A 55,552-nucleotide genomic window follows, 5' to 3' on the forward strand; every position below is an offset into this window, starting at 1 on the left:
GCGATATGCATCTGATAGACGAGCGGCACGCCGTCGAGCAGCGCCGCGAGATTGCCCTGGAACGTCACCACGCCTTTCACGTAATCGGTGAGCTGTTCGAACATCGCGCCGTCCATGTGATGTGCGGACAGCACGACGGTCATGAGCCCGAGCGCGAGCTGCACCCACAGCATCAGCACGATGACGATGTCCCACACCTTGCTGTTGCGGCGAATGCGCGTGTCGCCCAGACGCCGCGCGATCAGCAGCGTGAGCCCGACGATGGCGAATGCGCCCGCGATGCCGCCCGCGACCATCGCAAGCAACTGGTGCATCGACGCGGAGATGAACGGCGCGACGAGCCAGTGCGGCGCGAGAAAGCCCGCGAAATGACCGGCCACCACGACGAGAATGCCCCAGTGAAACAGGTTGCTTCCAAGCCGCAGCGTGCCGCGTCGCAGGAGTTGCGACGAGTCGCTTTTCCACGTGTATTGCTCGCGGTCGAAGCGCACCAGCGAGCCGAACAGCAGGACCGCGAGGCAGATGTACGGGTAGATGCCGAACAGGAACTGATGGAAATATTGGCCCATGACTGATCCTTTCCAGGTGAGACGTGTCGTGCGGTTGAGTGCTGTCTCTTGTGCCGCTTTCTTGCGCCGCTCATTTGCGCCGCTTTCTTGCGCCGCTCATTTGCGCCGCTTTCTTGCGGCGTGCCTCAACGCGGCGGCCGCCGTGCGTGGAACTGCACCGGCGCGACGCCCGGCTGCGTGTTGCCCATGAAGCGCACCGGCTCCTCGCTCCAGGCGGCGTCGAGCGCGCTCAAGCCTTCGCGGTCGTGCGGCGCGTTGGCGTCGTCGTCGTGGGCTTCGTCGGGCTGTGCCGCGCCGTTGTCGCCCCCGAGCGCGAGCACCGCGCCGGTCACATACGCGTAGTGGCTGTTGCGGCGGCTCAGTTCCGCGGTGATCGATTGCAGAATGGCCGTGGTTTCGCCGAGCAGCGAGCGCGCCTCGTTCGCTTCGAGCAGCGATAGATATTCGAGGAACACCGGCAGATAATCGGGCAACTGCTCGGGACCGAGCAGCAGGCCGTGGCGCTCGTAGGTCTGCTTCAGATCGATCATCGCCTGGCCGCGATCGCGCGATTCGCCATGCACGTGCTCGAACAGATGCAGCGAGGTCGCGCGCCCGCGATCGAATAGCGCCACGTAGTTTTCCTGTAGCGCAAGCAGATCGCGCGAGCCGAGATAATCGAAGAAGCGCAGCAGACGCTCGCGCGTTTCGCCGCGCAGCGCGCGCTCGCCTTGCAGATACGCGCGCGCTTCGCCGACGGAGTGAATCAGCGTGTCGTCGGGATACTCGAGACACGCGGCGAGCAGCCTGAATGTGAGGCCGTTGGGGCGGGGCGCGAACATCTCAGATCTCCTGAATCGGAATGTTGCGATGGCCGCTTTTCGGCGCGAAGAGGCTCGCGTCGCTGCGTCCATCGGAACAGCCGTTGCCGAACGTGAAGCCGCACGACGAGTGCAGATCGAAGGCGTTTTCCGCGTATTCGCGGTGCGTCGTCGGAATCACGAAACGGTCCTCGTAATTCGCAATCGCCAGATAGCGATACATCTCTTCGACCTGATACAGCGAAAGCCCGGCTTGCGTGAGCACCTGCGTGGCGTCGACGCGATCGACGTGACGCGCGCGCATGAACGCGCGCATAGCGAGCAGACGTTCGAGCGCGACCTGCACGGGCTGTTCGTCGCCAGCCGTGAGCAGATTCGCCAGATAACGCAGCGGAATGCGCAGCGAATGCACGTCGGGCAGCCAGCCGTTCATGCCCAGATCGCCGCTATTGGCGGCGGCGTTGATCGGCGAAAGCGGCGGCACGTACCAGACCATCGGCAGCGTGCGGAACTCGGGATGCAGCGGAAACGCAATGCGCCAGTCGATCGCCATCTTGTAGACCGGTGAGCGTTGCGCGCCCTCGATCCACGCGGCGGGCACGCCGTCGCGCTCGGCTTGCGCGATCACTTGCGGATCGAACGGATCGAGAAACACATCGAGCTGCGCCTGATACAGATCTTTTTCGTTTGCGACGCTGGCGGCTTCCTGAATGCGGTCCGCGTCATAGAGCATCACGCCGAGATAGCGGATGCGGCCCACGCAGGTTTCCGAGCACACGGTGGGCTGGCCCGCTTCGATGCGCGGATAGCAGAAGATGCACTTCTCCGCCTTGCCGCTCTTCCAGTTGTAGTAAATCTTCTTGTACGGGCAGCCCGATACGCACATGCGCCAGCCACGGCACTTGTCCTGATCGATCAGCACGATGCCGTCTTCCTCGCGCTTGTAGATCGAGCCCGAAGGACACGCCGCCACGCACGCCGGATTCAGGCAGTGCTCGCACAGGCGCGGCAAATACATCATGAAAGTATTTTCGAACTGGCCGTAAATCTCTTTCTGCACGTTCTCGAAGTTGTAATCCTTCGCGCGCTTTTCGAATTCGCCGCCGAGAATTTCTTCCCAGTTCGGCCCCCATTCGATTTTCTCCATGCGCTCGCCGCTCACCAGCGAACGCGGGCGCGCGACCGGCGTCGCCTTCGTATTGCCGGCTTCCTGCAAATGCGCGTAATCGAAGGTGAACGGCTCGTAGTAATCGTCGATTTCGGGCAGGTGCGGATTGGCGAAAATCTGCGCGAGCAAACGCCACTTGTTGCCCAGACGCGGCTCGATCTTGCCGTCGGCTTTACGCACCCAGCCGCCGCGCCAACGCTCCTGATTTTCCCAATCCTTCGGATAGCCGATGCCCGGCTTCGTTTCGACATTGTTGAACCACGCGTATTCCATGCCTTCGCGGCTCGTCCAGACGTTCTTGCAGGTGACCGAACACGTATGGCAGCCGATGCATTTATCGAGGTTCAGCACCATGGCGATCTGCGCGCGCACCTTCATGACGTTTCTCCTTCGCGAACGACGGGCGGCAATGCGCCCACGGGCGTTTCTTCGCCATCGAGCCAATCGACGTTCTTCATTTTGCGGACGATGAGAAACTCGTCGCGATTGGAGCCGACCGTGCCGTAGTAATTGAAGCCGTAAGCGAGTTGCGCGTAGCCGCCGATCATGTGCGTGGGCTTGAGCGAAATGCGCGTGACCGAGTTGTGAATACCGCCGCGCGTGCCGGTGATTTCCGAGCCCGGCGTATTCACGATCTTTTCCTGCGCGTGATACATCATCACCATGCCGCGCGGAATGCGTTGACTCACCACGGCGCGCGCGCACAAGGCGCCGTTCGAGTTGTAGCACTCGATCCAGTCGTTATCGACCACGCCGATCTGCTGCGCGTCCTGCTCGGAAATCCACACGATCGGGCCGCCGCGCGAGAGCGTGAGCATCAGCAGATTGTCGGTGTACGTGCTGTGAATGCCCCACTTCTGGTGCGGCGTGATGAAGTTCAGCGCGATCTCGGGATTGCCGTTCGAGCGCGAGCCCACCATGTTTTCGTAGCTGCCCGTGTCGATGGGCGGCTTGTAGACGCAAAGCGCTTCGCCGAAGGCGCGCATCCACTCGTGGTCCTGATAAAGCTGCTGCCGGCCGCTGAGCGTGCGCCAGGGAATCAGCTCGTGCACGTTCGTATAACCGGCGTTATACGACACATGTTCCGATTCGATGCCGCTCCATGTCGGCGACGAAATGATCTTGCGCGGCTGCGCCTGAATATCGCGAAAGCGGATCTTTTCGTCGGCGCGCGCTTCGGACAAATGCGCGTGCTGAATACCGGTGATCTTGCTGAGCGCGTCCCACGCTTTCACCGAGACTTCGCCGTTGGTTTCGGGCGCGAGCGAGAGAATGGTTTCGGCGGCGTCGATCGCGGATTCGATGCGCGGGCGGCCGGCGGCGTCGCCGAATGCGGGCTCGTTCGCGTAGCGATAGTTGAGATCGCCGAGCGCCTTCACTTCGTCCTGCGTGTTCCAGCTGATGCCCTTGCCGCCGTTGCCGAGCGTGTCCATGAGCGGGCCGAGCGACGTGAAACGGTGATACGTCTCGGGATAATTGCGCTCGACCACGGCCACGGTCGGCATGGTCTTGCCGGGTATCGGCTCGCATTCGCCGCGCTTCCAGTCGGCCACGCCGAACGGCTGCGCGAGTTCGCCGGGCGCGTCGTGCGCGATCGGCGAAAGCACCACGTCGCGCTCCACGCCCAGATGCCCGACGCTCAGTTCGGAGAAGCGCTTCGCGATGCTCTTGAAGATTTCCCAGTCGTTTTTCGCCTGCCACGAAGGATCGACGGCGGCCGAGAGCGGATGAATGAACGGATGCATGTCCGACGTGTTCATGTCGTCCTTCTCGTACCACGTGGCCGTGGGCAGCACGATGTCCGAGTACATGCAGGTCGTGGACATGCGGAAGTCGAGCGTGCAGAGCAGATCGAGCTTGCCGCGCGGCGCTTCGTCGTGCCAGACGATTTCCTCGGGATGCGGCGCGCCTTGCTTCGACATTTCCTCGCCCTGCACGCCGTTGGTCGTGCCGAGCAGATGCTTGAGGAAATACTCGTGGCCCTTGCCCGACGAGCCGAGCAGATTCGAGCGCCATACGAACAGGTTGCGCGGGAACGCATCCGGATCGTCGGGATCTTCGCAGGCGAGCTTGAGACTGCCGTCCTTGAGGCTCGCGGCAACGCGTGCGCCCGCTTGCGCGCCGTCGCCGATCGAGCGCCCGAGTTCGAGCGGATTACTTTTCAGTTGCGGCGCCGACGGCAGCCAGCCCATGCGTTCCGCGCGCACGTTGTAGTCGATGGGCGCGCCGTGATACGTCGATTTGTCCGCGAGCGGCGAAAGCAGGTCGGTCGGATTCATCGGGTCGTAGCGCCACTGGTCGGTGTGCGCGTAGAAGAACGAAGTGGCGTTCATCTGGCGTGGCGGACGGCTCCAGTCGAGTGCGAACGCGAGCGCGGTCCAGCCGGTTTGCGGACGCAGCTTTTCCTGGCCCACGTAGTGCGACCAGCCGCCGCCCGATTTGCCCACGCAACCGCACATCACCAGCATGTTGATGATCGCGCGGTACGCCATGTCCATATGGAACCAGTGATTGATGCCCGCGCCGATGATGACCATCGACTTGCCCTCGGTCTTGTCGGCATTCTCGGCGAACTGGCGCGCGACGTTGATCACGTCGGCGCGCTTCACGCCCGTGATCGCTTCCTGCCACGCGGGCGTGTAGGGCACGTCGTCGTCGTAGCTCTGCGCGACGTCCTTGCCGCCGAGGCCCTGATCGAGCCCGTAGTTCGCGATGAACAGATCGTAGACGGTGGCGACGATCCGCTCGCCTTCGCGCGTGGCCACGCGGCGCACGCCGACGCGGCGCGAGAGGATCGACTGGTGCTCCGTATGCGCGAAGTGCGCGTGCGCGACGTTGCCGAAGTAGGGGAAGGCGACGTCCACCACGTCGTCGTGTCCGGCGACGAGCGAGAGCGCGGGCGTGAGCGGTTCGCCTTCGGCGTTTTCCTCGCGCAAATTCCATTTGCCCAGATCGCCGCCGACCTGCTGGCCCCAGCGGAAGCCCGCCGATCCGGCCGGCACGGCGAATTCGCCATTCGCGGCGTCGATCACCACGGTCTTCCAGTCGGGATTGTTGGACTGGCCGAGCGCGTCGGCGAAGTCGGAGGCGCGCAGATAGCGGTCGGGCACGTACTGGCCGTCGCGCTCGACGAGCGTGACGAGACACGACATGTCGGTGAAGCGGCGGCAGTAATCGGAGAAATACGCGCTTTTGCCCGCGAGGTGATATTCCTTGAGGATCACGTGGCCCATCGCGAGCGCGAGCGCCGCGTCGGTGCCCTGCTTCGGATGCAGCCAGATGTCGCCGAACTTCGCGCCTTCCGCGTAATCGGGAAAGATCGACACGATCTTCGCGCCGCGATAACGCGCCTCCACCATGAAGTGCGCGTCGGGCGTGCGCGTTTGCGGCACGTTCGAGCCCCACATCATGATGAAGGTGGAGTTGTACCAGTCTGCCGATTCGGGCACGTCGGTCTGCTCGCCCCAGGTTTGCGGCGAGGCGGGCGGCAGATCGCAATACCAGTCGTAGAACGACAGACACACGCCGCCGATCAGCGAAAGGTAGCGCGAGCCGGCCGCGTACGAGACCATCGACATGGCCGGAATGGGCGAGAAGCCGATCACGCGGTCGGGGCCGTGGCGCTTGACCGTATGCACGTTCGCGGCGGCCACGATCTCGGTGACTTCGCTCCAGTCGGCGCGCACGAAACCGCCGAGGCCGCGCCGCGATTGATAGCTCTTGCGCGCGGTGTCGTCGTCGACGATGGCGGCCCACGCTTCCACGGGGCCGAGCGTGCGGCGTTTCTCGCGCCACAGCTTGACGAGCGCGCTGCGCACGAGCGGGTACTTCAGACGGTTCGCGCTGTAGAGATACCAGGAATACGACGCGCCGCGCGAGCAGCCGCGCGGTTCGTGATTGGGCATGTCGGGGCGCGTGCGCGGGTAGTCGGTCTGCTGCGTTTCCCACGCGACGATGCCGCCTTTCACGTAGATCTTCCACGAGCACGAGCCGGTGCAGTTCACGCCGTGCGTGGAGCGCACGATCTTGTCGTGCGCCCAGCGCGTGCGGTAGGCGTCCTCCCATTTCCGGTCTTCGTCTGTGACGGCGCCGTGGCCGTCTGCGAATGACGGTCTTGCGGTGGTGAAATAACGCAGACGATCCAGAAAATGGCTCATGACACCTCCAGACAACCCTGTGGGGACAGGCTTATTCGAGAATATGAAACTTAACAAGTAGATCTAATACATCAAATGTTAATAGACACTTGTAGCCATATGCACGCGTTGCGAATGCAACGCGATTTGAATCAAAAGAAGTGTGTGATGGCATTGTGCACGATGCGATATTTGTGCGTGTGCAATTTGTGCCAATGAGGTTATGTATCATTTCGATATATTTTAAAAGGAATAACGAATTGAATTGAAAGTGTTGAATGCTTTGGCCGAAAGGAAAGGCGGTGGATGGCCGTCAAAACCGTGTTTACAAGTTGATTCGTCGTGCGGCGCGTATGAAAGGCGATGTTAATGAAGTCCCGAACGACGTGCGGCGCAGCGTCACGCGCTATTTACATCGGCGTGAAAAATGAATTAACGAAGCGCGGGGAAAGCGCGGGGATGCGTAAAGCATCGATATTTTAAATATGACAACTGCAATCGTGACGGTGGTCTCAATGACGATCATTTCGCCATCGGTACGAGGCCGAAAAGCCGTGGGGTTAATCGCGCTGTGTCTGCAATGCGTGGACAGTACGGGAATCCGCGGGAAAGAAAGCCTCGATGGCCAGTTCGGCAAGCGTGATGTCCACGGGCGTGCCGAACACGGTCGTGGTGCTGTAGAACGCCAGTTCGCCGAGCGCCGTCTGCACGCGCAGCGGTATCGCGATGGGATGCTGGACCGGTTCGACGGCCGCGTGGCCCGCATGCGGCGGCGCGGGATAGGCGGCGAGTTCGTCGTGCAGCGCGGCGAGCGTGGGGTCCGCGCTGACGTCGATCTGCCGTTGCAGGCGCGCGAGCAGATGCGCGCGCCAGGCGTGCCAGTTGAGGATGCGCGGGGCGATGCCGTCGGGATGCAGCGAGAGGCGCAACGCATTCACGGGCGCGGCCAGCAACGCGGGCGACGCGTCGCCGATCAGCGGCGCGAGCGCGTCGTTGGCGGCGACGATATTCCAGTGGCGATCGACCGCGAGGGCCGGATAAGGCGCGTGAGCACGCAGCACGAGTTCGACGGCCTCGCGCGCGGCCGCGAGTTGCGGATCGTCGAGCGCGCGTTCGCGATAAAGCGGTGCGTAGCCGGCCGCGACGAGCAGCGCGTTACGTTCGCGCAGCGGCACGTCGAGACGCTCGGCGAGATGCATCACCATTTCGCGGCTCGGCGTGGCGCGCCCCGACTCCACGAAACTCAGGTGGCGCGTGGAAATTTCCGCTTCGGTGGCGAGCATCAACTGACTCATGCGGCGACGCTGCCGCCATTCGCGCAACAGTTCGCCGACACCGCGGCGCGCGTCGCCGGAAGCGGGTACGGCGAGCGCCGACGTGAATGCAGACGTGAGCGTGTTCATGGCGCCGATTCTAACGAAATCGCGCCGTCGCGCGATTACTTCAGACGTAATGGCGGCGCTGCATGCGTGCGATTCTTTTTTGTCGACGCGGCGATGCGGGCATCATGTGAATCCCGCGCGTTTGTGCGCGCGCGGTGTGCGCGCAAGCCACTTATCGCTGCGCGTGCGATCGCCTAGAATGCAATTTCACTTTTCGTGCTGACATGGCGGGAGAAGGCCATGAGGGAAACGGTTGTCGCTTATCTGCTGGGTCCAGCCGTGATGGTGCTGATCTGCGCCGCCATGTGGGCCGCGTCGCGCCATCATCGCGGCGGTTTCGAGGCGCGCGTCGCGCGCTGGCTCGATGCGCACCGGGGGCACGGCATTCGCCACAAGCATTGAGCGTGCCAGTGCAGCGCTGCAATCGGTGCAACGGCGGCGGCGCCTTGCGGGTATACGTGCATTCCATTCGCGGCGAGCGTCAGGCGATTTACGCCAATTGAATGGCACTCCGAAGTAATTGATGCGCTGCGGCGCTCCGGCCGTATCGGGTCTGTCCCGTATGCGGGGAACTGTATGACAGTACACGTGTCACTGCCATATTGCGAAACGGAGCCTTCCATGACACGACCCGCCGACTCCCTGATCATTTTCATCGCCCGCATCCTGCTCGCGATCCTGTTTTTGTGGGGCGGCGCCATGAAACTGCTGGGTTACGCGGGCTTTATCGGCTATCTGCATTCGCGCGGCGTGCCGTACGTGCAGGTCGCGGCGCCCGTGGTGATCGCGGTCGAACTGCTCGGCTCGCTCGCCCTGATCTTCGGCGTGCGCATGCGCGCCATCGCGTTCCTGCTGGCCGTGTACGCTGTCGTCACGGCCGTGCTCGGGCATGACTTCTGGAATGTCACCAATGCCGCACAGCAGCAGGAAGCGGCCGTGCATTTCTGGAAGAACGTCGCCATTGCCGGCGGATTTTTGCTGCTCACGGTAACGGGCGCGGGACGTGCTTCCATCGATGGAATGCGCGCGCCGCGCGGTGGCCTGCGAGGCTGAGCGCCGCGCCGCATCCCCGATCCCCTGAACGCAAGGAGCCGGCTTTGATCCAGAATTTCGATTTCAACGTGGGCGGCAAGACCGGGCAATTCTGCGCGAGCCTCGCCGACGACGGCACGCGCCGCGTGCTGATCAGCACCGCCGATACGGCCAAAACGCTGGTGATCCTCGACGCGACCGGCGTGCTCGGCGCGCTCAAGGCCGAACTCGAGGAGCCCGAGCAGTTGATCGCGCACGCTATCCGCAAAGCGCAGACCGAAGGGCTCATCGAACGCGCGCTCGCCTCGGGCGCGATTCAGGAGACGTCGCTCTAGCGCGCCTCTTCTTATCCGCACGTTCGGGCGATGCTGCGTCGACGCGGTGTGTCACGCAAGCGTCATGCTCGATGTCGTCTCAAGCGCGCCGCCGGGCTTTGGCCTTCGCGGCGCGCGTTGACGTCCTTCTCTTTCGTTTAGCGCGATGCCTTCATGCGCGGCGCCGTCTCGGCGGCGGGCGGCGCGTGGGCGGCGTCCGTCCGCACGAAGCACGCGAGCGCCGCCGCAATCAGCAGCAGGATCGCCGAGATCGCCGCGTCCGCGTGCAGACCGCTGACGACTTCCGTCGCCGCGCCGCTGCCCGTGAGCGCGCCGAACGCCGCCACGCCCACCGCGCCGCCCGCCTGGCGCGCCGTGTTCAGCAACGCCGACGCCGTGCCCGCGCGCGCCGGTTCGACCGAGGACAGCACGGTCGTCGTCATGGCCGGCACGGCGAGTCCCATGCCCGAGGGAATCAGCAGGAAGGCGGCCATCATCGCCAGCAAGGGCGTGCTTGCGTCGACGGGCATCAGCAGCGCGTAGCCGAGTCCGGCGAGCAGGGCGCCGCCGATCATCGGCGCACGCGTGCCGAAGCGCGCGACCACGTGGCCGCTCGCGATATTCGAGAGCAGAAAGCCACCTGTGAGCGGGATGAACGTGAGCCCGGCCTGTAGCGGCGTCTGACCGCGCGCATGCTGGAGAAACAGCGCGAGCACGAACACCGTGCCGTAATAGGTGAAGTTCACGCAGATGCCGAACAGCACCGACGCGCTGAAATTACGGTTGCGCAGCATGCCGAGCGGCAGCATCGGCGAGTCGATGCGCGCTTCGAGCATCACGAAGGCCACGCCGGCGATCAGCGCGAGCGCGAGGCCGCCCGACACCGCCCAGTGCGCGAGGCCGAGCGGCCGCCATTCGATTACCGCGCCCGTGAAAGCCGTGAGCGCGACGACGGCGAGCAACTGGCCGCGCAAGTCGAGGCTGCGCGCGGCGGCGGGTTGGGCGGTGCCTGTTTCGGAAGATGCTGAAGCGGCGGAAGCCTTGCGCGGCGCGGGAATCCACAGCAGCGTGGCGGCGAGCCCGGCCGCGCACAACGGCAGATTCACGAGGAAGATGCTGCGCCAGCCGAACGCCGCGATCAGCAGGCCGCCCGCGACCGGCCCGGCGGCGATCGAGATGGCCCCGGCGGCGGTCCAGAAGCCCACGGCGCGCGCCCGCAGCGTGCGTTCGTGGCGGCAGGCCTCGTTGAGCAGCGCGAGCGAATTCGGCAGCATCGCGGCCGCGCCCGCGCCTTGCAGTGCGCGCGCGGCGATCAGCATGACCGGATCGGCGGCGAGTCCGCAGGCCAGCGAGGCGAGCGCGAACACCACCAGCCCGATCGCGTACAGACGGCGCGCGCCGTAGCGGTCGCCGAGCACGCCGCCGGACAGCATCAGCACGGCGAAGGCGAGCGTGTAGGCATCGACGATCCATTGCAGCCGCGCGACATTGGCGTGCAGGTCCGTGGCGATGCGCGCGAGCGCGATATTGACGATGGTGACGTCGAGCTGCGTCACGACGAAGCCCACGCTCACGGTGGCGACGATGCGGGCGAGCGCCGGCGTGAAGCGCGCGGGCGGGGCGGAGTGCGGATGGGAGGGGTTCATGCGACTCATCATAGGCCGCGTGAGGCCGACGACGTTTCGGGTTGAGGTGAAAGATGGGCGCACGTTCCAGGCCCGCGAAGTCGGCGCCTGCGCGCGCGCCAATAAAAAAGCGCCACATCGCGAACGATGCAGCGCCATCCAGGTGAGCGCAGTCTTTCGGGGACCGATCAGCGCGTGCGCGCCGGGTCCTTGAAGAACAGCGTGGTCAGCGCGCCCAGCACGCAGATCGCCGCGACGTAGTACGGCGGCGCGAGCGGCTCCGACTTCATCATCAGCGCGACGACGATCGGCGTGAGTCCGCCGAACACCGCGTAGGCGACGTTGTACGAGAACGAGATGCCCGAGAAGCGCACCACGGCCGGGAAGGCGTTGACCATCACGAACGGCACCGCGCCGATCGTCCCGACGAGCAGGCCCGCCACGGCGTAGAGCGGCATCAGCAGCGAGCTGTCCACGGCGAGCTGGCGGAACAGCGTGTAGTACGCGATGGCCAGCGCCACGCCGCCGATCGACAGCACGCGGCGCGCGCCGAAGCGGTCCGCGAGCGCGCCGGCGCTCACGCAGCCGACGGTGAGGAACAGCGTGGCGACGCAGTTGGCGAGCAGCGAGGTGGTGGCGTCGAGATGGAACTGCTTCTGCAGCAGCGGCGGCGTCATCAGGATCACGACGACGATGGCGGCCGACAGCATCCACGTGAGCAGCATCGACACGATCACGGCGCGGCCGTGGTCGCGAAGCACGGCCTTGAGCGGGACTTCGTCGGCGAGCGACTTGCGCGCCTGCATTTCCGCGAACACGGGCGTTTCGTGCAGCCATTGGCGCAGATACACCGAGAACAGCCCGAACACGCCGCCGATCAGGAACGGCACGCGCCACGCCCAGGCCGAGATTTCCGACGGCGCGAAATGGTGATTCACCGCCGCGGCGATCAGCGAGCCGAGCAGGATGCCGAAGGTCAAACCCGCCGTGAGCGTGCCGCACGCGTAGCCGATATGGCGGCGCGGCACGTGCTCGGAGACGAACACCCACGCGCCCGGCACCTCGCCGCCGACAGCCGCGCCCTGCAGCACGCGCAGCGCGAGCAGCAACACGGGTGCGAATACGCCGATCGTCGCGTAGGTCGGCAGGCAGCCCATCGCGAGCGTGGGCAGCGCCATCAGCAGGACGGAGAGCGTGAACATGCGCTTGCGGCCGAGCAGGTCGCCGAAGTGCGCCATGACGATGCCGCCGAGCGGACGCGCCAGATAGCCCGCCGCGAAGATGCCGAAGGTCTGCAACTGGCGCAGCCAGTCGGGAATTGCCGCCGGAAAGAACAGCTGGCCGATGGCCGGCGCGAAGAACACGAAGATGATGAAGTCGTAGAACTCGAGCGCGCCGCCGAGGGCGGCGAGGCCGAGCGTCTTGTAGTCGCTGCGCGTGAGCGCGCGCGCCGGTGCGCTCGCCTGAGCGCCCAGATCCGTAGCTTGCATGTCCGAAAACCGAGAAGTTGTTATGAGCCGTGGGACGGCACGTCTATTGGCTTCACCGGCAGGCGCGCGGGTGGCGCGGCGGGCGGCGGTGGTCGGGCGCGGATCGCGGGTGCGGATCGAGGCCTGGTAGGCACGGGGAACGGCGCGCGGTTCCGGGTAGGGCACGCGCCGACGCTGACCAATCCGCGATTTTACAGTAAGCCGACGATGCGCCCGGCATCGGCTTCTGGAGGATTCCTGTCAGGTTTGGTGGAGTCGCCGTAGGAATGCGGCGCACTGTTGCGCAATTCGGACTGATCTGATGGGCGGCCTTTGCAATTCTCCACAGAATTGCCGCCAGGTTGTCTGACATAGAGAGGTGTCTTCATGCGTATCGCGATTCTCCAGCGCGACCCCGTCCAGCGCGCGCAGATCGAGCGGGTGCTCGGCCAATGCGGGCATGCCTGCATGCCGTTCAGCGACGGCATCTCGCTGGCCAAGGCGCTCGCCGCCTCCACGGTCGACATGCTGGTGCTCGACTGGCAGGGCACGCGGCTCTCGGGCGCGGAGCTGCTGAAAACGGTGCGTGCGATCAACGGCAATCAGATTCCGGTGCTGTTCGCGTCCGAAGACACGTCGGACGACAGCGTGCTGCGCGCCTTTTCCGTGGGCGCCGACGACTACGTGAGCCTGCCGGTGTGTCCGTCGGTGTTTCGCGCGCGCGTGAACGCGCTGCTGCGGCGCGCGTTTCCCGATCGCTTCGACAACGTGACGCTCGACGCCGGCGCCTATCGCTTCGACATGCGCCGTCAGGCGGTCACGGTGCGCGGCAAGAGCGTGGAGCTGTCGGGCACGCAGTATCGGCTCGCTTCGCTGTTCTTCGCGAACGTCGGGCGCGTGCTGTCGCGCGATCATATTTACGCGATGGTCTGGGGCCGCGAGTTGCAGACGCTCACGCGCACCATCGACAGCCACGTTTCGCGGCTGCGCGTGCTGCTCGACATCGAACAGCACAACGGCTACCGGCTGCAGCCGGTCTACAAGAGCGGTTACCGCCTGTTGCGTCTGCAGGACGACGCTGCACCGCTGCAGCGCGAGGCGGCCTGATCTTCGCGAACGCGCCGTCGCGAACGCGGCGGGCAAAAAAAAGGCGGCACGTCATGCGTGCCGCCTTTTTGTTTGCGCGGTCCGGCTGTGCGGGACCGACGCGGAATCTGTGCGCCGCTTCAGCGCGCGAGGCCGAGTCCTTGCAGGACCGCATTGCCTTCGTTCGTCAGGCGGATCTTCGTGGCGCCCACGTCGACGTCGCCGGGCACCTGCTCCACGAGACCCGCTTCCTGGAGCATGGCGATCTCGGGCTTGGCGTGCGCGTCGATGGGCGCGTGCAGCAACAGCAGCAGCGTGGCGAGCTCATGATGGCTCAACAAGCGGCGCAGGATCGTGCGTTTCGCGGGCTTCGCCGGTTGCTCGTTGCTTGCTGCCTGATTCTTCGAACTGGTCCAGTACACGGGCACCTCCTGCTTCGTTGTCTTTCTGGTGACGCGATGATGCGGACGAAGACTTAAACGATTCTTAAAACCGTCCGCTCAATTGTGTCGCGGTACTACACCGGGTTACGCCAGTAAGCAGGTGTTAATGCGGGCTGCATCGACAGCCGGAATGTCCGCCTGGTGTTCCGCAGCGCGGACCGCGATTCCGGAATCATGGTGCGCAGGTTTTGCTCGCGCCCTCAATCCAGAAATTCTTCGCGTGGCGCTTGCCCGCGTAGAAACGATAGGTGGTCGTGCCGTTGTCGGCGCGCACCTTGATCACGTTCGAGTCGCCGAAATCGAGCATTTCGCCTTGCGGCAGCGACGTCGTGTTGAAGCTCGATCCGTGCCGCGTCGCTTCCACCGTCAGGCAGGAGATCACGTCCCGCACCGAGCGGTTGGTCGTGGAATCGATAACGGGCTGGCCGGAATCCGGATTGCTCTGGAACCAGGCGCAGGCGCCAAGCGTGAGCGAAAGGGCGAGGGGCACGACGAGCTGCTTCATATTGCTCCTGTTAACCAGTTAACCGTGTGGGCGACCGGCGCGAAGTCAGGGGAAGCCCTTGCGAGCCGCGCGGCGGCGCGCCGGAAAAAATGAGCCAAAGATTATATCGGCAGCACGTCGCGTGCCGCCGCGCGCAAGGCAACGCAGCGCGTGAAAAAACGCGCGATGCGTGACGGAAAGCGGGCGCATCGCGGAACAAGCGGGCACGTGTGTTGCACAGACGCGACTTGCGCGCCCGTCGCGCGACACAGACGCACACGTTTGATCGCGGCGAGATAGACTATTCGACAGGTGCACTCCGCGATCTGACGCGACGTCAGGGAGAATAACCATGAGCCGCCCGTCGATCCGTTTTCCTGTTCGTGCCACCGGTACCGGCTCGGTCTGGCGGTGGATCAAGTGGGGTGTCATCGTCGCGCTGCTGGCGGCGATCGTGATCCTCGCGCGCATCGTACAGATCGAAATCGACACCTCGCGATTGCAGGCGCGCTATCTCTCCGAACTCACACGCGACATCGGCTTCACCGTCGAAAACGGGCCGAGTCACAGCATCCGCTTTCCCACCACGAACGGTCCTTACGACACGCGGCTCGGCTACGCCCAACTGCCGATGTTCACCGACCGTCTTGCGCAGCGCGGCTTCGCGGTTGCTTCGCAGGCCCGTGATTCGGAACGCATGATTTCGCTGGCCGATCAGGGTCTTTTCATCCCGTTCGAGGAGAAGGACCAGGCCGGCATCGCGCTGCGCGACGCGAATGGCGCGACGCTGTTCCACACGCGCTATCCGCAGCGCGCCTATGAAAGTTTCGACGCCGTGCCGCCGCTCGTGCGCGACTCGCTGCTGTTTATCGAAGACAAATACCTGCTCGCCGCCGATCAGCCGAACCGCAATCCGGCCATCGACTGGGGCCGTTTCAGCCACGCGCTGATCGATCAGGGCGCGCGCCTCGTGAACCGCCATCAGCAGACGCCGGGCGGCAGCACGCTCGCCACGCAGATCGAGAAGTTTCGCCATTCCACCGGCGGGCGCACGTCCACGCCGCCGGAGAAACTGCGCCAGATCGCGTCGGCCTCCGTGCGCGCGTATCTCGACGGGCCGCAGACCATGCCCGCGCGTCAGCAGATTCTCGTTCATTACCTGAATTCCGTGCCGCTGTCGGCGAAGGCGGGCATCGGCGAAGTCAACGGGATTGGCGACGGGCTCGCGGCTTGGTACGGGCGCGATTTCCGCGACGTGAACCGCGTGCTGCGCGCGCCGGTGTCGAGCGCGACGCTCGACGAACAGGCGCTCGCGTTTCGCCAGGTGCTGTCCTTGCTGATCGCGCAGCGCGCGCCTTCGTATTTCCTGCAAAAGAACAACGAAGCGCTCGCGAAGCTCACCGACAGCTATCTGCGCCTGCTCGCGAACGGCGGCGTGATCACGCCGCAATTGCGCGACGCCGCGCTCGCCACGCAACTGACGCTCGACCGCTCGAAGCCCGCGCCGCGCCCGGCCGTGTCGTACGTGGACCGCAAGGCGGTGCTCACGTTGCGCACGCAACTGATGCAGGCGCTCGGTCTGAAGACGCTTTACGACCTCGACCGCCTCGACCTGACCGCGACCGCCACGCTCGACGACGGCGTGCAGCAGGCGGTGAGCGACCGGCTCGCCGATGCCGCGACGAAGGACGGCGCGCGCGCGGCGGGACTCGTGGGCTTCGAGATGCTGCGCCCTGCCGACGATCCGTCGAAGATCGCGTACAGCTTCACGTTGTTCGAGCGGCGCGGCGGCGAAAATCTCGTGCGCGTGCAGACCGACAGCGTGAACCAGCCCTTCGATATCAATTCGGGCGCGCGCCTGAATCTGGGCTCGACGGCGAAGCTGCGCACCATCATCACGTATCTGCAGATCGTGAGCGCGCTGCACACGAAATACGCCGACCAGGATGCGAAGACGCTGCGCGCGGAACTGCCGCAGGTGGACCCGAGCGATGCGCTCACGCGCTGGGCGATCGACTATCTGTCGAAGACCTCGGACCGCTCGCTGCCCTCGATGCTCGAAGCGGCCGTGGAGCGCAAATACTCGGCGAGCCCGGGCGAAACCTTCTACACGGGCGGCGGCGCGCAGAGCTTCAATAACTTCGAGTCGAGCGACAACGGGTCGATTCTCACTCTGCACCGCGCGTTCCAGCATTCGGTGAATCTCGTGTTCGTGCGGCTCATGCGCGACATCGTCCACTACGAGATGATCCAGACGTCCGGGCCGCCCGCCACGTGGCTCGACGATCCGGCCGTGCGCAACCGCTTTCTCACGCAGTTTGCCGACGGCGAAAGCCAGGTCTACATGAAGCGCTTCTACGCGCGCTATCAAGGCAAGAGCAACGACGAAGCGATCCAGATCCTGCTGCAACACACGCGCAAGGGACCGGCGCGGATCGCGACCGTGCTGCGCAGCGCGAATCCGGACGGCTCGCTCGCGTGGTTCGATACGCAGATGCGCGCGCAACTGAAGAACACGAAGTTCCAGTGGCTCGACGACGAAGAGCTCGCGAAGTACTACGACAAGTACGCGATCGACAAATTCAACCTCAACGATCGCGGCTATATCGCGGGCATTCATCCGCTCGAACTGTGGCTGCTGCTGTATCTGCGCTCGCATCCCGACGCGACGCTCGCGCAGGTTCAGCAGGCGAGCCGCGATACGCGTCTCTATACCTATAAGTGGCTGTTCAAGACGAAGTATCACGCGACGCAGGATCGCCGTATCCGCCACATGATCGAACTGCGCGCATACGACGCGATCGGCAAGTCGTGGCGCGCGCTCGGCTATCCGTTCGACAACATCACGCCTTCGTATGGCGCGGCGATCGGCGCGTCGGGCGACCGGCCGTCGGCGCTCGCGTATCTGATCGGCCTCGTGTCGAGCGATGGCCAGAAGCTGCCGACGCACAGCTTCGAATCGCTCGACTTCGCGCGCGGCACGCCGTACGAGACGCGCTTCGTGCATGCCGCCACCGCGCCGCAGCCGCTCATCTCGCCGGATATTTCGAAGGTGGTGCGCGAGCTGCTGACGTCGGTGGTGGAGGGCGGCACGGCCAAGCGTCTCGCCGACGGCATGACCTTCCCCGACGGCAAGAAGCTGGACGTCTACGGCAAGACCGGCACCGGCGATCAGCGTTTCAATGTCTATGCGCCGGGCGCGCGGCTGATCGAGTCGCGCAAGGTGAACCGCAGCGCCACGTTCGTGTTCGTGATCGGCAATCGCTTTTATGGCACGCTGACCGCGTGGGTGCACGAGCCGTATGCGGCGCGCTACACGTTCACGAGCGCGCTCTCGGTGCAGTTGCTCAAGTCGCTCGCGCCGGTGCTGCAACCTTTGCTCGAGGATCAGGACGCGCCCGACGGCAAGCTCAAGGCGGCAACGGGATCGAAGGAGATGACGCTGATCGATCCGCAAACGGGCGCGATGCAGCAGGTGAGTCTCGCGTCGCTGAACGCGGCTGCGCAAAGCGGATGGACCAGCACGATGCCGGGCTTCTATGCGGATGCCGGCTCAACGGGCGCGATGGGTGCGATGGCGAAACGGAAATGAGCGCTCACTGCGTGCATCGATGAACGTGATGCCGATAAAAAACGCGCCCGGATGGGCGCGTTTTCTTTGGTGCCGCCGATGCGCCCGTGAGCGCGATGGCGAAGCTCAGTACGAGCCGGCGTCCGGAGGCGGCGGCGATCCCGGCGGCGGCGGCGGCAGATAACGCTGCTGCGGTTGCGTCTGATACGGCTGCTGCGTCTGCATGCGGCCCGCGACCGGAATGCGGTTGCCGTTGCCGTACATGCACTGCAGATACGCGTAGTCGTAACGGCGTTGCACGTCGTAAGCCGAGCCTTGCACGTTGCCCATGCCGACCGCGCTGCCCGCGAGCAGGCCCGCGCCCGCGCCGATGGCCGCGCCCTGGCCGCCGCCGAACGCGGCGCCGGCTGCCGCGCCGAGTGCGGTGCCGACCACGGCGCTGCCCACGCCCGCATTTGTTGCGGCCTGGTTGGTGGCGCCGCCGCCGACCTGCTGGAAGGCGAACTGGCGGCAGTTGTAGTCGTCGTTGCGGAACTGGTCGAAGGTCTTGCCGGTGCCGGGCAGCGCCATCACGCTCGGGCCGGTCGGCACCACGGCGCACGCGCTCAGGAGCCCCGCCGCGGCAAGCACCGCGAGATAAGTCGATTTCATGTGCAGCTCGTCTGGTCGGTTAGTTCGAAGGGGCCGCCTGGGCGGGCACCGAGCGCCAGCCCGACGCGCATTGCTTCACGTACGGGTAGTAGGTCTTGGAGGCGTCGCAGTAGTACCAGGTGTCGCCGTTCTGGCTGGCGGCGACGCCGTTCGGGCCGTTGGCGGGCCCTTGCTGGTAGACCGCGTCCGGGTCGCCGGCCTGGCCCTGCTCGACGTAGTCGGGCGGCGGCGGGGGCGGCGGGGTGACGATGACGGGCGGCGGCCCCCAGTAGTAGGGCACGGGCGCGACGGGGTAGTAGTACGGCACGCCGCCGCCGATGAACACGCCGACGCGCGCCGCGTTCGCCGCGCCGCTCACGCAGGCGATGGCGGCCACGGCAGCCCCGAGAATGAATTTCGACCTTCTCACAACGATCTCCAGTACGGATGGTCCCGGGCCGGTCAGCCCGCGCATGATGAAACGCTATGACAAGGCGGGGTTCAATGCAATTACGCGAGTTGTACTGTTTTTTCGAGTTGTTACAACTCGGTGACGGCGTCCGGTACGCACCTCGGACGCTCGCGCCGTTCGGAGCACAAGCTGCGGCTTCGTGGTCGTATCGGCGGTCTTCAGTCGCTTCTTGCGCGGTTCGTGCGCGGCGCGTGTGTTTGCCGTAAGCTGCGCGTCGGTAATATTTGGATATTTGAGACAAGTGCCTGTTGAGCGATGTCAGGCCTGATTCTGGCTTTCGGATTGAATAGAAAAAGCCGGATGTCCCCCAGAATGATCTGAAATCCTCGACGTCTTGTCCGGTCAAGATGTGCCGCGCAATGTGCGCGCATCTGTCCCGATCGCCGCTCGAATCGATCCTCTGTCTACCCATGCCGTTGTTTCGCGCTCGCCCGTGCGTTCGGGCTTGCGCGGAATTCGCCATCGGCGCCGCGCGCGACCGCGAAAAAGTCGAATAGTCATTTCGATTCGCCGCGCGCGGTACACGCGCATGCGCCACTTAGACTGGCCGACCGCCGCGTGATCGGCGCGGCGCCATCCTTGAAAATTAATAAGGACTACAAAGATGAGGAAAATTCTGATGGGCGCGGCGGCGTGCGCCGTCGTGAGCGCAGCGCCCGCATGGGCCGGTTTGGGTGGCGCGCCGACTTATCCGTCGGCGCCACGCATGCCGGGCATCCGCACGATGACGGCAGCCAATGGCGTCGCCGCGTCCTACACGGTGACCACGGCCACGCTCGCTAACGGCACCGTGATTCATGAGTATCTCGATAGCGCCGGTACCGTGTTCGCGGTGTCGTGGCGCGGTCCGCGCGTCGGCTCGCTCGAAACGCTGCTCGGCAATTACTTTCCGGCGTGGCAAAAAGGTCTTGCCGAAGCGCGTGCGGCGCGCGGCGGCGGCCACGGCCCGGTCTCGATGCACGGCCCCGATCTGGCCGTCGAGTCGGGCGGCCACATGGGGGCGCTGACGGGGCGCGCGTGGCTGCCGAAGGCGCTGCCGCAAGGCATGAGCGCGGATCAGATTCAGTGAACGGAGCGAGACGATGAACAAGATCATTCTGGCTTCGGCACTCGCGCTAAGCGTGGCGCTCGTGGCGTGCGGAGGCGGTGGGGGCGGCGACGAGGGCGATGGCGCGCCGGGCCAGGCGGCGGTGTCCAACGGCAGCGCGCCGTCGAGTGGCGGCGCATCGGGTTCGGGAACGAACGGGGGCAAATCGGGTTCGGGCAGCGCGACGAGCGCGACGAATAACCCGCCGAATAACAGCAGCTCAGGCAATAACGGTTCGGCTGGCGGCAAGGCCGGTTCGGGATCGACCACGCCTTCGGGCAACGCGGGCGATGGCGGTTCGGCGTCGGGCGGCCAGAGTTCGGGCGGCACCGATTCATCGGGCTCGTCGGGATCATCGGGCTCGGGCACTTCGGTCGGCGACACGTCCGGCAGCGGCGCTCCGGGCGGCGGCAGCAGCGACGGCGGCGCGCCCGACGGCGGCGCAACCGCCGACATCGGCAACACCGTCGCGGTGAGCGTTTCGTCGGCGAGCAGCGTGCGCAATGTCCCGCTCGTGAGCGTGACCGTCTGCCAGCCCGGCAGCAGCGGCCAGAAGAACTGCGCGACGATCGACAACGTGCTGCTCGACACCGGCTCGTTCGGCCTGCGCCTCTATGCATCCGCGATTCCGCCGGCCACGCTCGCCGCGCTGCCGATCCAGCGCGACGCCGCGAGCGGCACGAACGTCGCCGCGTGCGGCATGTTCGGCTCGGGTTATACGTGGGGCAGCCTGCGTAGCGCCGACGTGAAGCTCTCGCGCGAAATCGCCGCCTCGGCGCCGATCCAGGTGATCGGCGATCCGGCCATCGTGTCGAGCGCGCCTTCGTCGTGCGTCTATAACGATTCGCTCAACACGACCGGGTCGCTCGGCGGCGTGAACGGCATTCTTGGCGTGGGCGTCGCGCGCAACGACTGCGGCGCGGCGTGCGCGAGTTCGGCGCAGGCCGGCTATTACTACGCGGATGCCGCGCCGGCGACGCCCATCGCCATGCCGCTCGCGAACCAGGTCACCAATCCCGTCGCGCTGTTCCCGATCGACAACAACGGCCTGATCGTCGATATGCCCGCGATCGACGCGACGGGCGCGCTGACGTCGTCCGGCACGGTGATCTTCGGCGTCGGCACCCAGTCGAATAACGCGTTGCCGGGCGCGGGCACGACGATCCTCGCGACCGACCGCTGGGGCAATTTCAGCGGCAGCGTCGCGGGCGGCGCGGCCGTGCCCGCGTTCATCGATTCGGGTTCGAACACGCTGGGCTTCGAGGACTGGGCGCTGCCGCAATATCAGGGCTTTTACGCGCCGGTTTCGGCGATCCAGCGCGCGCTCGCGCTCTCCGACACCACGGGCGCGGCCGCGACGGCCAGCATCGGTATCGGCAATGCGCGCGCGCTGCTCGCCACGCGTTACACGGCGTTCAGCACGCTCGGCTCATTCCTCGGACAGACGCTCGATCTCGGCATGCCGTTCTTCTATGGCCAACGTGTCTGGTACGGCATCGAAGGCACGCGCGCGGGCGCGAATGTCACCGGACCTTATGTGAGTTTTGCTGCCCGGTAATGCTTTCTTCAGGTAATTAGCATAAAAAAGCGCGCTTATTTCAGCGCGCTTTTTTTATTCAAACTACTCTGTCAGGTTCTCATTAACAACATAAAAAGTATTTGCAAAGCATGATTCGTTTCCCCTATTATTCGCACCTCATGCAAAGTTCGATCGGGTACGCGTAAGGCGGCAAAAAATTCCCAATGGCGCCCTAAAAAATTCACGAATACAAACGTTTGCCCTGGCGAAAACCCTTAGTCAAGGCGTCAGACCGGGCGCCGTTATAGCGCAAGTAGGCCGGACCGTTTCCAATCGGTCCTTTTTGCAAGACCTAAAATGCACTGGCGTTTTAAAACGTCGACAAAAGCCACTGAGAGAAAGCTTGCGATTTGCATGCAGATTGCGAGTTGCGCGCCATGACCACGAGGGAAATAACAATGGAACATTCGACGCCCGAGCGTCAGCTCGAACTCATCGAGCTGAGCGCGGTCACCGCTGCGCTCAATCGCGTGCAGGCCGTGATCGAATTCGATCTGCAAGGCATCATCCTGCATGCTAACGAGAACTTTCTCGCAACCGTTGGCTATACGCTCGATGAAGTGCGGGGCAAGCATCATCGAATGTTCTGCGAGCCCGAGTACGCGCGCAGCGAACCGTATCGACTCTTCTGGGAGCGCCTCGGCCGCGGCGAATTCGATCGCGGCGAATACCGACGTCTTGGCCGCGACGGCCGCGAAATCTGGATCAACGCGTCGTATAACCCGGTGTTCGGCGAAGACGGCCGTCCCTATAAGGTCATCAAGTTCGCGACCGACATTACCGCGATCAAGCAGCAGCACGCGGAATACGAAGGCCGTTTGCGCGCCATCGACAAGGCGCAGGCCGTGATCGAATTCGACACGCAGGGCATCGTGTTGCAGGCGAACCAGAATTTTCTCGACACGCTCGGTTATCGGCTCGAAGAAATTCAGGGCAAGCATCACCGCATGTTCTGCGACGAACTGTACGCATGCAGCGCGGAATATACCGAGTTCTGGGCCAAGCTCAATCGCGGCGAATTCGATGCGGGTCGTTACAAGCGCATTGGCAAAGGCGGGCGCGTGGTGTGGATTCAGGCGACCTACAACCCGATCTTCGACGTCAATGGCCGTCTCTACAAGGTCATCAAATTCGCCAATGACGTGAGCGCGCAAGTCGAGCTCGAAGAGAGCGTGAAGCACCGCGCCGAAAGCGATCAGCGCAAGGTGGAAACGCTGCTCGAGGTGGTGCGCAATGCGGCGGCGGGCGACCTCACGGGCAAGGTGGAAGTGGCCGGCGACGATCCCATCGATCAGCTCGCAGCCGGCATCAAGAGCATGATGAGCGACCTCTCCGGCGTGATCGGCAAGGTGGTGGAATCGGCGGGCACGTTCAAGGATTCGTCGCAGGACATCGCGGCGCGCGCGGATACCGTCGCGGGCGGCGCGCAACTGCTCGGCGCGACGGTCGAGGAAATGAACGCGTCGATCGAGGAACTGACCGCATCGATCAACTCGATCGCCGACAACTCGCGCGGTGCGGACCAGCTCGCCAAGGACACGCAGCAGGAAGCCGAGCGCGGCGCGAAAGCGGTGGGCCGCTCGATCGAATCGATGGAACTCATCAACCGCTCGTCGGAGGATATCGGCGAGATCATCAAGGTGATCGGCGAGATCGCCAGCCAGACCAATCTGCTCGCCTTCAATGCGGCAATCGAGGCCGCGCGCGCGGGCGAGCACGGGCTCGGCTTTTCGGTGGTCGCCGACGAAGTGCGCAAGCTCGCGGAGCGTTCGTCGCAAGCCACCAAGGAAATCTCCAAGCTGATCAACGAGTCGGTCAAGCGCGTCGCGCAGGGCAGCGAAATCTCGAAGCAGGCCGGCGAGGCGTTCGAGCGTATTCTCTCGGGTGTGAGCCGCACGACGCAGGCCATTTCCGAAATCTCCTGCGGTGCGGACGAGCAATTGATCGCCGCGCGCGAAGTGGCCGCCGCGATCCAGCAGGTCGCGGAAGAGACCGAGAAGTCCGCGGGCGCGTGCGACACCATCGCGCGCGCGGCGGCCTCGCTCAGGGGCGGCGCGGAAGGACTCGACACGACGGTCGCACGCTTCGTCGTCTGACGATCAGGAGAGAGTAGTGGACATCGATAAGGATGCCGAAGCATCGGTGCAGCGTGCGTTGTTCGAGCAGGTGAGGCGGCATACCGGCATCGCCATGAACGAGCGCAAATGGACCATGCTCAAGGGCCGTTTGCGCCGCCGCGTGATGGCGCTGGGGCTGCCCGATTATCGCGACTATCTTCAGGTGCTCGACACCAACGTGGAGGAAGTGCGCGACTTCATCGATCTCGTGACGACGAACGAAACCTCGTTCTTTCGCACGCCGCGTATCTGGGAGTATCTGTCCGAAGCGTTCTTGCCGTACTGGCATTCGCTGGAGACGGGCGCGCCGTTGCGCGTGTGGTCGGCGGCGGCGTCGAGCGGCGAGGAAGCGTGGTCGACGGCCATGCTGTGCGAGGAGTTTCGCGCGCGCCAGCCGTCGTTTCGCTACACCATCGTCGGCACCGATATTTCGGACGGCATTCTCGCCACCGCGCGCGCGGGCCGTTATCAGGGGCGCAGTCTCGAAGGCCTGCGCCTGCATCATCCCGCGCTCGCGCAGAAGTATCTGCGCAGCGACGGCGAATGGGCGAGTGTGAACGACGCGCTGCGCGCGAACGTCACGTTCCGGCAGCACAATCTCTATGCGTTGCCGCGCGACTTCGGGCAGTTCGATCTCGTGCTGCTGCGCAACGTGCTGATCTATTTCGATCAGGACGGCCAGCAGGCGGTGCTCGCCAACGTGCGCCGCGCGATGAAGCCCGACGCCGTGCTGATCGTGGGTGAATCGGAATCGCTGAGCCGCATGGCGACGGACTTCACCTTCGAGCAGCCGCTCATCTACCGCAACGGAAGACACAACGAGGAACGCGACCATGAGCACGCGTGACGTGCAGGTGCGGATGTGCGAGATCGCGGTAGGCAGCGCGGACGACGCGAAAATCCTTCGCGCGACGCTGGGTTCGTGCGTGGGCATCGGCCTGTTGTGGCGCGCGCGCGGCACCTATGGGCTGGCGCATTGTCTGCTGCCGCAACCGGTGGGCAGCGCGCGTGCGCCTGGCGCCGCGCAGACGGGCAACGGCGCGAAATACGTGATCGAGGCCCTGCCGGCGCTGATCTCGATGATGGGCGCCGACGCGGCGCCGGACGGCGAAATCGAAGCGGTGCTCGCGGGCGGCGCGAACATGATGCATCACCGCACGACGATCCACGAGCCGATCGGCGATCTGAACGTGCGCATGGCGCAGCAGTTGCTGGCCGGCGCGCGCGTGCGCGTGGTGCACGTCGATGTGGGCGGCGAGTGCGGGCGTCAGCTCACCATCGATTGCGGACAGCATCACTACGCCGTGCGTCATTTCGCGCGGGCGTCGTGACGCACGATGCGCGCCTGATCAATTCGTTCGGATAACGAATCAAGGAGCTTCGCGATGAATCATCGTGCGCTGGCCGCGGGTGGCAAGCTGGAGCTGTATGGATCGTTTCACCTCGCGGGCACGGAACTCGCGTTGCCGGTGTCGGCGCTCCAGGAAGTGGTCAATCATCCCGAAGCGCTCACGCCGGTGCCGCTCGCGCCGTCGTATCTGCTCGGCCTGTTCAATCTGCGCGGCACGCTGATTCCCGTGGTGGATCTGTGCCAGTTGCTCAATCTGCGCGACGAAGGCGTCGCGGGGGCGCGCAAGATCGCGATTGTCGAGGCGGCGGCGGGACGTGTCGGTCTGCAATTCGACGCCACGGGCGAGATCCTGCGCGTGCCGAAGGATCAGGTCATCGAGATCGCGATGGCCGAGGGCAGCGCGCCGTCGGCGATCGGCTCGGTGCTCAAGCTCGACGGCGGCGAGCGCATTTTGCAGGTGTTGTCCGCCGATGCGCTGCTGCGTTTGCGCGACGTCCCGCATCTGGCCGAACCCGCCGCGCGCTCGACCGCGCGCCGGGCCCAGCAGGGGCAGCGTCGCCAGAACGTGTCGTTCAAGGTGGGCGGCACCGCGCTCGCGCTGCCAATGGGCGCGATCCAGGAAATCATTCGCGTGCCCGCGCTCCAGCATTCGCCGCTCGCCGACGACGTGTGCATCGGCATGCTCAATCTGCGCGGCGCGACCGTGCCCGTGCTCGATTTCGGCAACTTCCTCGGTTTCTCGCGCGCGCCGGAAGACACGACGTCGGCCGACGAGCGGCGCATCGTCATACTGCACCGCGACGATCTGTATTTCGGCTTGCTCGTCGACGAAGTGGCGAGCATCGTCGCCTGCCGCGATGACGAACTGCTGCCGATGCCGAGTTACGGCAACGCGCATCGCTCGCTGTTCTCGGGCTATCTCGCAGCGGAGGGTGCCGAGGGTGCCAGCGGCGTCCTGCTCGTGAACGCCGATGCGCTTTACGCGCATGCGCGCGTTGCATCGCTCGCGGCGGGTCATCGCGATCTCTACCGCAAGGCCACGGAAGCGGCCGGCGTCGCGCAAAAACGCGGAACGGGCACACGTCAGACGCTCGTGACGTTCCGCATCGGCCAGTTGCTCGGCGTGCGCATTACGGAGCTGCGCGAGGTGATCCACTATCGCCACGACACCGTCAAGACGCCGGGCCTGCCCGCGTTCGTGCGCGGCGTGCTGAATCTGCGCGGCGTGCTGGTGACGGTGATCGACGTGCGCGCGATGTATGCCATGCCGCCGTACGAGGATCTGACGCGCGCGAAGATCCTGATCGTCGAGCATCACGGCGAGAAGTATGGGCTGCTCGTCGATTCCATCGAGGACATCATCACGCTCAAGAGCTGCGCGCAACTCGCGATGCCGACCATGCTCACGCGTGCAGCGGGCGCGAATGTGCGCAGCGATATGCGCGAAGCGGTCGAATTGCCGGGGCAGGGTACGCTGATGCTGCTCGATCCCGCTTCGCTGTGCGAGCGCGTGGCGCAAGAGGCCGCGACGGTGTGAGTCAGGCTTCGAGCGCGAGCGTGGCGAAGGTGGCGAGCCAGTGCTCGCCCATATAGTCGCCGGCGACGTGATCGAGCGCGGCGTTCAGATGCGTCTGCGCCGCTTCATGCAGCACTTGCACGCGCGGATCGGTCGCAGGCAAGGCGCGCGCGAGCGTGCGCTGGCACCACGCGCGGCTCAGGTTCAGACCGTCGAGATGCGCGATCTTGCCGTCGGTGCGGTCGCTGACCGTGGCGGGCATGAACAGCGTGGCCGGTTCGCGCCGCGCCAGCGCGGGCAGAAATCGCGTGAACCATGCTGCGAATGCATCGGCGGGCAACACGCGGCTCATCAGCACGGCTTCCATCAATGACGGCGACAGAAATTCGTCGCCGGACGGTTCCCATGCCTGGCAATCCGAATCATTTTCATGCCAGCGTGTGGCCGTCTCTTCGATCAACTTCGCCAGTGTGTTTCGCTGCGTTTGCCGCGCAAAATCGAGCGCCAGCGTAAGCGCGAACGCCGTGTTGAAATGCGTGCCCACGCGCAGCGGATAAGTCGATTTCGGCAGGAATTCTTCGAAGCGCTCGACGAACGTTTCCGTGAGCGGCGCAAGCGTGCGCGACCAGCGCGCGGCCGCGGGTGTGGTCATCGCATGGAGCTGTCCCGCGAGCGCGAGCAGCCACGCCCAGCCATACGGACGCTCGAATCCACGGTTATGCGGCAGGTCGAGATAGGCGCGCTCGCCCGCCATGTTGGCGTCGGTGAAATGCGCGTCGATCACGGCGACAATGCGGGGCGCTTCCGGCAGCTCGGGAAAACGCGCGAGCAGCCGCGCGACGAGCCAGTAGCCGTGCACGCAGGAATGCCAGTCATAGCTGCCGTAAAACACCGGATGCAGCGCGCGCGGCGTCTGCACGTCCTGCGGACCCGCGAGCGCGTGCGTGAGCTTGTTCGGATATTCGCGCGTGAGGTGAGCGAGCGCGAGCGAGGCGAAACGCGAGGCGTGTGCAGAGGAAAGCGTGGCGTTCATGGCAGCCGTGGACGATGTCGCGAGAGCGTCAGCTTAGCGCGATTCGCCGCGTTCATCGCGGCGCGCGTTCGCGTTCGAGCCGCCGCATCGCTTCGCCGACGTCCTGACTGAATTGCGCGAGCGCCGCCAGTTCGACGTTGGGCGGTTGCAGCGCGCTCCACAGCACGCTGGCGAGTTGCGTGGCGGTGGCTTCGATATCGGTGCGCCGATTGGCGAGCGTCGCGTCCCAGAGCACATGTTCCATCGGCCCGAACACCAGCGAGCGCAGCAGGCGCAAGGGCATGTCGCTGCGAATCTGGCCGCATTCCTGGCCGCGCGCGAGCACGCGCATGAGCGGCGCGGTATAGCGGCGCTGCATTTCCACGAGCGCCTCGCTCAGCTCGTGATGACGCGTGCGCCCTTCAGAGAGCACGAGTTCGCAGATGCCGGTGCCGCTTTCCAGCATCAATTGCAGATGCATGCGCACGATGAATGCGAACTGCTGATGCACGGTGCCGTCGCGGGGCAGTCCGGCTTCGATCGCCTCGATCGATTCGTCGTACCAGTCGCCGATCACGCGCGCGCAGAGTTCGCGTTTGCCGCGGAAATAGCTGAACACCGTCGCTTCCGAGATGCCCAGGCGTTGCGCGATCTCGGCCGTGGTGGCGCGCGCGTAGCCTTTCTCGGAGAACACCGCGCGCCCGGCTTCGAGGATTTCCTTGACGCGCTGCTGGGACTTGCGTCCGGCCGGTTGGCGGCGCGACGCGGGCAGGACGGGATGGGCGGTTTCTGACATTCTGAGTAAGCTTCACGTCCATGCGGATTTGTAGCCGATTATGCACGAATGCATTGGCTGTTCAATGAGTTTTTATATGGCTAAGGTGCGCATGTTAAGAAATCTGAGTGATACTCAAAATCACCTATTGACGTTAACGTAAATGTGGCGTGAAATGGGCGACGAAGAGGACAGCATGCGCCCTGCGCGGCCAACCCCGCGCCCGCACTCAGGAGACAGACAGATGAGCAACGTACCCGGTTTGCAGTTCCCGCTCGGCGAAGAAGTCGAAATGCTGCGCGACAGCATCGCCAACTTCGCGGCGAAGGAGATCGCCCCGCGCGCGGGCGAGATCGATCGCACCGACCAGTTCCCGATGGACCTGTGGCGCAAGATCGGCGACCTGGGCGTGCTCGGCATGACGGTCGCGGAGGAGTACGGCGGCGCGAACATGGGCTACACCGCGCACATGGTGGCGATGGAAGAGATTTCGCGCGCATCGGCGTCGGTCGGCTTGTCGTATGGCGCGCACTCGAATCTGTGCGTGAACCAGATCCACCGCAACGGCACCGAAGCGCAAAAGCGCAAATATCTGCCGAAGCTCGTTTCCGGCGAACACGTGGGCGCGCTCGCAATGAGCGAGCCGAACGCGGGTTCGGATGTCGTCAGCATGAAGCTGCGCGCCGAGAAGCGGGGCGATCGATACGTCCTCAACGGCACGAAAATGTGGATCACCAACGGGCCGGATTGCGACACGCTCGTGGTCTACGCGAAGACCGATCCGCAGGCGGGCGCGAAGGGCATCACGGCGTTCATCGTCGAAAAAGGCATGAAGGGTTTTTCGGTTGCGCAGAAGCTCGACAAGCTCGGCATGCGCGGCTCGCACACGGGCGAACTCGTGTTTCAGGACGTGGAAGTGCCTGAAGAAAACGTGCTCGGCCAGCTCAACGGCGGCGTGAAGGTGCTGATGAGCGGGCTCGATTACGAGCGCGCCGTACTCGCGGGCGGTCCCACCGGCATCATGGCCGCCGTGATGGATTCGGTCGTGCCGTACATTCACGAGCGCAAGCAGTTCGGTCAGGCCATCGGCGAATTCCAGCTCATTCAGGGCAAGGTCGCCGACCTCTACACGACGTATCAGGCGTGCCGCGCGTATCTCTACGCCGTGGGCCGCCAACTCGACACGATCGGCAAGGAACACGTGCGCCAGGTGCGCAAGGATTGCGCGGGCGTGATCCTCTATACCGCCGAAAAGGCCACGTGGATGGCGGGCGAAGCCATTCAGATCCTCGGCGGCAACGGCTATATCAACGAGTATCCGGTCGGACGTCTCTGGCGCGACGCGAAGCTTTACGAAATCGGCGCGGGCACGAGCGAGATTCGCCGCATGTTGATCGGCCGCGAACTGTTCGTGGAAACCATGTAATCCTAACTATCGTCAAGACAGGCAAGGACAGGACACCGCGATGCCGATCATCGAATCGAAGCTCAATCCACGCTCGGACGAATTCAAGGCTAACGCCGCGGCGCTCGATGCGCTGGTCGCCGATCTGCGCGAGAAGATCCAGAAGCTCTCGCTGGGCGGCGGCGCGGCGGCGCGCGACAAACACGTGTCGCGCGGCAAGCTGCTGCCGCGCGAGCGCATCGCGCAACTGCTCGATCCGGGCACGCCGTTTCTCGAACTCTCGCAGCTCGCCGCTTACGGCATGTATAACGACGATGCGCCGGGCGCGGGCGTCATCACGGGCATCGGCCGTATCGCGGGCCAGGAGTGCGTGATCGTCTGCAACGACGCAACGGTGAAGGGCGGCACCTACTATCCGGTCACGGTCAAGAAGCACGTGCGTGCGCAGGAAATCGCGCAGGAGAACCGCTTGCCGTGCGTCTATCTCGTCGATTCCGGCGGCGCGAATCTGCCGAATCAGGATGAGGTGTTTCCCGATCGCGATCACTTCGGCCGCATCTTCTACAACCAGGCGAATCTGTCCGCGCAGGGCATTCCGCAGATTGCCGTGGTGATGGGCTCGTGCACGGCGGGCGGCGCGTATGTGCCGGCCATGAGCGACGAGTCGATCATCGTGAAGAATCAGGGCACGATTTTTCTCGGCGGTCCGCCGCTCGTGAAGGCCGCGACGGGCGAAGAAGTAAGCGCGGAAGATCTCGGCGGCGGCGACGTGCATACGCGCCTGTCCGGCGTGGTCGATCATCTCGCGCAGAACGACGCGCATGCGCTCGCCATCGCGCGCTCGATCGTCGGCAATCTGAATCGCGTGAAGACGCCCTCGCTCGCGCTGAAGGAGCCGCTGCCGCCGCGCTACGACGCGCAGAGCGTGTACGGCGTGATTCCGGTCGATACGCGCAAGCCCTTCGACGTGCGCGAAGTGATCGCGCGCATCGTCGACGACTCGGCTTTCGACGAATTCAAGGCGCGCTACGGCACCACGCTCGTCACGGGCTTCGCACACATTTGGGGGCATCCGGTCGGCATCGTCGCGAACAACGGCATTCTGTTTTCGGAGTCGGCGCTCAAGGGCACGCACTTCATCGAGCTGTGCTGCCAGCGCAAGATTCCGCTCGTGTTTTTGCAGAACATCACGGGCTTCATGGTGGGACGCAAGTACGAGAACGAAGGCATCGCGCGCAACGGCGCGAAGATGGTGACGGCGGTGGCCACGGCCAAAGTGCCGAAGTTCACGGTGATCATCGGCGGCTCGTTTGGCGCGGGCAATTACGGCATGTGCGGGCGCGCGTATTCGCCGCGTTTCCTGTGGATGTGGCCCAACGCGCGCATTTCGGTGATGGGCGGCGAGCAGGCGGCGTCGGTGCTGGCGACGGTGCGTCGTGACGGTATCGAGGCGAAAGGCGGTGCATGGAGCGCGGAGGACGAAGAGGCGTTCAAGCAGCCGATTCGCGATCAGTACGAACGCCAGGGGCATCCGTATTACGCGAGCGCGCGCCTGTGGGACGACGGCGTGATCGATCCCGCCCAAACGCGCGACGTGCTTGGCCTCGGGCTTTCGGCCACGATGAATGCGCCCATCGAAGAGACGCGCTTCGGCGTGTTCCGCATGTGAGCGGCGCCACGGAGACGAAGCTATGACGATGCAATACGAAACATTGCTGGTCGATATCGCGAATCACACGGCGACCGTCACGCTGAATCGGCCCGACGTGCGCAACGCGTTCAACGAAACCATGATCGCCGAAGTGAGCGCCGCGTTCGAATCGCTCGGCGCGCGCGACGACGTGCGGGCGATCGTGCTCGCGGGCAACGGCAAGGCTTTCTGCGCGGGCGCGGACCTGAACTGGATGCGCAAGATGGCGGGCTATTCCGATGCGGAAAACCGCGCCGATGCGATGGGCCTCGCGCGGATGCTCGCCGCCGTGTATCGCTGCCCGAAGCCGGTCATCGCGCGCGTGCAGGGCGACGCCTACGCGGGCGGCATGGGCCTCGTCTGCACGGCCGATATCGTGGTGGCCGCGGACACGGTCAACTTCTGCCTGTCCGAAGCGCGGCTCGGTCTGATGCCCGCGACCATCGCGCCTTATGTGATTCGCGCGCTGGGCGAGCAGGCATCGCGCCGTTATTTCGTCACGGCCGAGGCGTTCGATTGCGCGACCGCGCTGCGCCTCGGACTCGTGAGCGAAGCGGTGAGCGCGGCCGATCTCGACGCCACCGTGCAGCGCATCGCGCAGACGCTTTGCGCCAACAGCCCGAACGCGGTGCGCGAGTGCAAGCAGCTCGTGCAGGACGTCGCGAGCAAGCCGATCGACGACGCGCTGATCGCCGACACGGCCGAGCGCATCGCCCGCATCCGCGCGAGCGACGAGGGCCGCGACGGCGTGTCGTCGTTCCTCGAAAAGCGCACGCCGCGCTGGCGCGCCTGATCGTCCTGCAAGCCCAGATATCGCGAGATCCTACATGTTCAACAAGATTCTGATCGCCAACCGGGGCGAGATTGCCTGCCGCGTCGCGGCCACCTGCCGCCGTCTCGGCGTCAAGAGCGTGGCCGTCTATTCGGATGCGGATGCGAACGCGAAACACGTGGCCGCCTGCGACGAAGCCGTGCATATCGGCGAGGCGAGCGCGGCGCAAAGCTATCTGCGTATCGAACGCATCATCGCCGCGGCGAAAGCGACGGGCGCGCAGGCGATCCATCCGGGCTACGGTTTTCTCTCCGAAAACGAAGAGTTCGGCCGAGCCTGCGAGGAAGCGGGCATCGTTTTCATCGGGCCGCCGGTGGCCGCGATTGCCGCGATGGGTTCGAAAGCCGCGGCGAAAGCGCTGATGCATGCGGCGGCGGTGCCGCTCGTGCCCGGCTATCACGGCGACGATCAGGACGCCGCGCTGCTCCAGCGCGAAGCCGACGCGATGGGTTATCCCGTGCTGCTCAAGGCGAGCGCGGGCGGCGGCGGCAAGGGCATGCGCGTGGTCGAGCGCAGCGAGGACTTCGCCGCGGCGCTCGCGTCATGCAAGCGCGAGGCCGCGAGCAGTTTCGGCAACGACCGCGTGTTGATCGAAAAGTATCTGCAGCGTCCGCGTCATGTGGAAGTGCAGGTGTTCGCTGACTCGCACGGCGGCGCGGTGTATCTGTTCGACCGCGATTGCTCGGTGCAGCGCCGCCACCAGAAGGTGCTCGAAGAAGCGCCCGCGCCCGGTCTCGCCGACGACGTGCGCCGCGCGATGGGCGAAGCCGCCGTGGCCGCCGCGCGCGCGGTCGATTACGTGGGCGCGGGCACTGTCGAATTCATCATGACGGGCGCGAACTTCTACTTCATGGAGATGAACACGCGCTTGCAGGTCGAGCATCCGGTGACGGAAATGATCACGGGCCTCGATCTCGTCGAGTGGCAGTTGCGCGTGGCGGCGGGCGAACCGCTGCCGCTCGCGCAGTCGCAACTCGCGGTGACGGGGCACGCGCTCGAAGCGCGTATTTACGCGGAGAATCCGGTGCGCGGTTTCCTGCCGTCCACGGGCACGCTCAAGCATCTGCGCATGCCCGCGGGCGTCGAGTTCCGGCTCGGCGATGCAGGCCAGCGCGCGAGCGTGCGCATCGACAGCGGCGTGCGCGAGGGCGACACCATCACGCCGTTCTACGATCCGATGATCGCGAAGCTGATCGTGCATGGCGCGACGCGCGCCGACGCGCTCGCCCGTATGCAGCGCGCGCTCGAGGAATGCGAGGTGGTGGGGCCGAGCACGAATGTCGAGTTTCTGCATCGGCTCGTGACGTGCGAACCGTTCGCGAACGCCGATCTCGACACGGGGCTGATCGAGCGTCATCACGACGCGTTGTTTGCGCCGCGCGACAGACCGTTGCGCGAAGCGCTTGCGCTGGCGAGCGCGGCACTGATCGGGCGCGAGGGCGGCGGCGTGAACACGGCGTCGCCGTGGCAGACGCTCGCGCATTGGCGGCTCAACAGCGGCTTCACGCAAACCTTCAAGTGGCGCGACCTCGAACGCGATACGCCGATCGAAGTCGCGTTCGCACACGACGGCGGCGTGCAGACGCTGGCCTGTGCCGCAAGCGACGAGCGCTTTACGTGGTGGCGCGGCGCAAGTGCGAATGAATACGGCGTGACGATCGGCGATACGCGCGTGACGGGCCGCGTGTTTATCGACGGCGACGTGTTTCATGTGTTCTGTCTGGGCGCGGCGCTGTCGTTCGAATGGCAGAACCTGCTCGCGCATGCGGCGGACGCCGAGCACGGCGAAGGGCGTCTCACCGCGCCGATGCCGGGCAAGGTCATCGCGGTGCTGGTCGAGCCGGGCGCGGTGGTCGAGAAGGGCGCGCCGCTCATCGTCATGGAGGCGATGAAGATGGAGCACACGATCGGCGCACCCGCTGCGGGCAAGGTCACCGAGGTGCTCTACGGCGTGGGCGATCAGGTCGCGGACGGCGCGCAACTGCTGATGCTCGAAACCGAATGACGCGATTGCGGTGATCGGCACGAGACATGGTTTGACGCGTGAGAGCGTGTGACCCTGGGGCGTTTCGCGAATGCGGAACGCCTTCTTTTTTGTGCGCTTTCAGGCCGCGTTAGTTAATCGGCGCCGGCACCGGCGGCGCGAATCGCAGCGCCACCGCAATGCGATTCCAGGCGTTGATGTTCGCGATGGCCGCAGTCAGAAACGCCATCTGCATGCCGGGGAACTGCTGCGCCACTTCCGCGTAGAGCGCATCGCTCACGCCTTCGTGCAGATGCGAAACCAGCGCTTCCGTATAGGCGAGCGCCGCACGCTCGCGCGCCGTGTAGTGCTCGGGCGCTTCATGCCAGGCCGCGAGCAGATCGAGCTTCGTGCGCGTGAGCGGCTCGCCGGGCAGCGCGCGTGCGATATTGAGGTGATATTGAATGCAGAACGCGCAACCGTTGATTTGCGAGGCGCGAATCTTCAGCAATTCGGTGAGCGCCTTTTCGAGGCCGGAGGCGTCGACGGCCTTGCTCATCGTGACGAGTCCGGCCACCACCGACTGGGCTTCGTGGGCGAACGTGTCATAGCTGATGCGGGTGGACGTGCTGGACATGACTGGACCTCGCGCAAGTTGGCGGTTAATATCAGAGCACGAACATCATATTCGAACTCTGATATCATGCGCAAGACGACGAAACGGTCCGAAGAAATCGGGGCTGAAAGCGCGGCATCCGGCAACGCCGGGATTCCCGCGCCAGGCGAAGGCAAGCGCGGCGAGGCCGGTTATCTGGGCTATCTGCTGCGCCAGGCCGGCGCGGCGCACCGTTTGCGCATGGAGCGCGCGCTGACCGATCTTGGCATCACGCCGCCGCAATTCGTGGTGTTGACGATGCTCGTGGCTTATCCGGGCATTTCCGGCGCGGATCTCGCGCGCCTCGCGGCGCTCACGCCGCAGACCGTGAGTGTGATCGTCGGCAATCTGGAGCGCGATGGCGCGATCGAGCGGCGTCCGCATCCGGTGCACGGGCGCATTCAGCAGATCGGCGTGACCGAGGCGGGGCTCGCGTTGCTCAAGCAATGTCGCACGCGCGTGAAGAAGCTCGAAGCGCAGATGATCGAGGGCTTTTCGGCGGGCGAGGAACAGGTGATCCGCCGCTGGCTCGCGAGCCTTGCGCGCGAGGGCGAGGCCGGCGGATTACAGGCGTTGTCGTGAACGTTATCGTGAAGGTGATTGCGGCCGTTACTGCGGACGCGCGATGGCGCACGCGTGATCGAGCAGACCTTCGGCGCTGCCCGAGCCGTTGTCCACATCGAGCCCGCTGTTGACGACGAGCCAGCCGTCGCGCGCCGTATCGGGACCCGCGCCCGTCACGAGAATCGTTTGCGCACTCATGCTTTGTTTCGCGTCCAGATCGCGCTCGACCACGCGGAACGGATTGCTGCGATCGGCGAGACTCGTCACGCGCGTGATGCGATAGCGCTTGCCGTCGAGCGTCGCCCAGCGCCACGCGCCGGGTGCGTCGTGTCGATAAGGCGCGAGCGCGTCGGCGATATCGGCGCGCATGCAGTCGACGTGAATGTGCAGCTGATTCTGCGAACGCCGTTCCGTTGCATTGATTTCGAGGCCGAGCTGCGTCGGCGCCAGCGTCGTCTTCAGCTTCGCGTTGACGTAGCGCGTCGCGTCCCAGGCGCCCACCCAGTAGTCGGGCGAGCCGCCGTAGAGAATCTCCGGACTCTCGATGCCCGAGACGCGATCGGTCGGAATCAGCAGATATTGCGCGCGTCCGTTGATGTCCTTGAGCACCGCGTAGCGCTTCTGGAAGTCGACCGTCGTGCACGGACCCGGCTCGCCCTTGTCGCGTGCGTTGGGCACGCATTGTTCGCCGACCACTTTCCAGAGTCCGTTCGGGTCGAAGGTCGACAGCCGCACGCAGCCCGTGACGGCGAAGGCGGCGATCAGCGCACTGGAGAACGCGGCGGAGAGCGCCGCGATGCGTGAGCGGCGACGAGCGGCGAGAGCGGGAACGTGAGGCATCGGCGCAAAAGGGCGTAGTGGATCGATTCGAGTTCGATCGTGGACGGGCCGCGCGACTGGCTGCGTCGAGTCTGCTTCGCTGCGCGCGGGCTGGCCTTGCTGCGGGGAGTGTAGCGGAAGCGTGTGTCGGGCGTGTGCGCGGATGCGTGTGTCGATTTAATCGCCCTCGCGAAACAGCCCATAAAAACACGGCATAAAACGCAGCGGCCCGCCGAATTACTCCGGCGGGCCGCTATTTCATCGACATTCACAGTGCCTGCGCACCGCTCATTTACGCGGCGGATGAAACGTCACAGTTTGCTCCGCAGGCGCGTCGGACGGCCCGCAGGTGCCACAGGTGCCGCAGCCGTCGCCACAATCGCCCGTCGCGCCTTTCGGCTGGATCCAGCGTCCCACGCGTTGCGCGAAGGCGCCGCGTTGCGGCCGCAACAGCGGCGCGGCCGCGCCCGCCTGCACGCGTGAAGCGGTCTTCGGCGCGAGCTTGCGCAGCGCCTGCCAGAGGCTCGCGGCGACGAGCAGGGCGATCACGGCATATTGAATCAGCAGATTCGCGCTCACAGGAAATACCTCGCGACTTGATACGTGACGAACGATGCCGCGTACGCGACCACGAACATGTAGCCGAACGACACCACCACGGCGCGCCACGAACGCGTCTCGCGGCGGATCACGGCGAGCGTCGACATGCATTGCGGCGCGAAGGCGAACCACACCATCAGCGACAGCGCGCTCGCCACCGAGAAATTCTGCGCGAGCGTATGGCCGAGCGCGGCGACATCGCTGTCGCCGCCTGCCACGGCATAGACGGTCGCGAGCGCGGCCACGGCGGTTTCGCGCGCGGCGAACGCGGGAATCAGCGCGAGGCTCATCTGCCAGTTGAAACCGAGCGGCGCGAACGGCCACTCCAGCGCGCGGCCGAGATAGCCCGCGATCGTGTAGTCGATGGCGGGGCCGGTCGCGCCCGCGGGCGGCGAGGGGAACGTGGAGACGAACCACATGATCACGGTCAGCGCGAGAATGATGCCGGTCAGGCGCTTCAGGAAGATCGTGCAGCGTTCCCACAGGCCGATCGCCACGTCGCGCGCGCGCGGAATGCGATACGACGGCAGTTCCATCAGCAGCGCGTGTTCGGTGCGGTCGCGGCGCAGATGCTTCATCACCCAGCCCACCGCCATCGCGCCCACGATGCCCGCCACGTAGAGCGCGAACAGCACGAGCCCCTGCAGGTTGAACAGGCCGAACACCATGCGGTGCGGAATGAACGCGCTGATCAGCAGCGCGTAGACGGGCAGACGCGCGGAACAGGTCATGAGCGGCGCGACGAGAATGGTCGCGAGCCGGTCGCGCGGATCGGAGATGCTGCGCGTGCCCATCACGCCCGGAATCGCGCACGCGAAACTCGAGAGCAGCGGAATGAACGAGCGCCCCGTGAGACCGACCGACACCATCATGCGGTCGAGCAGGAAGGCCGCGCGCGGCAGATAACCCGACTCCTCCAGCACGAGGATGAAGAAGAACAGCACGAGAATTTCGGGCAGAAAGCCGAGCACGGTGCCGAGGCCGGTGAGCAGACCGTCTGTGAGCAGGCTGCGCAGCGGGCCGTCGGGCAACCACGCGCCCGCGATGCCGCCGAGCCAGTCGAAGCCGTCGCCGATCGAATCGGTCAGCGGCTTGCCGAGCCCATAGACCGCCTGGAAAACGAGGAACATCACCACCGCGAGAATCAGCGGGCCGAATAGCGGATGCAGCGCGACGCTGTCGATGGCGTCGTCGCGCGCGTCGGTGGCGCGCGGCATCGTCACGGCGTCGGCGAGAATGCGGCGCACGGCGACGTGCAGATCGGCGTCCTGTGCGATGTCGGCGGTTGCCGCTTGCGACGGCGCGGCGTCGTCCGCGTTCACGCGTTCGAGCAGATCGACGAGCGACTGCGCGCCGTTGCGCTGCACGGCCACCGTTTCGACCACCGGCATGCCGAGCGCCTGCGAGAGCTTTGCCGCGTCCACGACGATGCCGCGTCGCTTCGCGGCATCCATCATGTTGAGCGCGAGCACAACCGGGCGGCCCATGCGCTTCACTTCGAGCACGAAGCGCAGATGCAGACGCAGATTGGTCGCGTCGGCCACGCAGACGACCAGTTGCGGAATCGCCTCGCCCGGATAGCGGCCCATCAGCACGTCGTGCGTGACGCGCTCGTCGGGGCTCGCGGAATCGAAGCTGTACGCGCCGGGCAGATCGAGCAGTTGCACCTTGCGGCCCGACGGCGTGACGAAGCGGCCTTCCTTGCGCTCGACCGTCACGCCCGCGTAGTTCGCGACTTTCTGGCGCGCGCCGGTGAGCAGATTGAACAGCGCGGTCTTGCCGCAATTCGGGTTGCCGACGAGCGCAATGCGCAGCGGCGTGGCGTTCGTCGTGCTCATGCAGCGGCTCCGGCTTGGGTGTCGGTGGCGTCGATCGCTTCGATCTGGATGGTCACGCGTTCGGCTTCGGCGCGGCGCAGCGCGAAACGCGTCGAGCCGATCTGCACGAGCAGCGGGTCGGCGCTCCATGGCGCGCGTGCGACCACGCGCACGGGCTCGCCGGGCACGAAGCCCAGATCGCGCAGACGTTGGGCGATGGGGTCCGGCGCGGAGGCGTCTTCTACGCGCGCGACAAAGGCGCTTGCGCCTTTTGAAAGGTCGGTCAGACGCATGGGGAAGCTTTCTATATTGAAATGAGAACTGTTCTCATTGTAGCGGCGATGCGCTTTGCGTGCGGCGGCGTGCGTCAGATTGCGGCGTTGCAATGTGAGCGGGAGACGCTGTGCAGGGGTTTAGCCGAGGTCTGGCCGATCTGGTGCGCCAATTTGTCGCACCAATAGTCGGCGCAGGCCGCGCCGACGCCACTTACGACTGACGGCGCACGGCCGAAAAGGCGTAAGCGTAGCGGAAGTCGAGCGAAAGAAAACTGGGCCGTCGTGCTCAGAGGGCGGGCGCGGGCAGGCTGCCGAGAATCCGCTCGAAGGCGAGACCGATGGCGAGCAGGCGGCGGTCGCTGCCTGCCGGTCCGTCGAGTTCGAGGCCGACCGGCAGCGGCCCGTTGTCACCTTCGACGAGACCCGACGGCAGCGCGAGCCCCGGAATGCCCGCGTTGCTCGCGGGATCGGTGTTGCGCAGATAGGCCTCCATCTCGTCGATGGGCGGGCCGCCGTCGATCGACACGCGCGACGAGCCGTTCAGTTCGTCGAGCGGCACGGCGGCGAGGCGCGTGGTCGGGAACAGCAGCGCGTCGAGCCCCTTCGCGGAGAAGGTCTGCGCGTAGCGCTGCTGCAGGCGCGGACGCCACACGGTCATCGCGGTCTGATAGTCGCTGCCGCGCGCGTCGGCGAGGATCGCATCGTAGGCCTCGCGCACATCGGGGCTGGCGATGCGCGCCGCCACCTCGGCCACGCTGCGCGCCGGCGCGTGATTGGCCGCGAGCCACGCCTGCAGATCGTCGATGGGTTCGTGCAGCGCGATCGCGAGGCTCACGCGGTCGTTGAGCGCGAAGATGTCGCCCATGTCGATCGGCACGAGCGTCACGCCCGCCGCCGCGAGCTTCGCGAGCGCCGCGCGCGAGACTGTTTCGGTGGCCGCTTCGAGACCTTCCCAGAACGGCGCGGGCAAGCCGATGCGCAGATTCGCGACGGCCGCTTCCGCGAGCGGGCCGTGACCGGTGATCACGCCGTCGAGCAGCGCCACGTCGGCGACCGTGCGCGCCATCGGGCCCACGGTGTCGCGCGTATGGCTGATCGGCACGACGGCTTGCGGATCGTGATAACGGCGCTGCGTGCCACCGTCGCCCACGCTCGGACGCAGGCCGACGATGCCGCAGAGCGCGGCCGGAATGCGCGTGGAGCCGCCGGTATCGGTGCCGAGTCCCGCGGGCACGATGCGCGCCGCGATGGCGGCGGACGTGCCGCCCGACGAGCCGCCGGGAATTCGTTCGGGATCCCAGGGATTGCGCACGGGGCCCGCATGCGGCGCGAGATTCGTGCTGGTGATGCCGAACGCCAGCTCGTGCATGTTGGCCTTGCCGAGCACGATCGCGCCCGCATCGACGAGACGCTGCACCGACGGCGCGTGGCGCGCGGGCACGAACCCTTCGAGCGCGGGCGTGCCCGCCGAGGTTTGCAGTCCGCGCGTGTTGATGTTGTCCTTCACCACCACGGGCAGGCCCGCGAGCGGCAGATGCGCGCGTTCCGCGGCGCCGAGCGTGTCGATGCGCTGCGCCGCCGCGAGCGCGCCTTCCACGTCGAGCGTGGTCAGCGCGTTGAGATTTTGGAGCGCCTGCGCACGCGCAATCAGCGTGGCGACGTAATCGGCGGCTTTGAGCCGGCCCGCGCGGATCGCGTCGACGGCCTGCGTCGCGGTCAATTCGAGCTGCTGGTCGACAGTCCAGGTCATGCAGTCTCCTCCTTGTGCGGCGCGGCGGGCGCGCGCAATCATGCGCAATCGCGCAATCGCGCAAACCGTGCGCGCCGGTGCGGACGTCTTCGCCTAGCGCTTCATGAAGCGCAGCGCGAGCCGCGCGAGCGCGGGCACGAGCGTCGGACGCAACAGGCGCGGATCGTAGCCGCTCATGCGGTCGGTGTCTTCCTTCAGGCACAGTTCGATCATTTCGCGCGGCTTGAGCGCGTCGCCGAGCACCTCGCGGTTCGCGGGCAGGAAGTTCGAGTCGTGCGCCACGCCGTCGGCGTCGATGCCGCGCGCGATCGCCACGCGGTCCCATATCAGTTTGATCCAGATTGCGCCCACGCGCAGCGAGTGCCACGGACGGCGCCACCACGGCATGGTTTTGCGATACCACGCGACCCAGTTCACGAAGAACAGAATGTGGCGCGCTTCTTCCTGGATCACGGGCTCGAAGGTCTCGACCAGTTCCGCCGGAAAGAAGCCCGAACGCTGCGCCGAGCGGAACAGGCCGAAGGCGAAGAAGCTGTCGATGCACTCGCTGTAGCCCGTGAACATCCACGCCCATTCGGCGTCTTTCGGCGGCGCGTAATGCGGTTCGGGCGCGAGTTCGATGCCGTAGGCCTGCACCAGATGCGAGAGCACGACCTTGTGGCGCGCTTCCTCGTCGCCGTCCATTTCGATGGCTTCGCGCAGCAGCGGTTCGGTCACGGTCGCGGCGTAGGTTTTCACGCGGATCGACGCGCGGCCTTCGGTCTGCACGGCGATATCCCAGATCGGCAGCGATGTCAGGCGGCGCAGCGCATCGACTTCGAGCTTCGGCCAGTCGAGCACGGCGGGACGGTACGGATCGTGGGTGTCGAGCAACATCCGGCAGAACATCTTGCGATGTTCGTCCGATCCGATCTTGATGGGCCCTGGCGTGTCGTGAGTCCAGCGACGCAGCGCGGCGTCCTGGTCGGTGAGGTGATCGCCGCCTACCTCTGGATGCGTCAGGGTTTCGGACATGGATACAGTAAAAATGACAGTGATATGACTCCTATTCTGTCACATTCGTAAGAAATCCTGCCTTGGCGCGCGCAGGCCGGAACCGGCTGGCGACGACCGTAGATGGCCGCTTCAAGCGTGCTTCATTCGTCCTTCATTCGGGCCGGATCAGGCGCAGCGGCGCTGTTCGTCGATCCACATGCGCGCCCATCGGCACGCGTAGGCGAGCGCGTGGCGCTCCTCGAAAAAGTAATCGAGCGCGTCGAACGAGCGGTGCGCGCGCGGGCGCGTGCTCGGCAGCGTGCCGATCGTCAGATTGGCGGCGTACAGGCCGTTCGGAAGCCGCTGCGCACTGGGCGCGACTTCGTAGCCTTTGTAGCGAAGGGTTGCGTGCATGGCCACTGAATCCTGTCGATGCTTGCGTAAACAGGCCCAAGCGTAGTGACACCCCTGCGCGGGCGGAACCAATCATTCGTCGCAAGCAAATCACGTCCGGCCTGCAACGATCAGCAGCGGGAACTGCATGAGGATTCGCGCAGAGCGGGTTCGCGTATGCGGCTTCAATGTGCGGTCGCCACAATGCGCCGTCTGTGGGATGACCGACGCAATGCGCGTGCATACGTGCGCTGGCGCGCACAGCGCGCGGCGAGTCCGGCGGGGGAGATTGGAGCGGGAAGCGTCCACGCGCGGCGCGGACGCTTCAGACAGTCGGCGGAGCGTGGTCAGACGCTCCGCCGGTCAGCCGTTCAGACGGCGACGCTCAGGCGGTCTTCGTTGCGTGCGGGCTGGGTCGACGAACTCGATCCGGCGGCGGCGGCGAGGGCCGCACCGGTCTGCGACGCCGTGTGGCGCGAATTGAACGCGAGCGCGAATTGCGCGGCCTGCTGGCCGACCGTCGAGAGCTGATCGACGACCTTCGGGGCCGAGCATTCGTGCGCGCTTTCGAAGCGCGTTTCGAGCGTGTTGATGCCCGCGCCGAACGGCGTCGGCCAGCCGCGCAGCGCGTGCACGATCGAGCGCAGCGAGGTCAGCACCGAACCGGCGGCCTGCCAGCCGTAGGCGGTCACGATGCAGCCGACCGCGCGGCCGTCGAGATACGGACGCGCGTCGCCGCGCAGTTCTTCGAGCGTATCGAGCGCGTTCTTCACGAGGCCGGACACGCCGCCGTGATAGCCGGGCGTCGCGATGATCACGGCGTCGGCGGCGCGCACGGCTTCGATCAGCTGGAGCTGGGCGTCGGTGCGCGTCGGGCTTTCGGGCGCGTAGTGCGGCAGGCTGTGCAGGAAGGTGCCGTCGAACAGCTGGGTGCGTGCGCCGGCGGCTTCCGCGCCGCGCAGCGCGAAGGCCAGCGCGCGCTCGGTCGACGACGCGGCGCGCGTCGTGCCGCCAATGCCGACCACGAGCGGACGGTGTCTGGAATCGGAAGTGCTCAAGGGGTGCTCCTCGAAATGGCGATGGGCGGGCGTGCGAAGCATGACGGCGCGCGGCAACGCGGGTCATTCGCCGGGTGCCTGATGCCCGATGCTGGGGCGGCTTAAATCAGGCCGGAACAGTCATCTTAGTGAGCGCGCCGCGCGGCGCGAAACGACTTTTTGTTCTAACCATATGCCGTCGCGGCGGGTTCGCACCTGGGGTACGCGCGCGATATGCATATGCGAAAGCATTGGTTGGGACGCGAGCGGGTCATCGGTACGATGAAACCGTCTCCTCCATGACATCTCCTTGACATGGGATTCGGCCCCGCACCGCAAGGTGGCGGGGCCGCTTTTTTTGCGTCCAGGAAATGAGGCGGCGCGGGTGGCTTCGCGGGTGGCTTTTACTGCGGCGCGCGCGAAGCGGCGGAGGATTGCGCGGCGGACGGCGTGGCGGCCTGCATCGACGGACGCGCGACCTGCACCGTGGGCAGCGCCATCAGCGGGCTTTGCGCGCGACGCGCGGACACCGCGTAGCCAACTTGCAGCACGTTGCCGTCGGGGCCGATCTGCGGCGGAATGGCGGGCAGCGTGCCCGGTTCCGGCTTCGTGAGCATGGGCGTGGAGCCCGGCAGCACGGGTACGGTGGGCGCGGAGGCGCGCAGCGCCGGTTCGGCGACCTTGCGCGTGCCGAGGCGGTCGTTATTGGCGAGCTTGTGCTTCGCGCCGTGATGCCCGTGCCCTTTCTTGTCGGTCGTCGTGGGATGCGCCCCGGGCGTGCGGGCCTCGGGCGGATTCCAGATCTCGATGTAGTGTTCCCCAGCGAGCGCGGTGGATGCGAGGGCGCACAACAAGCTCCCCGTCAAGATGAATCGCACGTCGTGATCTCCGTTTTGATGAACTGCCCCGCCGACCGCACCGGCCCGCAAAGCGCGGGCTGGCGGGCACGCCCGAAGGCGGCGGTGCCCGGTACGGCAACCGGGCGGCACGGATGGCCGGCTGCACGCACTGTACATTCGTACAGCGGTGAATGCAAACGTTTGAGGCAAATGCGCGCGTCGCTGTTGCGCGGATACGCCGAGCGCGCGGGCGCGGCGGTGCAAGGTATTTTTTCGCGATTTTTGGGTGCGTTTGCGCCGCCGGGCCAGGCAGAGAGATCAGGCTGCGTCGAGCGCGCCCGGTCCGTGGATGCCGAGCCATCGCCCATAACTGCGCGGCGAGAACGCGAGCGTGAGCACGATCATCGCGGTGATGGAGACGGCGAGCATGACCCACGCGGCCGTGAAGCTGCCGCTCAGGTCGCGCACGCGTCCGGCCACGAGCGGCGCGAGCGCGGCGATCACGAAGCCGAGCCCCTGCACGAACGCGACGAGGCGAGCCGCGATGCGGTGATCGCCCGAATGATCGAGCGCGGTGACGAGCGTGACGGAGAAGGTGCCGCCGAGGCCCGCGCCCGCCGCCGCGACCCACAGCAGCGGCGCGGCCTCGGGCCAGGCCGCGAGACCGGCCACGCCGATCCACTGTGCGCAGAGCCCGGCGATCAGCCAGGGACGTCGGTCGGTGAAACGGGCGGCCGCGAGCGGCAGCAGCAGCGCGCTGGCGGCCTGGAAGACCGTCATGGCGGCGAGCAGCGAGCCGCTTGCCTCGACGCTTGCGCCATGCTGCTGGTAATACGCGGGCAGCCACGCGACGAGGCTCGTATAGCCGCCGTTGACGAGGCCGAAATGCAGCCCGAGCGTCCATGCGCGGCGCTTGCGCCAGACCGGCACGTGGGCGTGGTTTTGCGTGCTTGCGTGCGCCGCCGCTTGCGCGCGGTTCGCCCCTTTGCCGCGATTGATTCCGAGCCACAGGCCGAGCGCCGCCACGGCGGGCAGCGCCCAGATCGCGAGTGCGCCGTGCCACGACGCGCCCGCGCGTGCGACGAGCGGGCTGAGGCTCGCGCCGAGGCCGCCGCCGCCCATGATCGACGCGGAAAAGAGGCCCATCGCGAGCGGCACGCGGTGCGCGAAACGCTGCTTCATGACGGCGGGCAGCAGCGCCTGGATGGCCGCGACGCCCGCGCCCGCCGCCACGGCGGTGAGCATGAGCGCGACGCCCGACGCCGCGACCGCGCGCGCCCCGACTGCCGCCGCAATCGCGACGAGGCCGAGCGCCACGCCGCGCGTTTCGCCGAGCCGGCGCGCGAGCCAGCCGGTGCCGAACGCGCCGAGTCCCATCGCCACCACGGGCAGGCTCGTGAGCAGCGAGGCGCCCGAGAACGACAGCGCGGTGTCGTGCCGGATCGTCGCCATGAGGGGGCTGATCGACGTGAGCAAGGGCCGCAGATTCAGGCCGATCGCGACGATGGTCGCGTACCAGACGAGGGCGGCTTTTCCGTCGGCGTGGGGCGGCGAGGCGCGGGAAGGGTCCTGGCGAAGTGTCATGCGGTCAACCTTATCTGCTATATTTGGTTGACCATTATACAGATTGATTGTCAACAATCTGATCTTCCCGGCTATCCCGGGTATCACGCAACGGCCATGCGCCGCCTGGTTTCGTCCGGGGGCGCGCGTCGCTACAATGCGGCCTGATCCTGTCCGCAAGTCAAATCGCACCCACGCTCATGGCATCCCGAACCCGCTCGATCACGCCGCCCCTCCCGCCCCAGACCGACGACGAATCCGACGACGTCGAAGCCCTCGTCTACGCGTCGATCAATTCGGCGCTGCTGCAAGGCAAGCTCTCGCCGGGCCAGCAGCTCGTCGAGCGCGAGCTCGCGGCGGCGTTCGGCTGCACGCGCGGCGCGCTGCGCAAGGTGCTCGCGCGGCTGGGCTACGAAGGCAAGCTCGTGATGGAACCGAATCGCGGGGCGTTCGTGCCGTCGCCGTCCGAGGACGATATTCGCGCGGCGTTTCGCGCGCGGCAGGTGGTGGAGGCGGGCGTGGTGACGAGCCTGTGCGGCGCGCTCGATGCGCGTGCGCGCCGCGCGCTTGCCGCCCACGTGCGCAGCGAAAAGAAGGCGCTGCGCGACGGCCGCGTGGACGAAGCGGTGCGCCTCGCGGGCCAGTTTCATCTGGTGCTGACGGAGATCGCGGGCGGCGCGGCACTGGTAGCCGCGCTGGCGCAGCTCGTCGCGAAGACGGAGCTGTACAAGGCGCTGTTCGATCCGAACAAGGCCACCACCTGCGCGCCCGACGAGCACGCGCAGATCATCGCCGCGCTCGAAGCGGGCGAGCGCGAGGCGGCGCTCGCGACCATGCGCGAGCATCTGGCGGAAATCGAGGCGCGGGTGGTGAAGCAGGCGCGTGCGCGCGCGGGCCTCGACCTGAAGGCAGTGTTCGCCGGGCTGGCGCCGTAGCGGCCGCGCGCCCGGCGCGTCGCAGAGGCGCGCTCAGCGCATGAGCAACGAACGCGCTTAGCGCATGAGCAATGAACGCGCTTAGCGCGTTTCGGCCACGCGCCGGTTCAATTCCTTGGTCGCGGCGAGCGGAATACGCGCGTCGTCCCAGGTGGCAAGCCATTCGACTTCTTTCGAAGCGAAGATCTGGCCGTGATTGCGCAGCGCATATTGCAGCGAATCGATAATGTGATTGCGGATGATCTCGGGGGTATGCGGATCGTCGAGTACGGTGCGGAAAGCTTCGAGCGTGGCCATCGCGATGGCTCCGGCGAGTGTGGCGATTAAGTGGTTATCGCACGACAAAAAGACCGCTGCCAGCGCGTCAAAATAATCTCGTGCTGGTTTTTTTGCGTCGATGCGCAGGCTCGCCGCCGTCACGCCGGTTATTTTTTCTGGTCGCGTGCGCGTTTGAGCCGCTCCAGATCCGCTACGATCGCCCGCGCGGCGGCCGGCCGGCGCGCGAGGTCGATGCCCACATACGGCGCCCGGTTCGGCACGGTGAGAAGGCCGGCACCGGCGCCTGGCCGAGCGCATTGACCGCGAACTAATCGCCGTCGTCGATAATTTATCTGGACTACGTATTAACCGGGATGAAGTTCGCGGCGTGGGATCTTGCGTGCGCCGCAAGGCGTCGCGCTACGTGCGCGCGTTCCATTGATACACTACGCCGATCGCGCCGCGAACGTGACGGCGCAATCGAAGTACATCGACGAAAAAGGAACATGACGATGGTGCGCTACCGGCACTACAAAGGCGGCATTTACGAACTGGTTTGCGAAGCGACGCTCGAGTCCGATCCGTCGGTCACGATGATCGTGTATCGCGCCGCGAACGGCACGATCTGGACGCGGCCCGAATCCGTGTTTTTCGAGCTGGTCGAAGTCGATGGCGCGCTCGTGCCGCGCTTCGCGCCCGTCAACTGAACGCACTTTTTTCACACCACACGAGGTCCGCTCACGATGCGTCTACTGATTGCTCTGGTCTTGCCCTGGTTGCTGTTCTTCACGATTGGCCGTCCGCTCGCGGGCATCATCTGCCTGATCCTGCAGATCACGCTGATCGGCTGGATTCCGGCGGCCATCTGGGCCGTGTATTCGCTGAGCCAGTATCAAACCGATCGCAAGATCAACGACGCGTTCGGCCGCCGCAATTGATGCTTCGCGTCGCGCGGTTACACCCGTAATGCGCGCTCACAATTCAGCGAGAACTTAAGACTGATTCCACTTTCTTACATATGGAAAGGAGATTCGGTCATGCTTAAATATGCGCTGATGGTGGGCGCCGTCGCCCTGCTCGCGGGGTGCGCCGTGGCGCCCGGTTACGACTATGGATACGGCTACGGCCAGCCCGGCTATTACGACTACGGCTACGCGCCGGGGTATGCGGCGCCGGCTTATGGCAGCGTGAATATCGGCATCTGGGGCGGCGGCGGTGATTACTACCGTGGCGGCGGCTGGCACGGCGGCCCGCGTGGGCCGCATGGCGGACCGCCCCCGGGCGGCTGGCATGGCGGCCCCGGCGGCGGGCGCGGGCCAGGTGGTCCCGGAGGACACGGCGGTCAGTGGGGTCCGCCCGGCGGCGGCGGTGGCGGTGGCCACGGTGGTGGTGGGGGAGGCGGCCACGGTGGCGGCGGCGGTCATGGCGGCGGAGGCGGTGGTCATCGTTAAGCCGACGGGCTTTTAGAGGCACACCTCGGGAATTTCGGGAAGCCTCGCCAGGCTGTGACGCCGGCAAACCGCTGTCTCTAATCTCTAAGTATCGTCCGAAAAAAATCAGGCCCGCCGCTCAAAAGAGCGGCGGGCCTGATTCACATCTGGACGCGGCGCGCTGCCTGACCTGTCAGCGACCGCGCGTCAAAACTTACTGACCCGACTGCGACGTGCCGGCGGTCGACGGACCGTAAGCCGTGTTGGCCTTTTCGGCAGCGATCTTGGCTTCGGCAGCCTGAATGTTTTCCGGATAGTGCATCCAGTCGCTCGGATCGTAGCCCGCTGCGCGCAGTTGCGCGAGTTCGGCGCGGACTTGAGCGCGCGTGACGGGTTGTTGCGACTGGGCGAACGAAACCGCCGGGGCGGCGACGATGGCGGCGATGATTGCGGCCTTGAGAAGCGACTTCATAACGATGACCTCCGGTTCTTTTTTAGCGGGCCGGCGCGACGCCTTGACCCATGGCGACAATGTAGGCGACCGTGAGCCTAGGGTAAATACCTACCAAACGAATTCAGTGTTCTCCTGGCGACAACAATCGTCCCGGCAATTCGTCTGATTATTTCGGCGATCGCTTAAAACGGCGCATTGTTTAGGTGTCAGATCATTTCGCATCGCGCGCGGGATTATTGCGAAATCCGCAACTGGAAATCGCCTGATTCGCCATATATCCGGAACTGGCGCTTGCCTAGAATCCACTCAACGCTCGATGCCGGCCCTGGTGCCGCGACATGCCGGGCGATTCCAACAATCCGGAGGTCATCATGAAGTCGCTCATTCAAGCCGTTGTCATCGCCACTGCCTTCGCCGCGCCGCTGGCCGCGTTTGCACAGTCTGAACAGGGTCTCACGCGTGATCAGGTGCGCGCGCAGCTCGTCGAATTCCAGCAGACCAGCCGTAACCAGAACGCCGGCGCCGCCACGGTCGCCGCGCCCGTCACGCAGGGCAACAGCGCGTACGGCGGCGTGAGCAGCACGTCGATGGCCGGTGCGGGCTACGTCTCCGAAGCCGCGCGCAAAGGTCCGCAATCGGTGTACTTCGGCGGTCAATAAGCCGTCAGGCGAAGCGCTTTCGCCACGTACACAGAAACCGGCCCGCGATCTCGAATCGCGGGCCGGTTTTTTTCATGAATCGGAATAATCGGCGCGGAAGTGGATAACAGCGCGCAAAAAGGGCGAAATCCGGCCAAAGCGGCCTGATTCAGGCCAATTCGGCGTCGGGCACGTCGAGCACGAGGTCGGTGAGCGCGACGGCCACGCAGGTCAGCACGTCGCCCTGCGCCTTTTCCTCGCGCGACAAGCCCGGCCATTCGATCGTGTAGCGGATCTCGCCGCTGACGATGCGGCACAGACACGTGCGGCACGTGCCGTTGCGGCACAGACGCGGCAGGCGAATGCCCGCGAACGAAGCGGCTTCCAGCAGTGTCAGTTCGGGCGGCGCTTCGAAGGTCGCGCCGAGCGGTTCCACGCGCACGACCGGTATTGTCGATACAGCCGGCACGGGCGTGACTTCGTGTTGAGGTTCACGTTCCGGTGCTGTCGATGCTTCGGTCTCCTGCGCGAAGCCACGCGGGTTGTTGTCGGCGCTCATGATATCGATACGCCGAGCAGACGCCCCGCGCCCGCCGTGAACGCGGCGGCGGCGAGACCGATCACGATTTGCCGCGATGCGGAAAACGCCGCGCTGCGCCCATTGAACAGCGAGGTGAACACGCCGACGGCCGCCAGCCCGAGCGCGCTCAGCGCCACGCTCTGCACGATGGCCGCCGTGCCGTGCGCCCACAGAAACGCCGCCGTGGGAAACGCCGCGCCGAGCGAAAACAGGCAGAACGACACCGCCGCTGCCGACCACGGATTGCCGCCCAGTTCCTTCGGATCGATGCCGAGTTCCTCGCGCGCGAGCGTGTCGAGCGCTTCGTCCTTGTCGCGCATGATCTGGGCGGCGACGCGGCGCGCCTCGTCGGCGTCCACGCCCTTGGCCTGGTAGATCAGTGCGAGTTCGTGACGCTCGGCGTCGGGCGTGTGTTCGAGTTCGTCGGCTTCCCTCGCGAGCTGCGTGCGCGCCAGCTCGCGCGCGTTCGTCACCGAGAGCCATTCGCCGAGCGCCATCGAGCACGCGCCCGCCACGAGTCCGGCGAGTCCCGTCAGCAGGATCGTGCGGCTCGCGCTGCCCGCGCCCGCGACGCCCATGATCAGGCAGAAGTTCGAGACGAGTCCGTCGTTCGCGCCCAGCACTGCCGCGCGCAGGTCGTTGCCGCGCGTCGCGCCTTTGTGCCACGACTCGGCCGCCGCGATCTGCTCGCCTTTCGTGCGGCCGCGCGCGCCGCGTGCGCCTTTGCTCTCGACGATCGATTGCACGATGGCCGCGTGTTCCTGCTCCTGCGCGGAGAGCGTTTCGGCGCCGGGTTCGCGCGCGTAGCGGTCGCGGTCGGCGTACTCGGCGGCGGCCACCGTCGGCAGGACGAGCGACGGTCCGAACGCACGCGTGAGCGTCTGCAACAGCCGCGTCTTCGCGCTGCGCCGATGCGTGCGCACCCGCACGCCGTTGGCTGCGAGCTTGCTGCGCCAGATGTCGGCGTGTTCGCGTTCGGAGGCGGCGAGTTCGGCGTAGATCGCGCGCCGCCGCGTGTCCTGCTCGCAGGCGCTGAGCGTGTCGTAGACGGCGGCGCTGTCGAGTTCGTCGGCGAGATTGCGCCGGTAGCGTTTGAGTTCCTGGGCGGAGGCCATGTCGCGCGGGGGAAAAGCGTTGTCGCGAAGCTTACCCTGGCGGCGCGCGAATACCGGTATCGCTGCACGCGCGCGGCTAGCGCCGCCGCAGGTGCCGGTAGACGGTATTGCGCGCGAGCCCGAGCTCGCGCGCCGCGGCGGACACGTTGCCGCTGTGGCGCGACAGCGCGTCGTCGATCAGATGCGCTTGCCAGTCGGCCAGACGTTCGGGGCGCGCGTCGCCGTTGTCGTCGCGCGTGTCTTGTGCGTGCGCATGGCGGCGATGCGCGGATTCATCGGCGTGGACGGATGTTCGTACCGACTCCGACTCCGACTCCGACTCCGACTCCGACTCCGAAGCAGACCCAGACCCAGACCCAGACCCAGACTCAGACGCGCAATCGGCAAGCAGATCCTCGGGCAGATGCACGATGTCGATGGCGTCTTCGCCCTCGGCGAGAATCGCGGCCGTGCGCAGCACATTGGCGAGCTGGCGCAGATTGCCCGGCCAGCGGCAGCGCGCGAAACACGCGCGCACGGCAGGTGTCAGGCGCGTGGGCGCGTCGGGTGCCTCGGCGCGCACGCGCGCGAGCACGCGGGCGATGAGCGCGTCGAGATCGCTGCGCTCGGCGAGCGGCGGCAGCGTCACGGCGAGCCCGTTGATGCGGTAATAGAGATCTTCGCGGAAGCTGCCTTCGGCGATCATCGCGCGCAGATCGCGGTGCGTCGCGCAGACGATGCGCAGATCGACCGGCACCGCCCGCGCCCCGCCGAGCGGCACGACCGCGCGCTCCTGCAGCACGCGCATCAGGCGCACTTGCTGGGCGAGCGGCATGTCGCCGATTTCATCGAGAAACAGCGTGCCGCCGTGCGCCTGCACGATCTTGCCGGGACTGCCGCGCCGCCGCGCGCCGGTGAACGCGCCTTCCTCGTAACCGAACAGTTCGGCTTCGATCAGCGAGTCGGGCAGCGCCGCGCAATTGAGCGCGACGAAGGGCGCGTCGCGCCGCGGCGAATCCTGATGCAGCGCCCGTGCGAGCCATTCCTTGCCGGTGCCGGTGCGGCCGAGCACGAGCACGGCGATGTCGCGGCCGCGCACGCGCGCGACGCGTTGAAGCACGGCGGACACGCGCGCGTCGCCGCTGTCGAGATCGGCGAGCGTCGGCTGCCAGGCCGTTTCGGCGACGCGTGCGCTCGCGGGCGCGGGCCGTGCGATATCGCGCGCGGCTTGTGCGGCCTGCGCGGGGTTCGACGCGCTTGCGGACTGGCCGAACGACGGCGCGCCGAACGCCGAAGCGCCCAACGTGCCACGCGCGACCACGCGCACGCCGCTCGGCAGCGTGAGCGTGACGGGCTCGCCACGCGCGCGGGCGAGCTGCTGCATGAAAGCGGCGAAGGGCTGGCCGAACAGCGCGTCGAAGCCGCGCGATTGCAGGGTGGCGAGCGGCGAGCCGAACTGGAACAGCGCACTGCGGTTCGCGCACAGCAGCGTGCCGTCCTGCGCGAAGGCGGCGAGGCCTTCATAGAGCGTGCCGATGAACTCCGCGCGCGCATGAAATTGCAGCCGCACGGCATCGGCGAACTCGATGTTGAACAGATGGTTCTCGATCATTTGCGCCGACATCCGCACGAGCGCGAGCGTGTGCTTGTGAAAGCCGCGCGATTCGCCGCTCACGTCGAGCGCACCGAGCGTGCGGCCCCACGGATCGGCGATCGGCGCGCACGAGCAGGTGAGGATGTGGTTCGCGCGCAGGAAGTGCTCGCCCGCATGGACGATGGTCGGCTGGGCGTCGACGAGCGCCGTGCCGATCGCGTTGGTGCCGCGGTCGCGCTCCGCCCACGAGACGCCCGGACGCAGCGCCACGCGCCGCGCTTTCTCGACGAAATCGGTATCGCCGAGACTGTGCAGGATCACGCCGTTGCGGTCGGTGAGCACCACCATGCTTTCGGTATCGACGATCTGCGCGTGCAGCGCGTCCATCACGGGCCGCGCCTGATGGTAGAGCGTGCGATTCGCGTCGAGCAGGTCGCGCAGGTCCGCGCCGCCGAGCGGCTGGAAGTCGGGCGCTTCGCCCGCGCGCAGGCCGAGCGCCAGCGAGCGCGCATGCGCCTGGGCGATCGTGTCCGCGCGCGCCGCCTCGGGCGGCTTGACGGTGACGGAGGGGCGTCGGGTCACTCGTGTCTCCAATCTTGTGTGGCTGCGCTGCGCCGCAACAAGCCGGCGCGCGCCGTGATGCCTCGCCTCATGGTACAGGAAGGCGCGCGCGCGCCACATCGGGGCGAATCCGGGCGTTTCGGCGCATAGGGATGGCCGGTTTGTGCCGAGGGGAGCGCGGCCCGCACGCGCCGCTTGTCGCTGCTTGCTGCTGTTTGCCACTGCTTGCCTTTATGCGCGCGAGTGCCAGGATAAAGGAAGGGATGCGTCTCGCGCGCGTTCCGGCGGCGGCGCAGCGGGTGGTGGGCGGATGGATGTCGGGCCGTCGCGGCTCCCTAGGGGAGTGCGTCATGGTCTATGGCGAATTCAGGATCCTGGTGGCGGCGCTCGCCGTCTTCGTCGCGCTGGCGGGTCTCGCGGCAGCGATTCACGGTCTGCTCTTCGACAGGCACGACTTCGTGGTCTACGGCATGGCGACGGTCGGGGGCGGCATCGCCGTGTTCGTCGCCATGCTGACCGTGCATCCGAAGGATCTCGAGATCGAGCATCGCCAGCATCGCGAGTCGTGACGTTGCGAGTCGTCACGTTGCACTGGCGCGCGACGATCGTTGCGATGCAGCATGCGCCCGCACGGAGCCGGCGCGGGAGCGGGCGTGTGCGCGTGCAACCCGACGCGATCCTGAATGCGATGCTGCACGCGCCAACGCTCGCAGCGGCAGCGGCAAGAATCGGGCCGCGACGAAGGTTTCGCCCGTGTGACAAAGTCGACCTTGCAGGCCGCAGGAAGTGTCCTACAGTGAATCCAATCAACCGCCGCAAACGTGTCGCGCAAGACGGCACCCGCGGCGGTCGGTGTTTTGACCCGCGCGCAAGCCGTGGAGGAGCAACGTAGCGTGACGATGGCGCGGCCCGCAGACCCTCTCAACCTGAGGCATTCCCATGCAGATCCAGTTTCCGAATGAAGTCCCTGAGTACTCGGGACGCGCACTGACGTTGGCGTTTCCGGCGATGATCGATGGGGAGAGGGTCGAATGTACGATCACGGCGGCGGCGCTCGAGGATCACTACGGCGCGGCGTCGACGCGCGCCGAGGACATGCTCGACGCCTTCGACCATCATCGCGAGAACATCGAGGCGGTCGCGCGCCGGCTGCTCTCGGAAACCCGCGCGCAGTGCCTGACGCTGCGCAGCGGCTACGTGCGTTTCGTGCAGGCGCACGGGATGCTGTCTTGAGCGCTCGATGTTTGATTGATGCCTGAATAATGCGCTGAAATCCACGCGCAACGCCGGAGATCACGTTCCGGCGACTCACTACGCCACGCGCCCGCCGGACGGGCGCGTGGCCGTTTTCGGACCCCGCCTCAGATCATGCGGCGCAGCGTGTTGTCGCGGAACACCAGATGGTGCGCGATGGCCGCGAGTGCATGCAGGCCGATCACCCAGTAGAACGCGTTGCCGATGAGTTCGTGCGCACCTTTCAGGAACTGGCGCGCAACGGGGTCGGCGCCCACGAGCACGATCTGCAGGTCGATGCCCGCAAGCGTGACCGGGCGGCCGCCGGCGTTGATCATCAGAATGCCGAGCAGCGGCTGCACGAAGATAAACAGATAGAGCGCCAGATGCACGAGCCGCGAGAGGAAGGTGAGCACGCGATTCGAGTCGATGTCTTGCGGCGCGCCGTGCCAGAGCCGCCACAGGAGCCGCAGCACGGCGAGCGCGAGTACCAGCGTGCCGCACCAGAAGTGCACGTTGCTCCAGAACGCGCGGCTGTCCGAGCCTTTCGGGCCGCGTATTTCGATCGCCAGATAGGCCAGTGCGACGAGCAGGAAAATGACCCAGTGAAAGAAGATGGCGGGCTTCGAATAGCGTTCGGCGGCGGCGGGGTAACTGGCCACGGGCGGCTCCTTTGTGCGGGGATCGTTCTGGTGTGAATTCCCTATGATAAGTAGCCAGCGCGATGGCGTGCGGCTGCATGACCGTTTAGCTTGATGTGGCTACCGGCGAGTGGTCTCTAAGCGCCGCGCCGCGCGGACGTAAACGCGAAACGGGCGGCCCCGAGGCCGCCCGTTTCGTTTCGCGCTGAACACGTGCAACAGCCGCCGCGCGTTACGCGGCTGACCGGGCCCGCGTCGCCGGTGTCATCAGCGTTATTCGCCGCCGAGGTAGAAGTAGCGGAACAGGAACACCGCCGCGATGATCCAGACGATCAGGCG

56 protein-coding genes and 1 pseudogene (2 of these 57 cut by a window edge) are annotated in these 55,552 nt (G+C 65.9%); 24 read left to right on the forward strand and 33 right to left on the reverse strand.

What is annotated here, in order from left to right:
• From narI to BMY06_RS02020, 4 genes are all read right to left on the reverse strand, one after another.
• Positions 1-569: the 5' portion of a respiratory nitrate reductase subunit gamma gene (gene narI / locus BMY06_RS02005; protein ID WP_065057657.1), read on the reverse strand. 115 nt of this gene lie to the left of the window's left edge; the window shows 569 of its 684 coding nt (coding positions 1-569); the start codon lies at positions 567-569; its stop codon lies beyond the left edge, outside the window.
• A gap of 125 nt (positions 570-694) precedes the next feature.
• Complete coding sequence (narJ, locus tag BMY06_RS02010; protein ID WP_065057658.1) at positions 695-1,390, reverse strand: nitrate reductase molybdenum cofactor assembly chaperone; 696 nt, start codon at positions 1,388-1,390, stop codon at positions 695-697.
• A 1-nt stretch (position 1,391) separates the two neighbouring features.
• Positions 1,392-2,915 (reverse strand): nitrate reductase subunit beta, encoded by a 1,524-nt coding sequence (gene narH / locus BMY06_RS02015; RefSeq protein WP_074981288.1) that lies wholly within the window; start codon positions 2,913-2,915, stop codon positions 1,392-1,394.
• A complete protein-coding gene (locus BMY06_RS02020) occupies positions 2,912-6,694 on the reverse strand; it encodes a nitrate reductase subunit alpha (protein WP_074981290.1) in 3,783 nt (1,260 codons plus the stop codon). The genes narH and BMY06_RS02020 overlap by 4 nt, the downstream gene beginning before the upstream one ends.
• 257 nt (positions 6,695-6,951) lie before the next feature.
• On the opposite strand from BMY06_RS02020, the gene BMY06_RS39440 reads away from it, so the two are divergent.
• Complete coding sequence (locus tag BMY06_RS39440) at positions 6,952-7,104, forward strand: hypothetical protein (RefSeq protein ID WP_161495605.1); 153 nt, start codon at positions 6,952-6,954, stop codon at positions 7,102-7,104.
• Between the two features lie 129 nt (positions 7,105-7,233).
• Here the strand turns inward: BMY06_RS39440 and BMY06_RS02025 are convergent, their stop codons facing one another.
• The gene (locus BMY06_RS02025; RefSeq protein ID WP_074981292.1) at positions 7,234-8,076 is read right to left on the reverse strand and encodes a helix-turn-helix domain-containing protein; all 843 of its coding nucleotides are present in this window, start codon (positions 8,074-8,076) and stop codon (positions 7,234-7,236) included.
• A 219-nt stretch (positions 8,077-8,295) separates the two neighbouring features.
• On the opposite strand from BMY06_RS02025, the gene BMY06_RS39445 reads away from it, so the two are divergent.
• The 3 genes from BMY06_RS39445 (at position 8,296) to BMY06_RS02035 (ending at position 9,422) form a co-directional block, all read left to right on the forward strand.
• A complete protein-coding gene (locus BMY06_RS39445; protein ID WP_167371392.1) occupies positions 8,296-8,457 on the forward strand; it encodes a hypothetical protein in 162 nt (53 codons plus the stop codon).
• A gap of 219 nt (positions 8,458-8,676) precedes the next feature.
• On the forward strand, positions 8,677-9,108 hold the full coding sequence (locus tag BMY06_RS02030) for a DoxX family protein (RefSeq protein WP_065057662.1): 432 nt from the start codon (positions 8,677-8,679) through the stop codon (positions 9,106-9,108).
• A gap of 44 nt (positions 9,109-9,152) precedes the next feature.
• Entirely contained in the window at positions 9,153-9,422 is a 270-nt protein-coding gene (locus tag BMY06_RS02035) for a hypothetical protein (RefSeq protein ID WP_074981294.1), read from the forward strand.
• A gap of 137 nt (positions 9,423-9,559) precedes the next feature.
• Here the strand turns inward: BMY06_RS02035 and BMY06_RS02040 are convergent, their stop codons facing one another.
• From BMY06_RS02040 to BMY06_RS39450, 3 genes are all read right to left on the reverse strand, one after another.
• Complete coding sequence (locus BMY06_RS02040) at positions 9,560-11,047, reverse strand: MFS transporter (protein ID WP_080180854.1); 1,488 nt, start codon at positions 11,045-11,047, stop codon at positions 9,560-9,562.
• A 167-nt stretch (positions 11,048-11,214) separates the two neighbouring features.
• Complete coding sequence (locus BMY06_RS02045; RefSeq protein WP_065057664.1) at positions 11,215-12,516, reverse strand: MFS transporter; 1,302 nt, start codon at positions 12,514-12,516, stop codon at positions 11,215-11,217.
• Between the two features lie 191 nt (positions 12,517-12,707).
• Positions 12,708-12,884: a hypothetical protein gene (locus tag BMY06_RS39450; protein WP_156773564.1), complete on the reverse strand. Its 177-nt coding sequence runs from the start codon at positions 12,882-12,884 to the stop codon at positions 12,708-12,710.
• Between BMY06_RS39450 and BMY06_RS02050 the strand changes: the two genes are divergently transcribed.
• Entirely contained in the window at positions 12,883-13,602 is a 720-nt protein-coding gene (locus tag BMY06_RS02050) for a response regulator transcription factor (RefSeq protein ID WP_065057665.1), read from the forward strand. The genes BMY06_RS39450 and BMY06_RS02050 overlap by 2 nt on opposite strands.
• 119 nt (positions 13,603-13,721) lie before the next feature.
• On the opposite strand, the gene BMY06_RS02055 is transcribed toward BMY06_RS02050, so the two are convergent.
• Both BMY06_RS02055 and BMY06_RS02060 read right to left on the reverse strand, forming a co-directional pair.
• Positions 13,722-14,003 (reverse strand): hypothetical protein, encoded by a 282-nt coding sequence (locus tag BMY06_RS02055; RefSeq protein ID WP_065057666.1) that lies wholly within the window; start codon positions 14,001-14,003, stop codon positions 13,722-13,724.
• A 193-nt stretch (positions 14,004-14,196) separates the two neighbouring features.
• On the reverse strand, positions 14,197-14,529 hold the full coding sequence (locus BMY06_RS02060) for a hypothetical protein (RefSeq protein ID WP_074981297.1): 333 nt from the start codon (positions 14,527-14,529) through the stop codon (positions 14,197-14,199).
• A gap of 331 nt (positions 14,530-14,860) precedes the next feature.
• Between BMY06_RS02060 and BMY06_RS02065 the strand changes: the two genes are divergently transcribed.
• Positions 14,861-18,100 (forward strand): transglycosylase domain-containing protein, encoded by a 3,240-nt coding sequence (locus tag BMY06_RS02065; protein WP_080180820.1) that lies wholly within the window; start codon positions 14,861-14,863, stop codon positions 18,098-18,100.
• A 105-nt stretch (positions 18,101-18,205) separates the two neighbouring features.
• Here the strand turns inward: BMY06_RS02065 and BMY06_RS02070 are convergent, their stop codons facing one another.
• Both BMY06_RS02070 and BMY06_RS02075 read right to left on the reverse strand, forming a co-directional pair.
• Positions 18,206-18,730 (reverse strand): glycine zipper family protein, encoded by a 525-nt coding sequence (locus BMY06_RS02070; RefSeq protein ID WP_065057668.1) that lies wholly within the window; start codon positions 18,728-18,730, stop codon positions 18,206-18,208.
• Between the two features lie 19 nt (positions 18,731-18,749).
• The gene (locus BMY06_RS02075; RefSeq protein ID WP_065057731.1) at positions 18,750-19,139 is read right to left on the reverse strand and encodes a hypothetical protein; all 390 of its coding nucleotides are present in this window, start codon (positions 19,137-19,139) and stop codon (positions 18,750-18,752) included.
• A gap of 646 nt (positions 19,140-19,785) precedes the next feature.
• On the opposite strand from BMY06_RS02075, the gene BMY06_RS02080 reads away from it, so the two are divergent.
• From BMY06_RS02080 to BMY06_RS02105, 6 genes are all read left to right on the forward strand, one after another.
• Positions 19,786-20,250, forward strand: coding sequence for a DUF2844 domain-containing protein (locus BMY06_RS02080; RefSeq protein ID WP_065057669.1), 465 nt, complete (start codon positions 19,786-19,788; stop codon positions 20,248-20,250).
• Positions 20,251-20,263: 13 nt separating this feature from the next.
• Complete coding sequence (locus BMY06_RS02085; RefSeq protein ID WP_080180819.1) at positions 20,264-21,826, forward strand: DUF3443 family protein; 1,563 nt, start codon at positions 20,264-20,266, stop codon at positions 21,824-21,826.
• 419 nt (positions 21,827-22,245) lie between these two features.
• Positions 22,246-23,943: a methyl-accepting chemotaxis protein gene (locus BMY06_RS02090; RefSeq protein WP_074981299.1), complete on the forward strand. Its 1,698-nt coding sequence runs from the start codon at positions 22,246-22,248 to the stop codon at positions 23,941-23,943.
• 16 nt (positions 23,944-23,959) lie between these two features.
• The gene (locus BMY06_RS02095; protein WP_065057672.1) at positions 23,960-24,811 is read left to right on the forward strand and encodes a CheR family methyltransferase; all 852 of its coding nucleotides are present in this window, start codon (positions 23,960-23,962) and stop codon (positions 24,809-24,811) included.
• Positions 24,798-25,295, forward strand: a complete 498-nt coding sequence (locus BMY06_RS02100) for a chemotaxis protein CheD (protein WP_065057673.1) — start codon at positions 24,798-24,800, stop codon at positions 25,293-25,295. The genes BMY06_RS02095 and BMY06_RS02100 overlap by 14 nt, the downstream gene beginning before the upstream one ends.
• Before the next feature lie 54 nt (positions 25,296-25,349).
• Positions 25,350-26,852 (forward strand): chemotaxis protein CheW, encoded by a 1,503-nt coding sequence (locus tag BMY06_RS02105; RefSeq protein WP_074981301.1) that lies wholly within the window; start codon positions 25,350-25,352, stop codon positions 26,850-26,852.
• A 1-nt stretch (position 26,853) separates the two neighbouring features.
• On the opposite strand, the gene BMY06_RS02110 is transcribed toward BMY06_RS02105, so the two are convergent.
• The 3 genes and pseudogenes from BMY06_RS02110 to BMY06_RS40620 form a co-directional block, all read right to left on the reverse strand.
• Complete coding sequence (locus tag BMY06_RS02110; RefSeq protein WP_074981302.1) at positions 26,854-27,864, reverse strand: DUF2891 domain-containing protein; 1,011 nt, start codon at positions 27,862-27,864, stop codon at positions 26,854-26,856.
• Positions 27,865-27,916: 52 nt separating this feature from the next.
• Positions 27,917-28,333, reverse strand: coding sequence for a TetR/AcrR family transcriptional regulator C-terminal domain-containing protein (locus BMY06_RS40615; protein WP_408585172.1), 417 nt, complete (start codon positions 28,331-28,333; stop codon positions 27,917-27,919).
• A gap of 99 nt (positions 28,334-28,432) precedes the next feature.
• Positions 28,433-28,639: pseudogene (locus BMY06_RS40620) on the reverse strand (helix-turn-helix domain-containing protein); the annotation flags it as partial.
• Positions 28,640-28,862: 223 nt separating this feature from the next.
• On the opposite strand from BMY06_RS40620, the gene BMY06_RS02120 reads away from it, so the two are divergent.
• From BMY06_RS02120 to BMY06_RS02135, 4 genes are read left to right on the forward strand one after another with little or no spacing between them, the layout of a single operon-like run.
• Complete coding sequence (locus BMY06_RS02120) at positions 28,863-30,044, forward strand: isovaleryl-CoA dehydrogenase (RefSeq protein ID WP_074981306.1); 1,182 nt, start codon at positions 28,863-28,865, stop codon at positions 30,042-30,044.
• Between the two features lie 40 nt (positions 30,045-30,084).
• On the forward strand, positions 30,085-31,692 hold the full coding sequence (locus BMY06_RS02125; protein ID WP_074981308.1) for a carboxyl transferase domain-containing protein: 1,608 nt from the start codon (positions 30,085-30,087) through the stop codon (positions 31,690-31,692).
• A 28-nt stretch (positions 31,693-31,720) separates the two neighbouring features.
• Complete coding sequence (locus tag BMY06_RS02130; protein WP_074981398.1) at positions 31,721-32,506, forward strand: enoyl-CoA hydratase/isomerase family protein; 786 nt, start codon at positions 31,721-31,723, stop codon at positions 32,504-32,506.
• Between the two features lie 34 nt (positions 32,507-32,540).
• Positions 32,541-34,550 carry an acetyl/propionyl/methylcrotonyl-CoA carboxylase subunit alpha gene (locus BMY06_RS02135; protein WP_074981310.1) on the forward strand — a complete coding sequence of 670 codons (2,010 nt, stop codon included), beginning with the start codon at positions 32,541-32,543 and terminating at the stop codon, positions 34,548-34,550.
• A gap of 109 nt (positions 34,551-34,659) precedes the next feature.
• On the opposite strand, the gene BMY06_RS02140 is transcribed toward BMY06_RS02135, so the two are convergent.
• The gene (locus BMY06_RS02140) at positions 34,660-35,145 is read right to left on the reverse strand and encodes a carboxymuconolactone decarboxylase family protein (protein WP_074981312.1); all 486 of its coding nucleotides are present in this window, start codon (positions 35,143-35,145) and stop codon (positions 34,660-34,662) included.
• A gap of 66 nt (positions 35,146-35,211) precedes the next feature.
• Between BMY06_RS02140 and BMY06_RS02145 the strand changes: the two genes are divergently transcribed.
• The gene (locus BMY06_RS02145; RefSeq protein WP_074981314.1) at positions 35,212-35,745 is read left to right on the forward strand and encodes a MarR family winged helix-turn-helix transcriptional regulator; all 534 of its coding nucleotides are present in this window, start codon (positions 35,212-35,214) and stop codon (positions 35,743-35,745) included.
• A 27-nt stretch (positions 35,746-35,772) separates the two neighbouring features.
• Here BMY06_RS02145 and BMY06_RS02150 read toward each other — a convergent pair whose 3' ends face one another.
• The 10 genes from BMY06_RS02150 to BMY06_RS02195 form a co-directional block, all read right to left on the reverse strand.
• On the reverse strand, positions 35,773-36,567 hold the full coding sequence (locus BMY06_RS02150; RefSeq protein WP_080180818.1) for a CDP-diacylglycerol diphosphatase: 795 nt from the start codon (positions 36,565-36,567) through the stop codon (positions 35,773-35,775).
• Positions 36,568-36,834: 267 nt separating this feature from the next.
• Complete coding sequence (locus BMY06_RS02155; protein WP_065057682.1) at positions 36,835-37,125, reverse strand: DUF6587 family protein; 291 nt, start codon at positions 37,123-37,125, stop codon at positions 36,835-36,837.
• Complete coding sequence (gene feoB, locus BMY06_RS02160) at positions 37,122-38,984, reverse strand: ferrous iron transporter B (protein ID WP_074981316.1); 1,863 nt, start codon at positions 38,982-38,984, stop codon at positions 37,122-37,124. The genes BMY06_RS02155 and feoB overlap by 4 nt, the downstream gene beginning before the upstream one ends.
• Positions 38,981-39,256 (reverse strand): FeoA family protein, encoded by a 276-nt coding sequence (locus BMY06_RS02165; protein ID WP_065057684.1) that lies wholly within the window; start codon positions 39,254-39,256, stop codon positions 38,981-38,983. The genes feoB and BMY06_RS02165 overlap by 4 nt, the downstream gene beginning before the upstream one ends.
• Positions 39,257-39,524: 268 nt before the next feature.
• The gene (iaaH, locus tag BMY06_RS02170) at positions 39,525-40,988 is read right to left on the reverse strand and encodes an indoleacetamide hydrolase (protein ID WP_065057685.1); all 1,464 of its coding nucleotides are present in this window, start codon (positions 40,986-40,988) and stop codon (positions 39,525-39,527) included.
• Between the two features lie 93 nt (positions 40,989-41,081).
• Positions 41,082-42,002, reverse strand: coding sequence for an aminomethyltransferase (locus BMY06_RS02175; protein ID WP_065057686.1), 921 nt, complete (start codon positions 42,000-42,002; stop codon positions 41,082-41,084).
• Positions 42,003-42,149: 147 nt separating this feature from the next.
• Positions 42,150-42,377 (reverse strand): transcriptional regulator, encoded by a 228-nt coding sequence (locus tag BMY06_RS02180; RefSeq protein ID WP_074981318.1) that lies wholly within the window; start codon positions 42,375-42,377, stop codon positions 42,150-42,152.
• Positions 42,378-42,727: 350 nt separating this feature from the next.
• Positions 42,728-43,456: an NADPH-dependent FMN reductase gene (locus BMY06_RS02185; protein WP_080180853.1), complete on the reverse strand. Its 729-nt coding sequence runs from the start codon at positions 43,454-43,456 to the stop codon at positions 42,728-42,730.
• 341 nt (positions 43,457-43,797) lie between these two features.
• Complete coding sequence (locus tag BMY06_RS02190) at positions 43,798-44,271, reverse strand: hypothetical protein (RefSeq protein ID WP_124263377.1); 474 nt, start codon at positions 44,269-44,271, stop codon at positions 43,798-43,800.
• 279 nt (positions 44,272-44,550) lie between these two features.
• Positions 44,551-45,816 carry a cyanate transporter gene (locus BMY06_RS02195; protein WP_065057690.1) on the reverse strand — a complete coding sequence of 422 codons (1,266 nt, stop codon included), beginning with the start codon at positions 45,814-45,816 and terminating at the stop codon, positions 44,551-44,553.
• Positions 45,817-45,995: 179 nt separating this feature from the next.
• On the opposite strand from BMY06_RS02195, the gene BMY06_RS02200 reads away from it, so the two are divergent.
• A complete protein-coding gene (locus BMY06_RS02200; protein ID WP_074981322.1) occupies positions 45,996-46,730 on the forward strand; it encodes a GntR family transcriptional regulator in 735 nt (244 codons plus the stop codon).
• An 81-nt stretch (positions 46,731-46,811) separates the two neighbouring features.
• On the opposite strand, the gene BMY06_RS02205 is transcribed toward BMY06_RS02200, so the two are convergent.
• Positions 46,812-47,027, reverse strand: coding sequence for a hypothetical protein (locus BMY06_RS02205; RefSeq protein ID WP_065057692.1), 216 nt, complete (start codon positions 47,025-47,027; stop codon positions 46,812-46,814).
• A gap of 473 nt (positions 47,028-47,500) precedes the next feature.
• Between BMY06_RS02205 and BMY06_RS02210 the strand changes: the two genes are divergently transcribed.
• The 3 genes from BMY06_RS02210 (at position 47,501) to BMY06_RS40055 (ending at position 48,439) form a co-directional block, all read left to right on the forward strand.
• The gene (locus tag BMY06_RS02210) at positions 47,501-47,695 is read left to right on the forward strand and encodes a DUF1653 domain-containing protein (RefSeq protein ID WP_373681580.1); all 195 of its coding nucleotides are present in this window, start codon (positions 47,501-47,503) and stop codon (positions 47,693-47,695) included.
• 36 nt (positions 47,696-47,731) lie between these two features.
• Positions 47,732-47,926 carry a YqaE/Pmp3 family membrane protein gene (locus BMY06_RS02215; protein ID WP_065057694.1) on the forward strand — a complete coding sequence of 65 codons (195 nt, stop codon included), beginning with the start codon at positions 47,732-47,734 and terminating at the stop codon, positions 47,924-47,926.
• A gap of 99 nt (positions 47,927-48,025) precedes the next feature.
• Complete coding sequence (locus BMY06_RS40055; RefSeq protein ID WP_183038889.1) at positions 48,026-48,439, forward strand: hypothetical protein; 414 nt, start codon at positions 48,026-48,028, stop codon at positions 48,437-48,439.
• Positions 48,440-48,632: 193 nt separating this feature from the next.
• On the opposite strand, the gene BMY06_RS02225 is transcribed toward BMY06_RS40055, so the two are convergent.
• Positions 48,633-48,890, reverse strand: a complete 258-nt coding sequence (locus tag BMY06_RS02225; protein ID WP_065057696.1) for a DUF4148 domain-containing protein — start codon at positions 48,888-48,890, stop codon at positions 48,633-48,635.
• 353 nt (positions 48,891-49,243) lie between these two features.
• Between BMY06_RS02225 and BMY06_RS02230 the strand changes: the two genes are divergently transcribed.
• Complete coding sequence (locus BMY06_RS02230; RefSeq protein ID WP_065057734.1) at positions 49,244-49,531, forward strand: DUF4148 domain-containing protein; 288 nt, start codon at positions 49,244-49,246, stop codon at positions 49,529-49,531.
• Between the two features lie 148 nt (positions 49,532-49,679).
• Here the strand turns inward: BMY06_RS02230 and BMY06_RS02235 are convergent, their stop codons facing one another.
• The 3 genes from BMY06_RS02235 to BMY06_RS02245 form a co-directional block, all read right to left on the reverse strand.
• Positions 49,680-49,979 carry a 2Fe-2S iron-sulfur cluster-binding protein gene (locus tag BMY06_RS02235; protein WP_065057735.1) on the reverse strand — a complete coding sequence of 100 codons (300 nt, stop codon included), beginning with the start codon at positions 49,977-49,979 and terminating at the stop codon, positions 49,680-49,682.
• Positions 49,980-50,065: 86 nt separating this feature from the next.
• A complete protein-coding gene (locus BMY06_RS02240) occupies positions 50,066-51,205 on the reverse strand; it encodes a VIT1/CCC1 transporter family protein (protein WP_074981326.1) in 1,140 nt (379 codons plus the stop codon).
• Between the two features lie 76 nt (positions 51,206-51,281).
• Complete coding sequence (locus BMY06_RS02245; RefSeq protein ID WP_124263339.1) at positions 51,282-53,459, reverse strand: sigma-54-dependent Fis family transcriptional regulator; 2,178 nt, start codon at positions 53,457-53,459, stop codon at positions 51,282-51,284.
• Positions 53,460-53,689: 230 nt separating this feature from the next.
• Between BMY06_RS02245 and BMY06_RS02250 the strand changes: the two genes are divergently transcribed.
• Complete coding sequence (locus tag BMY06_RS02250; RefSeq protein WP_065057699.1) at positions 53,690-53,908, forward strand: DUF2964 family protein; 219 nt, start codon at positions 53,690-53,692, stop codon at positions 53,906-53,908.
• A gap of 370 nt (positions 53,909-54,278) precedes the next feature.
• A complete protein-coding gene (locus BMY06_RS02255) occupies positions 54,279-54,572 on the forward strand; it encodes a DUF1488 family protein (protein WP_074981329.1) in 294 nt (97 codons plus the stop codon).
• A gap of 128 nt (positions 54,573-54,700) precedes the next feature.
• On the opposite strand, the gene BMY06_RS02260 is transcribed toward BMY06_RS02255, so the two are convergent.
• Complete coding sequence (locus BMY06_RS02260; protein ID WP_065057701.1) at positions 54,701-55,234, reverse strand: cytochrome b; 534 nt, start codon at positions 55,232-55,234, stop codon at positions 54,701-54,703.
• Between the two features lie 252 nt (positions 55,235-55,486).
• Positions 55,487-55,552, reverse strand: the 3' portion of a protein-coding gene (locus tag BMY06_RS02265; protein ID WP_074981331.1) for an NCS2 family permease. The gene runs 1,236 nt beyond the window's last position; the window shows 66 of its 1,302 coding nt (coding positions 1,237-1,302); its start codon lies beyond the right edge, outside the window; it ends in the stop codon at positions 55,487-55,489.

The sequence above is a fragment of the Paraburkholderia tropica genome (assembly GCF_900109265.1).
GTDB classification, from domain to species: Bacteria; Pseudomonadota; Gammaproteobacteria; order Burkholderiales; family Burkholderiaceae; genus Paraburkholderia; species Paraburkholderia tropica.

What these genes read in the sequence shown, in the direction of transcription:
- narH (WP_074981288.1), bottom strand. Translation starts at nt 2,915, where the DNA reads ATGAAGGTGCGCGCGCAGATCGCCATGGTGCTGAACCTCGATAAATGC.
- BMY06_RS02120 (WP_074981306.1), top strand. Translation starts at nt 28,863, where the DNA reads ATGAGCAACGTACCCGGTTTGCAGTTCCCGCTCGGCGAAGAAGTCGAA.
- BMY06_RS02125 (WP_074981308.1), top strand. Translation starts at nt 30,085, where the DNA reads ATGCCGATCATCGAATCGAAGCTCAATCCACGCTCGGACGAATTCAAG.
- BMY06_RS02145 (WP_074981314.1), top strand. Translation starts at nt 35,212, where the DNA reads ATGCGCAAGACGACGAAACGGTCCGAAGAAATCGGGGCTGAAAGCGCG.
- BMY06_RS02135 (WP_074981310.1), top strand. Translation starts at nt 32,541, where the DNA reads ATGTTCAACAAGATTCTGATCGCCAACCGGGGCGAGATTGCCTGCCGC.
- BMY06_RS02210 (WP_373681580.1), top strand. Translation starts at nt 47,501, where the DNA reads ATGGTGCGCTACCGGCACTACAAAGGCGGCATTTACGAACTGGTTTGC.
- BMY06_RS02230 (WP_065057734.1), top strand. Translation starts at nt 49,244, where the DNA reads ATGAAGTCGCTCATTCAAGCCGTTGTCATCGCCACTGCCTTCGCCGCG.
- BMY06_RS02180 (WP_074981318.1), bottom strand. Translation starts at nt 42,377, where the DNA reads ATGCACGCAACCCTTCGCTACAAAGGCTACGAAGTCGCGCCCAGTGCG.
- BMY06_RS02225 (WP_065057696.1), bottom strand. Translation starts at nt 48,890, where the DNA reads ATGAAGTCGCTTCTCAAGGCCGCAATCATCGCCGCCATCGTCGCCGCC.
- BMY06_RS02140 (WP_074981312.1), bottom strand. Translation starts at nt 35,145, where the DNA reads ATGTCCAGCACGTCCACCCGCATCAGCTATGACACGTTCGCCCACGAA.
- BMY06_RS02090 (WP_074981299.1), top strand. Translation starts at nt 22,246, where the DNA reads ATGGAACATTCGACGCCCGAGCGTCAGCTCGAACTCATCGAGCTGAGC.
- BMY06_RS40055 (WP_183038889.1), top strand. Translation starts at nt 48,026, where the DNA reads ATGCTTAAATATGCGCTGATGGTGGGCGCCGTCGCCCTGCTCGCGGGG.
- BMY06_RS02250 (WP_065057699.1), top strand. Translation starts at nt 53,690, where the DNA reads ATGGTCTATGGCGAATTCAGGATCCTGGTGGCGGCGCTCGCCGTCTTC.
- BMY06_RS02025 (WP_074981292.1), bottom strand. Translation starts at nt 8,076, where the DNA reads ATGAACACGCTCACGTCTGCATTCACGTCGGCGCTCGCCGTACCCGCT.
- narJ (WP_065057658.1), bottom strand. Translation starts at nt 1,390, where the DNA reads ATGTTCGCGCCCCGCCCCAACGGCCTCACATTCAGGCTGCTCGCCGCG.
- BMY06_RS39450 (WP_156773564.1), bottom strand. Translation starts at nt 12,884, where the DNA reads ATGAAGACACCTCTCTATGTCAGACAACCTGGCGGCAATTCTGTGGAG.
- BMY06_RS02185 (WP_080180853.1), bottom strand. Translation starts at nt 43,456, where the DNA reads ATGCTTCGCACGCCCGCCCATCGCCATTTCGAGGAGCACCCCTTGAGC.
- BMY06_RS02195 (WP_065057690.1), bottom strand. Translation starts at nt 45,816, where the DNA reads ATGACACTTCGCCAGGACCCTTCCCGCGCCTCGCCGCCCCACGCCGAC.
- iaaH (WP_065057685.1), bottom strand. Translation starts at nt 40,988, where the DNA reads ATGACCTGGACTGTCGACCAGCAGCTCGAATTGACCGCGACGCAGGCC.
- BMY06_RS02105 (WP_074981301.1), top strand. Translation starts at nt 25,350, where the DNA reads ATGAATCATCGTGCGCTGGCCGCGGGTGGCAAGCTGGAGCTGTATGGA.
- BMY06_RS02060 (WP_074981297.1), bottom strand. Translation starts at nt 14,529, where the DNA reads ATGAAGCAGCTCGTCGTGCCCCTCGCCCTTTCGCTCACGCTTGGCGCC.
- BMY06_RS02045 (WP_065057664.1), bottom strand. Translation starts at nt 12,516, where the DNA reads ATGCAAGCTACGGATCTGGGCGCTCAGGCGAGCGCACCGGCGCGCGCG.
- BMY06_RS39445 (WP_167371392.1), top strand. Translation starts at nt 8,296, where the DNA reads ATGAGGGAAACGGTTGTCGCTTATCTGCTGGGTCCAGCCGTGATGGTG.
- BMY06_RS02150 (WP_080180818.1), bottom strand. Translation starts at nt 36,567, where the DNA reads ATGCCTCACGTTCCCGCTCTCGCCGCTCGTCGCCGCTCACGCATCGCG.
- BMY06_RS02100 (WP_065057673.1), top strand. Translation starts at nt 24,798, where the DNA reads ATGAGCACGCGTGACGTGCAGGTGCGGATGTGCGAGATCGCGGTAGGC.
- BMY06_RS02240 (WP_074981326.1), bottom strand. Translation starts at nt 51,205, where the DNA reads ATGGCCTCCGCCCAGGAACTCAAACGCTACCGGCGCAATCTCGCCGAC.
- feoB (WP_074981316.1), bottom strand. Translation starts at nt 38,984, where the DNA reads ATGAGCACGACGAACGCCACGCCGCTGCGCATTGCGCTCGTCGGCAAC.
- BMY06_RS02255 (WP_074981329.1), top strand. Translation starts at nt 54,279, where the DNA reads ATGCAGATCCAGTTTCCGAATGAAGTCCCTGAGTACTCGGGACGCGCA.
- BMY06_RS02110 (WP_074981302.1), bottom strand. Translation starts at nt 27,864, where the DNA reads ATGAACGCCACGCTTTCCTCTGCACACGCCTCGCGTTTCGCCTCGCTC.
- BMY06_RS02215 (WP_065057694.1), top strand. Translation starts at nt 47,732, where the DNA reads ATGCGTCTACTGATTGCTCTGGTCTTGCCCTGGTTGCTGTTCTTCACG.
- BMY06_RS02130 (WP_074981398.1), top strand. Translation starts at nt 31,721, where the DNA reads ATGCAATACGAAACATTGCTGGTCGATATCGCGAATCACACGGCGACC.
- BMY06_RS02070 (WP_065057668.1), bottom strand. Translation starts at nt 18,730, where the DNA reads ATGAAATCGACTTATCTCGCGGTGCTTGCCGCGGCGGGGCTCCTGAGC.
- BMY06_RS02085 (WP_080180819.1), top strand. Translation starts at nt 20,264, where the DNA reads ATGAACAAGATCATTCTGGCTTCGGCACTCGCGCTAAGCGTGGCGCTC.
- BMY06_RS39440 (WP_161495605.1), top strand. Translation starts at nt 6,952, where the DNA reads ATGCTTTGGCCGAAAGGAAAGGCGGTGGATGGCCGTCAAAACCGTGTT.
- BMY06_RS02050 (WP_065057665.1), top strand. Translation starts at nt 12,883, where the DNA reads ATGCGTATCGCGATTCTCCAGCGCGACCCCGTCCAGCGCGCGCAGATC.
- BMY06_RS02205 (WP_065057692.1), bottom strand. Translation starts at nt 47,027, where the DNA reads ATGGCCACGCTCGAAGCTTTCCGCACCGTACTCGACGATCCGCATACC.
- BMY06_RS02080 (WP_065057669.1), top strand. Translation starts at nt 19,786, where the DNA reads ATGAGGAAAATTCTGATGGGCGCGGCGGCGTGCGCCGTCGTGAGCGCA.
- BMY06_RS02175 (WP_065057686.1), bottom strand. Translation starts at nt 42,002, where the DNA reads ATGTCCGAAACCCTGACGCATCCAGAGGTAGGCGGCGATCACCTCACC.
- BMY06_RS02200 (WP_074981322.1), top strand. Translation starts at nt 45,996, where the DNA reads ATGGCATCCCGAACCCGCTCGATCACGCCGCCCCTCCCGCCCCAGACC.
- BMY06_RS02065 (WP_080180820.1), top strand. Translation starts at nt 14,861, where the DNA reads ATGAGCCGCCCGTCGATCCGTTTTCCTGTTCGTGCCACCGGTACCGGC.
- BMY06_RS02165 (WP_065057684.1), bottom strand. Translation starts at nt 39,256, where the DNA reads ATGCGTCTGACCGACCTTTCAAAAGGCGCAAGCGCCTTTGTCGCGCGC.
- BMY06_RS02020 (WP_074981290.1), bottom strand. Translation starts at nt 6,694, where the DNA reads ATGAGCCATTTTCTGGATCGTCTGCGTTATTTCACCACCGCAAGACCG.
- BMY06_RS02030 (WP_065057662.1), top strand. Translation starts at nt 8,677, where the DNA reads ATGACACGACCCGCCGACTCCCTGATCATTTTCATCGCCCGCATCCTG.
- BMY06_RS02245 (WP_124263339.1), bottom strand. Translation starts at nt 53,459, where the DNA reads ATGTGGCGCGCGCGCGCCTTCCTGTACCATGAGGCGAGGCATCACGGC.
- BMY06_RS02040 (WP_080180854.1), bottom strand. Translation starts at nt 11,047, where the DNA reads ATGAACCCCTCCCATCCGCACTCCGCCCCGCCCGCGCGCTTCACGCCG.